This window comes from Brevundimonas sp. TWP2-3-4b2, from assembly GCF_049897345.1.
Taxonomy (GTDB): Bacteria; Pseudomonadota; Alphaproteobacteria; order Caulobacterales; family Caulobacteraceae; genus Brevundimonas.
The window spans coordinates 443,894-499,515 of record NZ_JAFCWB010000003.1 but is presented as its reverse complement, the minus strand read 5'-3'; the positions used below and the strand labels follow the sequence as shown (position 1 = coordinate 499,515).

Below are 55,622 nucleotides of genomic sequence, written 5' to 3'. Positions count from 1 at the left end.
GCCGGGCCACGGCCATGGTCGGACTGGAAACGCCCGCCGCCGCCATCGAGCTTCTGGCCCGGGCCAAGGCCGAGACCGGCGGCGGCGTTGAGGCGTTCGAACTGATGAGGCGGATCGGCATGGGCTTCGTCCTCGCCAACATTCCGGACACACGCGAGCCGCTGGGCTCCACGCCCCCCTGGTACGTCCTGATCGAACTGGTTTCGGGCGAGCCCGGCGCGGCCGACGCGGCGATGGAGCGGCTGCTGACCCACGCCTTTGAAGCCGGCCTGATCGTCGACGCCGCCATCGCCCAGAACGACACCCAGCGTGCCGCCTTCTGGAAAGTGCGCGAGGAACAGTCCGCGGCCCAGAAGCCCGAGGGCGGGGGCTGGAAGCATGATGTCTCGGTGCCCGTGTCGCGCATCGCTGACTTCCTCGATGAGGCCACGACAGCGGTTGAGCGCTTCCATCCCGGCGCGCGGGTCAGCGCCTTCGGCCATGTCGGTGACGGCAATATTCACTACGACGTGCTGTGTCCGCCGGGCGGCGACCTGAAGGCGTTTCTGGCCCGCTGGGAGGCGGGCTCTCAGATCGTCCACGATATCGTCGCACGGTATGACGGTTCGATCTCGGCCGAGCACGGCCTGGGGCGGCTGAAGACCGAGGAGGCGCGGCGCTACAAGTCGCCGCTGGAGATCGGGACGATGCAGGCCGTCCGCGCCGCGATCGACCCGCAGCGGATCATGAACCCCGGCATTCTCTTCTAGCTGTCCGGCTTGCCCGGAAAGACGGTTCGTCCTACCACTCGGCCTCAATTCAAGCCGTTCGGAGCCCTCCATGACCCTCGCCCTCCTGTTCCCCGGACAAGGCAGCCAGTCGGTCGGCATGGGCGCGGCGTTGGCCGACGCCTTCGCTTCGGCCCGTGAGGTCTATGCCGAGATCGACGAGGCCCTCGGCCAGAAACTGTCGGTCCTGATGCGCGAGGGGCCCGAGGACCAGCTGACCCTGACCGAGAACGCCCAGCCCGCCCTGATGGCGGTGTCGCTGGCCGCCGTGCGGGTGTTGAAGGTCGAGTTCGGCATCGACGTCAGCCGCGCGGCCTTTGTCGCGGGCCATTCGCTCGGCGAATATTCCGCCCTGTGCGCGGCCGGTTCGATCACCCTGGCCGACACCGCCCGTCTGCTGAAACTGCGCGGTCAGGCCATGCAGCGCGCTGTTCCGGTGGGCCGGGGGGCGATGGCGTCGCTGATCGGCCCGAAGACAGACCTGGCCCTGGCCGAGGCCGCCGCCGCCGCAGGGTCCGAGGTCGGCGTCTGCGTCGTCGCCAATGACAACAACGCCGGCAATATCGTCATCTCGGGTGACAAGGCCGCCGTCGACCGGGCGATCGAAAAGGCCAAGGAACTGGGTGCCCGCGCCATTCCGCTGAACGTCTCGGCACCGTTCCACTGCCCGCTGATGCAGCCCGCCGCCGACGAGATGGCCACGGCCCTGGCCTCCGCGACCATCGTCGCCCCCTCGGTCGCCGTCGTCGCCAACGTCACCGCCCGCCCTGAGATCGACCCCGAGGTCCTGCGCCGTCTGCTGGTCGAACAGGTCACCGGCCGCGTCCGCTGGCGCGAAAGCATGGAATGGATGGCCGGCGAGGGCGGCGTGACCCGCTTCGTCGAGATCGGCTCGGGCAAGGTCCTGTCCGGCATGGCCAAGCGCATTGCACCGGAGGCGGAGAGCGGGGCGTTGAATACGCCGGAAGATCTGGAAGCGTTCGCGAAGTCTGCAATTTAAGCCGTGCATCCCCGCGAAGGCGGGGACCCAGGCTTTTGTTTCGTACTGGGTTGCGGCGGCTAAAACCTAGGTCCCCGCCTTCGCGGGGATGCACGGAGATCAAGATGTTCAATCTCACCGGCAAGACCGCGCTCGTAACCGGCGCGACCGGCGGCATCGGCGGGGCCATCGCCCGGGCCCTGCATACCCAGGGCGCGACCGTGGTCCTGTCTGGCACGCGCGAGTCGGTGCTGCAGGATCTGGCGAAGGAACTGGGCGAGCGCGCCTTCGCCGCTGCCGCCAACCTGTCGGACCCGGCCAGCGTCGACGGCCTGATCGCGCGCGCTGAGGAGGCCGCGGGTGCCCCTCTGGACATCCTGATCGCCAACGCCGGCATCACCAAGGACGGCCTGCTGATGCGGATGAAGGACGAGGACTTCCAGGACGTCATCCGGGTCAATCTGGAGAGCTATTTCCGCCTGTCGCGGGCGGCGATGAAGGGGATGATGAAGCGCCGCTCGGGCCGGATCATCGGCATTACCTCGATCGTCGGCGTGACCGGCAATCCCGGCCAGACCAACTATGCCGCCTCCAAGGCCGGCATGATCGGCTTCTCCAAGTCGCTGGCGCAGGAGGTCGGCTCGCGCGGGATCACCGTGAATTGCATCGCCCCGGGCTTCATCGCCTCGCCGATGACCGACGTCCTGAACGAGACCCAGCGCGGATCGATTCTGAAGACCATTCCGCTGGGCCGGCTGGGCGAGGGCGACGAGATCGCCGCCGCCGCCGTCTATCTGTCGTCCGACGAAGCCGCCTATGTCACGGGGCAGACCCTGCACGTGAACGGTGGTATGGCGATGATCTGAGCCTGAGGGGAAGCCCATGAAAATCCTGCGAATCCTCGCCACCATCCTCAGCGGCCCTATGCTGCTGATCGGGATCATCTGGGTGCTGCAGGGGCTGAACATCCTGCCGGGCAGCTTCATGACCGGCCAGATCATCTGGGCCATCTATGGCGCACCCCTGGCGTTGGTCGGTGGCGGGCTGGTCTGGTGGGTCAACCGGGGCGTTCAAACCCGGTAACGGGCCTTCCCCGTCGCCGTGGCTGTGCTAAAGCCCGGTCAGCCGCTGCCGCCGAGTCCCGTTAGAGGCTTGCGTAAGTGGTGCCGTCGTCATACGGCAAGGACTGAGACAACAACCGCCCGTGCGGCCTGAAAGCAGAGACACCCATGTCCGACACCCTGGAACGCGTCCGCAAGATCGTCATCGACCACCTGGACGCCGATCCGGAAAAGGTCGTTGAAAAGGCCAGCTTCATCGACGATCTGGGCGCTGACTCGCTCGACAACGTCGAGCTGGTCATGGCCTTTGAGGAAGAATTCGATATTGAGATCCCGGACGACGCCGCCGAGCACATCCAGACGGTCGGCGACGCCGTGAAGTTCATCGACGAGAAGCTGGCGGGCTGACCGCCCCCACTTCGATACGGCTTTGATGGCCGCCGTGGCGCACCCCTAGCGGGGTCGCCCGGCGGCCATTACTGTTTGCGGTCAGGATTCTCTAGCGAGGAGCGCATATGCGCCGCGTCGTCGTCACCGGACTCGGTCTGCTTACCCCGCTCGGCTGGGGCGTGGAGCATAACTGGAAGGGCATCCTTGAGGGGCGTTCGGGCATCGGTCCGATCACCTGCTTCGATACCGAAGGTTACGGCTGCACCATCGCGGGCGAGATCCCTTCGGTCGACGGCCGCGGCGGCGGTGCGCCGGGGCAGGTGGGCGTGTTCGACCATGAGAAGGTCATGTCGCCCAAGGACCGCAAGCGCGTCGACGACTTCATCGTCTACGCCATCGCCGCAGCCGATGAGGCGCTGGCAGATGCCGGCTGGAAGCCCGAGACCGAGGAACAGCGTGAACGGACCGGCGTCATGGTCGGCTCGGGCATCGGCGGCCTCGGCCCCATCGCCGAGACGGCCATCATCCTTAAGGAGCAGGGGCCCCGCCGGGTCAGTCCCTTCTTCATTCCCTCCTCCCTGATCAATCTGACCTCGGGGCAAATCTCCATCCGGCACGGGCTGAAGGGGCCGAATCACTCGGTCGTCACCGCCTGCGCCACCGGGGCTCACGCCATCGGCGACGCGGCCCGGATGATCGCCTGCGACGATGCTGATGTCATGGTGGCCGGCGGAGCAGAAAGCTCCATCGTGCCTATCGGCATTGCCGGCTTTCTGGCCTGCAAGGCCCTGTGCACGGCCTATAACGACACGCCCGAGAAGGCCTCGCGTCCGTGGGACAAGGACCATTCCGGTTTCGTCATGGGCGAGGGTGCCGGCATCGTCGTGCTGGAAGAATACGAACACGCCGTCGCGCGTGGCGCGACCATATACGCCGAGGTCATCGGCTACGGCATGAGCGGCGACGCCTGGCATATCACCGCCCCTGCCGAGGACGGCAACGGCGGCCTGCGCGCCATGCAGATGGCGGTGAAACGGGCCGGGATCGAGGTTTCGGACATCGACTACGTCAATGCCCACGGCACCTCCACCATGGCCGACTGGATCGAGGCCGGTGCGATCGAGCGTCTCATGGGCGACCACGCCCCAAATGTGGCCCTGTCCTCGACCAAGTCCATGACCGGCCACCTGCTCGGCGCGGCGGGGGCCATCGAGGCCATCTTCTGCATCCTGGCCATCCGCGACCAGGTCGCGCCGCCGACGATCAACCTCGATAATCCCGAGCGCGAAACGGCGCTGAACATGATCCGTGACAAGGGTCAGCCGATGGCCATCGATGTTGCGATGTCCAACAGCTTCGGCTTCGGCGGCACCAATGCCACGGTCATCTTCCGGAAGGTCGGCTAGATGTCGGTCGACCGGCGTTCGGGCCGGAAGACGGCGTTTCTGGCGGCCACCGCGACCCTCAGCCTGTTCGTGATCGCTGCCCTGGTCGCCGCCTGGAGCGTCTTCTATGCGCCGGGTCCGTCGGCGCGGGAGGGTCAGGCCACCATCGTCACCCTGCCCAGCGGCGCAGGCGTATCGGCCATCGCCGCCACGCTGAAGTCGGCCGGCGTGATCCGCTCGACCGACATGTTCAAGGCCGCGGCCACCCTGACCGGTGCCGACCGCAAGCTGCGGGCGGGTGAATATGAGGTGCCGTCCAAGGCGTCGCTGCGCTCGGTCCTCGTGCTGCTCGTCGAGGGCAAGGTGGTCCGCCACTATGTGACCCTGCCCGAGGGCTGGTCCTCGGCCCAGGCCGTCGACATCCTGAACAACCAGCCCATTCTGACCGGTACCGTGGCCGACACGCCGGACGAGGGGTCCCTGTGGCCCGACACCTATGAGGTCAGCCGCGGCGAGACGCGGGCCTCGGTAATCGCCCGCATGAGCCGCGCGCGCGACGAGAATCTCGCCCGACTTTGGGCTGCCCGCAGCCCGGCCACGGTCGTCCGCACGCCTGACGAGGCGATGGTTCTGGCCTCCATCGTCGAGAAAGAGACAGGCCTCGCGGCAGAGCGTCCGCGCGTTGCCGCCATCTTCACCAACCGCCTGCGTGCCGGCATGCGGCTGGAGAGCGATCCGACCATCGTCTACGGCATCACCCGCGGTCGACCCCTGGGTCGCGGCATTCGGCGCTCCGAGCTGGACCGGGCGACGGTCTGGAACACCTATCAGATCGACGGCCTGCCTCCGACGCCCATCGCCAACCCCGGCCGCGACGCCATCGCCGCCGTGCTCAATCCGCCGCGCACCGACGAGCTGTTCTTCGTCGCTGACGGGACCGGTGGCCACGTGTTCGCCCGAACCTATCAGGAGCATCTCGCCAATGTCGCGCGCTGGCGCGAGATCGAGCGCCGCAAGGCGGGCCTGCCGCCCGGCGCGCCTGAAGCTCCAACCCTGACGCCGGTTCCGGCCGTCCCTCCGGCCGACCCCACATCTGGCATGGCTGTTCCTTCCGGTGCCCGCGTGATTACCATTCCCGCTCCCGCCCCCGCCGGATGAGCGCCATCTCCGGCATGACCGGCTTTGGTCGGGCCGACGGCGCTGAAGGCGACTGGAGCTGGTCGGTCGAGGCCCGCTCGGTCAACGGCCGCAATCTGGAGGTCCGTTTCCGCGGCCCGCCCGGCTTTGATACCCTCGAACGCCACGCCAAGGTCTCGGCCCAGAGCCGGCTGAGCCGTGGGCAGGTCACGATGGGGGTCCAGGCCAAACGGGCCGAGCTCGGGGCTGCGGCCCTGAAGGTCAATCAGGATATCCTCGCCCGCTACCTCACGCTCGCCAATCAGCTGGCGGAGGAGGGGGCCACGCCGCCGTCCGCCGACGGCCTGCTGTCGCTGCGTGGTGTGCTCGAAGCCCCGGAAGAGATCGACGACCCCGAGGCCCGCGCCGCCGTCGAGGCCGCCATGGCCGGCTCGATCGATCAGGCCCTCGACGCCCTCAAACTCTCGCGCGATCGCGAGGGCGGTCAGTTGTTGCCGGTCGTCACCGATTTCATCGACCGGATCGAGGGTTTTGTCGCTGCTTCGGGGACCGAGGCAGCCGCCCAGACAGACGCCATCCGGGATCGCTTCGCCCGGGGCATGAGCGAGCTGGCACCGGACGCACCCGGCATCGAGGAACGGATATTTCTTGAGGCGGCTGTACTGGCGACCAAGGCCGACGTGCGCGAGGAACTGGACCGGCTGACGGCCCATGTCGCCTCGGCCCGCACCCTGTTGCAGCAACCCCCCGCCGGACGGAAACTCGACTTCCTGATGCAGGAATTCATGAGAGAGGCGAACACCCTCTGCTCGAAATCGGCTACGACCGCGCTGACCGGCCTCGGCCTCGAGCTGAAGGCCGTGATCGAACAGTTGCGCGAACAGGTCCAGAATGTCGAATGAACGCACGCCCCGACGCGGCGTCCTGCTGATCGTTGCCAGTCCTTCGGGTGCCGGCAAGACCAGCCTGTGCCGACGCCTGATGGCCGACCATGGCGGGCTGGAGCTGTCGATCTCCATGACCACGCGGGGCATCCGTCCCGGCGAGGTCGCGGACCGGGATTATCATTTCGTTTCGGATTCGGAGTTTCAGCGTCTGATCGACGCCGACGCCTTCCTGGAGTGGGCCGACGTCCATGGTGCCCGGTACGGCTCGCCCCGCTCGCCGATCGACCGGGCTTTGTCAGAGGGCCGCGACGTCCTGTTCGATATCGACTGGCAGGGTGCCCGCGATATCGCGGCCAAATGCCCGGAGGACGCCGTTCGTGTCTTCATTCTGCCCCCCAGCCTGGAAGAGCTGCGCCGCCGTCTGGTGACCCGCTCGCAGGACGCGGATGACGTGATCGAGCGCCGCATTGCCAACGCCAAGGGCGAGATCGAGCACTGCGGAGACTTCGACTACGTCTTCGTCAATGACGACTTCGACCGGTCCTATGCCGAGCTCGCCCACATCTACCATGCCGAGCGGTCAAGGCGGTTCCGGAATGTCTGGGTTGATAACTACAAGGCCGCCCTGCTTAACGAGGCGGTCTAGTCCCGGGCGAGCCGGCCGGCCGCTGCGCGTCTGGCCTCCGCCGCTGACCACGGAAAAGGCCGCTCCAGCAGGAGCGGCCTTTTGTCTGTCATAAGAGACCGATGATCTAGGCCTTCTGGATCGCCTCGGCGATCTGATCGGCGGAGTGGCCCGTCAGGTCTTTTGAGATCTCGCCGACGATCCGCGCGGCCGTCTCCTTGTGCCAGCCCTTGCGCAACTGACCCATGGTCTTGGGCGCGGCGATGACCAGCAGGTGTTCGATCTTGTTGGCCAGCACCGATTTGTTCAGCACGTCGGCCACGCCCATGGCGAAGCCGTCTTCGGCCTGGGTGTCGTTGTCGGGATTGGCTTCACTGGAACCGCGGCCCGCCGCGCCCGAGGCGCGTTCAGCGATTGCGGGCGTCGGACGCGGGCTCAGGACGATTGACTGGTGTCCGGTGTTCTCGAACAGCGCCAGCTTCTCGCCATCGACGACCGCTACGAGCGTGCCTGGGGAAAGTATCATTTGCAGTCTCCGATGGTGGGGGGGCTGGTTGAACGTACCGCGAAGGTCGCGGTTGCCGATGGTGCGTGAGCGCGCGTCCCTCCAGTCGACTCACCTTCGGCATCCTTCCCGGAAATATGACAGGCCCGGCCCGTCATCGACGCCGCCAGCCTAGTCCGGTTCCTCGCCGGAACCTTGATTGAGATCAATCAGGGAGTCGCGTGAGTCGTGGCTGCGGGCGGCACGACGCCGGCTCGCCCCGGCTGCCGGCGCCGGTGCCGGCGCTCACCCCCGCTTGCGTCGCATCATGGTTTCCCCGGAATCATCCGGCGCGGCCGGCTGCGGCTGACCCGCGACGGCCCGCGCCAGACGCAGGAAGCCGGCCAGATCGATAACTTCGGCCCGATCTTCGGGGCTGAGGCCCGCCGCTTCACACAGCTCGGCCCCGCCCAGCGGCTTCAGGCTGGAGCGCAGCATCTTGCGCCTCTGGCCAAAGGCCGCAGCCGTCACCCGCTCAAGCGCCTTCAGCAGCTCCGGGGCAGGTCGCTCTTCGCGCGGGACAAGATGCACCACGGCCGAAGCGACCTTGGGCGGCGGGGTGAAGGCGGCGGCCGGCAGGTGCATCACCAGCCTGGCCTCGCACACGGCCTGGCTGATCACCGCCAGCCGGCCGTAGGCATCATCGCCCGGCGCGGCCGTGATCCGCTCGGCCACCTCCTTCTGGAACATCAGGGTCAGGGCGTGCGGGTGCCATGGCCCCGTCAGCCATTTGATCAGCAGGGGCGTGCCGACATTGTAGGGCAGGTTGGACACGACGTGGGCCGGCCCTTCGACCAGATCGGCCTCGCGCACATTTAGGGCGTCAGCCTCGACCACAGTCATCCGGCCTGAACCGTCGTCCAGTTCGGCCAGCAGGGGCAGGAAGCGGGGGTCCTTCTCGACCAGCACCACCTTGCCCGCATCGCTTTCCAGCAGGGCCCGCGTCAGGCCGCCGGGACCGGGCCCGACCTCGATCACGGCGCGGCCCTCGAACGGCCCGGCCAGACGCACGATCTTGCGCGTCACATTGAGGTCCAGCAGGAAATGCTGGCCGAAGCTCTTCTTCGCCAGCAGGCCGTGGGCGTCGAGGGATTCGCGGAGGCTCGGGAGATCGGTCACGGGCGTTGCTTACAGCGCGGCACGCGCCGCCGCCATCTGTCCTGCCAGACGGATCGCTGCGATCAGGCTGTCCGCTCGCGCCACGCCCTTGCCGGCGATGTCGAAGCCGGTGCCATGGTCCGGCGAGGTCCGTATGACAGGCAGGCCGAGGGTTGTGTTGACCCCACCCCAGAAATCGAGGGTCTTGACCGGGATCAGTGCCTGATCGTGATACAGGCAAAGCACCGCGTCATAGGTGGCGCGCGCTTCATCGTGGAACAGTGTGTCTGCGGGCCGGGGATCGGTGATCAGGATCCCCTCTGCGCGCAGGGTCTCGACCGCCGGCTGCAGGACCGCGATCTCCTCCAGCCCGATCGCGCCGCCTTCGCCCGCGTGAGGGTTCAGGGCTGCGAGCGCCAGTCGAGGGCGCGCGATGCCGAAGTCGCGCTTCAACGCCTCGTGCACGACCCGCGCCGTACGGCAGACGCGCTCCACTGTGACGAGTTCCGGCACCTCTGCCAGCGGTGAATGGATGGTGACGAGACAGGCGCGTAAATCCTTTGCCGTCAGCATCATGACCGGACCGCGCGTTCCGGCGAACGGCACGTCTGCGGTCAGTTCGGCGATGAACTCGGTGTGGCCGGGAAAGCGGAAGCCCGCGGCATAAAGCGGGGCCTTGGCTATCGGGGCGGTGACCACGCCTGACGCCTCGCCCGACATTGCCAGATTGACGGCCTGCTCGATCCAGTCCGCGACGGTTCCGGCGTTGGCGGCATCCGGATGACCGGCTTTCACGGGTGTACGCAAGTGTGTGTCGAGCACCGGAATGGCCCGGCCGAAGACGGCGTCGGCATCTGACGCCGCGAGGACGGTCTGCACCGGCTGCCCCTGGGCCCGCAGAAGGGCCGCGTCACCAACCACAACAAAGACCGGACCTTCGGCTTTCAGCGCCGACCAGGCCCTGGCGATGATCTCGGGCCCCACGCCCGCCGGTTCGCCCATGGACAGGGCCAGCGGCGCGGGGCCGGTCATCACTTCATCTCGATGAGGGCGTCCTCACGCAGGTCACGCATGTAACGCTTGCCGAGTGTGCCCAGATTCTGGCGGAACAACTGGTTCTCGATTTCACGCGCGTCTGCCACCTGGACCCCGCCGGCCCGCCGTCCGCAGACACCCAGAAGGTGAACTCCCAGCGGCGTACGCACCGGCGTACTGACGGAACCGACCTCTGCAGATCGGGCGACCTGCTGGAACTGGGGCGCCAGGTTCTGGACATCGGCCTCGCCGAGATCGGAGCCCAACAGGCCCTGCTCGGAGGTGGCCCGCGCCAGCATTGTGTCGCAGGTCAGCTGGGGACGCAGGGTCTCCAGCCGCTGGGTGGCAGCCGCTACATCGGCGTCGTTGGCCGATTCCGGCAGCTCGATCATGATCTGCTTGATCTGAACGAGGCTGGCCGACGCGCCGTCCCGCTTGTCGCGCATGTAGATGATGTAGACGCCGCCATCGACGGGGATGGGCCGCGACAACTGTCCGACCGCCAGCTGTTCCAGCGCCTGTTGCAGGGCCGGCTGTACGGAGCCTTCCACGACCCAGCCCGCGTCGCCGCCGCGGGTGGCCGAAGGCGCTGCCGAGAACTGCTGTGCGACGGCCTGGAAGGGCGCGCCCTGCACCATTTGCTGGACCAGCTGGGTGGCACCGTTCAGTGCCGCCTGCTGGCCGCCGACCCGGCTGGCCTCGATGAAAATTTCGCCAATCAGATACTGTTTTTTCGATGCCGCTTCGGAGGCCTGGCGCAAGGCCGAGTCGATCGCCGACTTGCTGACCCGCGCGCGGCTCTGGAAGCGACCACCGACCAGTTGGGACCAGCCCATCTGGGTACGGATCTGTTCCCGAAGCGTGGACGGGCGGATCCCGCCCTGGGCGAGGAATTCCATGTAGGTCGCCGGCGCGGCACCGACTTCCTGGGCCATCGACCCGAGTTCCTGATCGACCTGTTCATCGGTGATCACCAGGTCCTCGAACTTGGTCAGTTCCTGAGCCTGAAGGCGCTCGTCAACCAGCAGGTTCAGGGCCTGTTGCTGAATGGCGGGAATATTTTCCGGGGTGGGCTGGACCTGGGTCATGGCGATCAGCAGCAGCATGCGCTGGCGCAGGTCGAAGCCTGTGATCACGCTGTCGTTCACGGTGGCCAGGATGCCGTCGGACATCTGGAACGCCGGTGCAGCCGGTGCGGCCGCGGGTGCGGCCTCGGCTGCCGGGTTGAGTGTTCCCGCTGCTGCCGGAACCTGGACGAGCGGCGCGGTCTGCGCCATGGCCGTACCGGCCAGGAGGGCGGCCATCGCAACGCCCGTCATAAAACGCGTCAAACCCATATCAGTCCGTATTCCTCAAGCGGCGTTGGCCCGGATATGATCCGGATGTTCATTCCGCGCGCCCCCGGGCCGCACGGCGTCCAGCGCCCGTCGCTGTGTCAATACCCTGTACCGCCGAAAGTGGCGAGGTTTAGGCGTACATAGACGCCCTCGGACGGGCCTGTCGGGCGCACGCGGGTGTTGTCGCGGCGATAGCCGAGCTCGAACCGGAAACAATCGTCGTCGAAAAGCAGACCCACTTCCGAGCGGGTGATGACGTCCCGCTCCAGATCGGCAATGCCGGTGACGGCCACGCCCCAGTTGCCGTAGACGAACTGCTGGCCCGAAAGCTGGACGAATTCATAGTTGCGGTTCATGGGACCCGCGACCGGGTTGGAGCGGTCAATAATGTAGCTGACCGTGGCCAGGTTGCGACGCCCCCAGTGCCCATCGACCGCCACTTCAGCCCGGCGCACCTCACCCGACGAATCGATCGTCGCATGGCCCCAGCCGCGGATCCGGTCGGATGGGGAGAAGCTGCCCTGGACCACCCAGTCCGAAGTCTGGGATGCCAGACCCGAGGGATCGTAGAGCTGGGCGGGCAGAACGGGCATGGGGATCGGCGGCACGGGCACGGGAACGAGGAAGCCCGGCTCCTCGGCGTCCCTCATGCTCCGCCCGACAAACAGGCTGATCTGGCGGCCCTGGTCCCAGCGCAGGGTTGCCCGGGCACCAGCCGTGAAGCGCAGGCCCCCTTCCAGAAGATCGTAGCCAGGGAATCGGTCGATCCGGAACAACGAGCTCTCGTCCAGTTCCAGCGTCTGACTGTCCTCGTTGGGAATGCGGGCGTCGAGGTCCGGATTTGTGGAGGCCGAGATCTGCGCCATGGGCTCGAGGATCAGATCCGCGCTGTCACTGAGCCGCCGGATCAGCGGGTAGCTGATATCCACGCCCGCGGTGGCGCGCGTCCGGGTGATCGTCTCGTCGTCCAGCCCGAGTATGGGCGGCAGGTCGCTGACGGAATAGGCGTCGGCGCGCATGTCGAAGAACGGTTCCCAGCGCACGCCGGCACGGGTTGTCATGGCGCGGCGCCATTCCATCTGGCCCGAGACCCGGCGGCTGTCGACGCCGGGCAATCCCAGAATCGAGCCGCCGGGAATGATTTCCGGCCTGAGAACGGGGCCGCCCACATAGGCATCGCGGTACAGCGAGACGGCCGTGCCGCGCAGCCGGAGCCGCCCTCCCAGTACCGGACCGTCCGGTTCCCAGCGCGCTTCGATCAGGGGAGCCACAAAGGGCAGGCTGTCGTCGCTCTCGAAGATGTTCAGGCCGGGCGCATCGACATTCGGGACCGCAACACGAAGGCTCTGGATGTCGAAGGCGGCGATTGACAGATAGGACCGCAGGGTCTGTCGTTCGACATAGATCTGGCTGATCAGCCGGCGGCGGTCGCCGTAGTAAAGACCGTTGTCCTGGTAGGGGTCGCGAATGTCGTAGCGATCGAACAGCGTCTTGTCCGACGTCCGTTCTGCAGTGAAGCCACCACGCCAGGGTCCATTGGGATCGAAGCGGCCCCAGGCCAGCAGATAGCTGCGATGCTCGGCCGAGATCGGGATGTCCGGCACGTTATCGCCGTTGGCGTCGAAATCCCCGAAATTTTCTTCGTAGGTGTAGCCAGTCCGGGCCGACACTGTCCCGTTCGAGAAGCGGCGGCGATATTGCAGATTCAGCAACGGCGCGACGTCGGTATTCAACTGGGGGCTGATCAACCAGTCTTCCGAGGCCGAAACAACGCGGAGATAGGGGACTTCCAGACTCAGCCCTCGCCCTTCGTCGAAACTGGGGATCGGCACGAGGAAGCCCGAGGCCCGCTCGACTGTGGGATCCGGATGGGCGAAGTAGGGCAGATAGAAGACGGGCACACCACCGACGCGGAAGATCGCATTGCGATAAAGAATGGCCCGCAGCTCTTCATTCTGAACCACCTCCTCCGCCTGGATCGAAATGCTCGGCTCCTTGGGATCACCCTTGGCGTCGCAGATGGGGCAGGGCGTGAAGATCGCATAGTTCAGCTCGTTGACGCGCTCGCTCCGGCGCACGGCCGTGGCCGCCATAAGACTGGCGCCGTTGCTGAATCGGGTGGCGAAATCGACGGCCACGCCCGCCTTGAGGTCGGAATCGAGTTCAAGCTGGCTGGCGAAAATGACCGAACCGCCGGAGTCCGTGAATTCGACCTGCCGGTTGGCCGTCGCAATGCCCAGTCCCAGGTCGTAGCTGATATTACCGGCTCTCAGGGACACGTCCCGGAACCGTGCCAGAACCCGATTCTCGCCGGTCGCGCTGGCGGTAATGAGGTCGCCCGTACGCGTGGCCGCGTCGGCTTCCATATAGACCGCGCCGGGCGTCAGTCCGTCCGAACCGGCCGCGGCCGGGGGTCTGGAGGGTGCCGGTGCCGTCTGCGCGCAGGCCATGGAGCCCGAGGCCGCCAGGGCCACGGCAGCCGCGCCGGCCAGAAGCCGGAGGCGCAGGGCTGTCGTGGCGGGCGCGCGGCGGTCACGCTGCATACAAGGAACTCTGGGTGGCGGACGGGACGGCGGGGCTTCGCTTAGCCGTCTTCGGTATAGAACAGCAAGGTGAAGGCGGCGAGCGCCGTCAGGAGTGGCGGCAGCCAGGCCGCGAGCCATGGCGGGATGACTTCGGCGGATCCGAAGGCGGATGCGGCCTGGTTGACGAAGAAGAACCCGAAACCGAGGACGACGGCGGCGACGCTCATCTTCGCCAGATCTCCCAGCCGCATCAGCCGCAGGGAGAACGCCGCCGCGAGGATCGACATGGCGGCGAACATCAATGGCGTGGACAGCAGTTGCTGGAGACGCAGCCTGTAGGCCGTGGAGGAGAAGCCGGCGTCCTCGATCCGGGTGATCTGCGCCGGTAGCGACCAGAACGGCGTGGACTGGGGACGGGCGAAACGCTCGAACGCCTCCTCGTCCGCAAGGCTGGAGGGCAGGTCCAGCGTGGCATAACGAACCGCGCGCTGGCCGATCTGGGCACCGACGGCGTCGACCAGCCGCCAGCGCCCGGCCGCCAGCGTCGCCGAGGCGGCGTCGATCCGTTCCGAGAAGGTCCGCGCACCTGCAGTGTCGTTGGTGTAGATGAAGAAGCTGACGCCCAGCAGACGCGCATTGGCGCGGTCCTGCCGCGCGGCGCGGATGACCATCTGCCGGGTGTCGTCGCCTTCGCGAATCCAGACGGCTTGCTCCGTGGACCTGTCGGTCGCCGAGCCCGACAGGCGGGACCGTTCACGCTGGAACAGTCCGTCAGCCGAGGCCGCCAGAGGCCCGAGAGCGGCGACCGTGATCACCCCGAACATCAGGGCAGCGCCCGCCGCCGGCAGCACGAACCGCCAGGCGGACACACCGGCCGCCCGCATGGCGATCAGTTCGCTGCGCCGATTCAGCCCGACGAAGGCCGCGAGCGTTCCGAACAGGAAGACGAAGGGTAGCAACTGCAGGATCACTTGCGGCGATTTCAGCAGCATCAGACCAAGGATACGGACACCGGACAGGTCGACGTCGGAGCCGATTCCACGCGAAATCTCGACGAAGTCGATCAACATGATCAGCGCGCCGATCACACCCAGGGCGACGGCCAGAGACCGGGCCTGCTGGACCAGCACATAGCGTTCTATGCGACCCAGACGCAGGCGGGGGACCGTCAGGACGAGGCGTTTCATGCGAACCTCGCCTTCAACCGCTCGAGCGCGGGCCAGGCGCGGCTGCGGCGCGGCTTCAGCGCGCTGAACAGCAACCGGAGGGCGATGGCGGTGGCGACGAGGGGCAGCAGATACTGCAGCACGTTCAGCCATCCGTTCCAGGCGCTGGCGGACACAATGCCGTAGCCGGCCACGCGCACGATCAGGAAGGCCGCAGCCGCCTTGGCGATTCGCAGGCCATAGCCGGTCCGGCTGAACTGGCCCCCCATGATCGCCGTCAGGGCCATGGCCATTGCCAGCAGGGCGTAGAGCGGCGCGGAGAGCCTCGAATGGGCCTCTGCCATAAGTTCGCCGGCTGAGCCCACGCTCTCAAGGTCTCCCGGCGAAGGGTTGAACAACTGTGGCAGGTAAAGATCAGAGGGTTTGTAGCGAATCCGGTCGGTCAGATTGGCGTACGGCGAGAGATCGACGACCGTTCGACCGAAGGACCAATATTCCAGCACGCCTCGGGATGAATAGCTCTGTCGCGATCCGTTCAGCAACGTCAGCACCGGCGCTCCGTCGATCCGCCCGAAACGCGCCTCTGCGGCATCCCACGTCGTAACCTTGTCTCCCTTTTCGATGTAGACAAAAAGGTTCTTCAACAGGCCATTCTGCTCGATCTGCTGAACATAGACCGTCAGCCCGTCAGGTCCCTGGACGAAACGTCCTTCCTCGATCAGCGCCGCGGCCAGATCCGTGCGAATGGCGAACGCCTCGGCGCGCGCCTGCCGCTGGCCCCAGGGTTGAAGGACGGTGGTGATCGACAGCGTCACCAGGGCTGCCATGACCGCCAGCATGATGGCGGGGCGAATGGCTGCCAGGCGGGTCACGCCCGAGGCGAAGATCGCGGTCAGTTCCTGCTCGCGCTGCAGCCGGGTCAGGGCGATGAGGGCTCCGACGAACATGCCGATCGGCACGATCACCGCCAGCAGCTGGGGCACGGCCAGCAACGTCAGCTTGATCATCACCCAGACGCTCTGGCCGCGCTCGACGATGACCTGAAGTTGATCGAGGCTCTGGCTCAGAATGCCGATTCCGGTCAGGGCGGCGCAAGCGTCGACGACGGGACGCGCGATCTGCCGGAAAAGATAGCCTTGGATGAGGGTCATGTTCGGAAGAAATCGCCCGTTGCAGGCGGCGGCGAGGGAGAGCATCTAATACACACCCGACTGCGCCGGTGAAACCGCGTGCGCTCATTCCAATCGACACCAGACCGGGGCGTAACGCCCGGTGGAGCAGTATATGAAGATCGAATTCGTCGCGTCGGCGAGCGCCGCAGAGGTTCTGGCCGTTCTCGTCAGTGAGGGCCGTGTTTTTGTGGGCATGGGAAGCCAGCTCGACACCGCGACTTCGGGTGCCCTGACCCGGGCGATGAACGCCAGCCGCTTTACCGGTGGTTCCAACAGCACCCTGATCGTTGCTGCCCCGACGGGCGTGGACGCCGCCACGATCGTGCTGACCGGCGCGGGCGACCCCGCCAGGTTCGATGACCTTGCCCTGGAGGCCGCTGCCGGTGCTGCCTATCACGCGGTCAAGATGTCGGGTGCACGGTCGCTGACCATCGATGCCCACGGCCTTACGGCCGATCAGGCCGCGCGCGCAGCGTTCGCCGCCCGGCTGGCATCCTATCGGTTCCTTAAATACCGCACGACGCTGAAGGCCGAGAAGACGCCGTCGATCGAGACGATCAGGGTGGTCGCCGCCGATCCCAAGGCCGCGAAGAAGGCCTATGAAGACCTGTCGGCCGTGGCCGCCGCCGTCGAGTTCTCTCGCGATCTGGTCAGCGAGCCCGCCAACATCCTCTACCCGGAAGAGTTCGCCAAGCGCGTCAAGGCGTTGGAGAAGCTGGGCCTGGAGGTCGAAATCCTCGGCGAGAAGGAGCTGGAGAAGCTCGGCTTCCGCACCCTATTGGCTGTGGGCATGGGCAGTGTTCGCGACAGCTATGTCGCCGTCATGAAATGGAACGGCGGCAAAAAGGGCGAGCAGCCAATCGCCTTCGTCGGCAAGGGCGTCTGCTTCGACACCGGCGGCATCTCGATCAAGCCGGCCGACGGCATGGAAGACATGAAGTGGGACATGGGTGGCGCCGCCGCCGTGTCCGGCCTGATGCACGCGCTGGCGGGCCGCAAGGCCAGGGTCAACGCCATCGGCGTCATCGGCCTGGTCGAAAACATGCCCGACGGCGCTGCCCAGCGGCCGGGCGATGTGGTGATGTCCCTGTCCGGTCAGTCGGTCGAGATCCTCAATACCGACGCCGAGGGCCGCCTCGTGCTGGCGGACTGCCTCTGGTACACGCAGGAGCGGTTCAAGCCGAAATTCATGCTCGATCTCGCGACCCTGACGGGGGCGATGATCGTGGCTCTGGGGCTAGAATACGCCGGCGTCTTCTCGAACTCGGACGAACTGGCGAACAACTTCCTGGCCGCCGGACCCAAGGTCGGCGAGAACGCCTGGCGGATGCCGATCCCGGCCGCCTATGAGCGCCACATCGACACGCCGATCGCCGACGTGAAGAACACCGGCAACGGTCGTGCCGGCGGCTCGATCACCGCCGCCCTTTTCCTGCAGCGCTTCACCAACGGCACGCCCTGGGCCCACATCGACATCGCGCCGACCGCGTGGGTCAAGGACAGCAAGAGCCCGACCGTGCCCGACGGTGCCGTAGGCTGGGGCGTCCGCACGCTGGACCGGATGGTGGCGGACTCCTACGAGTCCTGATCCGCTGCGAGAGGTAGAACCGGGTGTCTGACGCCGAGCCGGAAATCTGGTTCTACCACCTCGAGCGGTCGACGCTGGATCAGGTCCTGCCCGGCCTGCTGGAGAAGACGCGCGAGCGCGGCTGGAAGGCGCTGGTCAGGGCATCCGACCCGCAACTGCTTGACGATATCGACGAACGATTGTGGACCTATCGCGACGACAGTTTTCTGGCCCATGGCCGGGCGTCCGAGGCCGATGCGTCGCGCCAGCCGATCCTGCTGACCGAAACGACCGAGAACCCGAACGCCGCTCAGGCGCTGTTCATCGTGGACAGCGCCGAGTTGGGCGACACGAAAGGCTTCGAGCGATGCTTCATCATTTTCGACGGACGGAACGACGAGGCAGTTTCAGCGGCGCGCGTCCGCTGGAAGACCTTGAAGGATCAGGGGGCCAACATGGCCTACTGGAAACAGTCGCCCGAAGGTCGTTGGGAAAAAGCAGCCTGATCGCGCTCGCGGCCCTTGCCGCGTGTGCGTCTCCCGCGTCCGACGCCGTGGCACCCCGGACGGTCGAACGCGCCGAGCAGAACCAGCCGATCGGCACCCACACGCCCCAGAACCCCACGGTCGACATGTGCCGGGCGGGCGAGCTTCAATGGCTGGTCGGCAAGTCAAGGACCGAAATCCCCGTTCCCGTTGATGTCGTGAACCGCCGGGTCGCCTGCACAACCTGCCCCGTGACCGAGGATTATTCGCCGCAACGCCTGAATATCTTCTTCAACGAACAGACGCAGATCGTCGAGCAGGTCCGCTGTGGCTGATGTGGTAGCCAGAGGGCCGAGTCCGATGAAGACGCTGGTTTTGTGTGGCCTGGCCGCTGGCCTTGCCGCCGCCTGCGCACCTGTCGAGACGCCGGCCGCGAGCCCGCCCCCCCAACGCTGTGACGCCGAGGCCTCACGATCGCTGATCGGGTCGCATGTTGGAGCCGTGGATTTTCAGGCCGGTGCAAATGTCCGCATCGTCTGCACGACCTGCGCGACGACGAAGGATCTCCGGCCTGACCGTCTGAACATCCGCTTCAATCAGGCGACCGGGATCATCGAGCGCGTCGACTGCGGCTGATCCGGTCTTGGCGTCCGACGCCTTTCCCGGCAGTGTCGCGCAGGGACAGGGGGAGACGACGATCATGCGCAAGATGTTGACGGCGGGTGTCGCGCTGGGCGCGGCTCTGATCGGGCCGGCGGCCGTCGCCGATGCTACGGCCGACAGCGCCGTACGCGATCTGCTCGAACGGCCCCAAGTCTGCGGCCAGGCGGGGTCTGCGATTACCGGCACACCGGTCGCTGACATGGTCATGGTCGAGGGTTTCGGAACCGGGGGCTTCGCCGTCGACACGGCCAATCCCGACGCCCAGGCCTGGTTCAACCACGGTGTTCGTCTGCGCTGGGCCTTCGAGCACAAGGAATCCGTTCGCGCCTTCCGCAAGGCGCGGCTGCTGGACCCGGCCTGCGGCATGTGCGCCTGGGGCGAGGCCTGGGCCCTGGGCCCCAATCTGAACGGCGGCGGCAGCGATGACGAGAGCCAGGCCGCTGCGCTCAAGTCGGCGCGGGAGGCGCGCCGCCTGGCCCGGCAGGCGACGCCGATGCAGCGCCAGATGATCGATGCCCTGATCCAGCGCTATTCGGGCCTGGAGGGCTCGCGGGACCGCCGATTCGCGCAGTCCATGGACCGGATCGCCCGCAACAATCCGGCAGACGTCACCGTCGCCGCGATCACCGCCGACGCATGGATGCTGAAGGTCGACGAATGGTGGGACGACGACGGCAAGGCGGCTGATCCCGGCATCACGCGCGCCATGGGCATTCTGGAACAGACACTGGCCCAGGTCCCGGACGATCCGGGGGCGATCCACCTCTATATCCATCTGACCGAATGGTCGGATGACCCCCACAAGGCCATTCCGTACGGCGAACGTCTGGCCGCCCTGGCCCCCGGGGCCAGCCATCTGGTGCATATGCCCTCGCACACCTTCTACCGGGTCGGGCGCTACAAGGACGCCATGATGTCCAACGTCAACGCCGTGGCGCTGGATCGCCGCTACGACGGACTGGCGCGGCCGCCCGGCGGCGTGCCCGGCATGGCGCTGCATGGACATAATATCCATTTCGGCATGGGCGGTGCCCTGATGGCGGGTGGCGGCGAGGAAGGCCTGAAGCTGGCCGAATGGTTCCTGGCCACCTATCCCGAGATCCCGGCGACCAATGTCTGGCGTCAGGCCATGGCCAACAACGCCTATGCGATCTATGGCCGCTTCGGCTCGGCGGCGCAGGTCGCGGCCCTGATCGAGCCGGACGAGAGCCGCCCCATGCTGCGCGTCAGCTGGCGCTTCGCCCGGGGCGAGGCGGCTGCACGGGCAGGGGACGCCGCGACTGTCAGAGCCGAGGCCGAGGCGATCGCGGCCTTGCGCGCCGTTCCGAACTTCGCCGCCGGCCCAATGGGCGAGATGCGAAACGCCTTCACCGAGGTCTCGCAGCGGGTGCTGGAGGGCCGGGCCGCCATGATCGAGGGCAATGCGGACGCCGCGATCGCCGCCTTCACCCGTGCGGCCGGAATTCAGGCCCAGGACTCCGAGGGCGGCGACCCCCCGATTCTCTGGTACCCGACGCGACGCAGTCTCGCCGCTGCCCTTCTGCTCAAGGGCGACGCGGCCGGTGCGAAGGCGAAGATCCTCGAACTGCTCGAGGACTGGCCCAGCGACCCCTACAGTTATTTCGTCCTCGCCGAGGCCGAGACGGCGTTGGGCCATGCCGGCGCGGCCGCCGAGGCGCGGCGCAAGTCAGAGGTCGAATGGATCGGCGGCGCGATGGACCTGAAACTGGCCTGAGGCCGGCTCAGGCCGGTGGGGCGACCGCCATGTTGTCGATCAGCCGCGTGCGGCCCAGCCAGGCGGCCGCGAGGATCCGGGCGGGCGCGTCCACCACGCCATTCCTGAAGGATGCCAGATCGTCGGCGCGCCGGACGGCGACATAGTCGATCCGTTCGAACCCGGCCTTCAGCAGGGCGGCGTGGGCGTCCCGTTCGACCGCCGCGAGGGGGCGTCGGGCCGAGGCCTGCGCCCCGGCCTCGGCCAGCACCCCGTTCAGGCACCGGGCGATCTCCAGTTCGGTCTCGCTGAGGTAGGCGTTGCGTGACGACAGGGCCAGGCCATGACCATCGCGCTCGGTCGGCGAACCGACGATGTCGGTGGGGATGTCGAGATCGCGGGCCATGCGCCTTACGACCATCAGTTGCTGATAGTCCTTCTCACCGAACACGGCGACGTCCGCCTGGACCTGGTTCAGCAGCTTGGCCACCACCACGGCGACGCCACCGAAGAAGTGGGGCCGGAAATCGGTCTCGAGGCCCGCCGACGGTCCGCCGACGCTGACGGCGGTGACGAACCCTTCCGGATACATTTCCTCGACTGTCGGCGCGAACAACAGGTGACACCCCGCTCCGGCCAGCAGCTCAGCGTCCTGGGCTTCCCGCCGGGGATAGGTCCCGAGGTCCTCGTGGGCTGCGAACTGGGCTGGATTGACGAAGACGCTGGCGACCAGGCGATCCGCCCGTCGGCCCGCCTCCCGCACCAGGGTCAGATGACCTTCGTGCAGCGCGCCCATGGTCGGGACGAAGCCGACCGTGAACCCCTGGCGTTTCCACGCGCTGATCTGTTCACGCAGCGTGGCGACGGTACGGACCACCGGAAGCGAGTTGGGCTCGGTCATGATGAACGGATTAACCTTTCGGCTTAAGCGTGCTTGTGAACCGGGCGGCAAAAGCTGCCGTGCGAGGGTTGGCTTATGACGCCCAGCCTCCTGATCCGTCCAGTGTTTGTGCTGCTCGCCGCCTCGGGCCTGAGCGCCTGCGGCATGGTCGACAGCGATCCCCATCGGTTCGAGACCCTGGCCGAGGCCGTCGCCGCCATTCCGCTCGACAGCACACCGGCTGTGACGCGGGTCGCGCATCGAAGCGCCGCCGAAGCCGGTCTGCGACCAGCCATCCGGGTCGAGGTGCTGGACCCGCATGCCCTGTGGGACGCTCGCGACGCCGAGCTGAACGGAATCGCGCAGCAGGTCGCGCCGCGCCTCGTGGCCGCCGCTGCACCCGCCGTGGCCGATGCGGTGGTGCAGCAGGTCTCGGCCCGTATCGACGACGCCTCGCAGCGCGCCGGATTGCGGCCCGCCTTCGAGGCGCGCCCGACGCCGCCTGCTGCCGCCGCCAAAGGCCGTGCGCTGGTCCAGCTGGGTGCCTATTCCAGCGCAGCTTCCGCCCGATCGGCCTGGACCCGGCTCAAGAGCGGGCAGGCGGCATGGGCCCTCAACGGCCTGTCTCCGGTTTACGAATCCGTCGAGGTCGGCGGCCGCACCTTGACCCGACTCAAGGTGCAGACTCCGGCTGCGGGTGCCGGTGCCCTCTGCGCCGCGGCAGGGGTCGACGACCCGTGGTGCCGCCGCACGGCCTGAACCAGGCGTCCAAAGTCACGCATCCACAGTCGTCCTGTCCCGACGCGTTGACGCCGGGGCCGACGGTCGCGATTCTGCATGATCTTGCCGCGCGTCTGAGTCGGCGGCCCAACACAGGTATGAGTGCTCCATGGCTGACTCCACGGTCATCGTCGTCGGCAACGAAAAGGGCGGGGCGGGCAAGTCCACCCTGGCCATCCACATCGTCACGGCCCTGCTGCACGCGGGCCGGCGGGTGGCGATCATCGACCTGGACCTGCGCCAGCGCTCGATGGCCAAATTCTTCGCCAACCGCGCCGCCTGGATGGCCGGTAACGCTCAGGTCCTGCCCATGCCGGTCGAGCCCGACATGGGCGACGGCAAGCTGCTGGCGCGCGCCACCGAGGCCGAACAGCTGGCCCGGTTCGAAACGGCCTTCGCCGAGGCGAAGGCTTCTGCGGACGTCATCCTGATCGACACCCCCGGCGGCGACACCCTGCTGTCGCGGACCGCCCACGGCCTGGCCGACCAGATCGTCACGCCGATGAACGACAGCTTCGTCGATTTCGACCTGCTGGGATCGGTCGATCCGGTCACGCTCGACCTGCTCAAGCCGTCCATCTATTCCGAAAGCGTCTGGGAGGCCCGCAAGCAGCGCGCCATTGCCCAGGGCCGCCACGCCCAGATCGACTGGATTGTGGTCACCAATCGCCTCGCTGTCGCCGCCGCCCGTAATCGTCAGCGGCTGGAAGAGCGGATGGAGAAGCTGGCCCGCCGCGTCGGCTTCCGCATGGGCCCCGGCCTTCGCGATCGCGTCATCTATCGCGAACTGTTCCCGTTCGGGCTCACTGTGGCCGATCTGTCCAATGAGATTCGTCCCGTCTCGGTGTCGCTGGCTCACGTGGCTGCCCGTCAGGAGATGCGCAGCCTGATGCTCGCCCTGGGCCTCGAAGCCGGGGCGTTGGACGCACCCCTCGACGCTGCGGCATGAGGCGTTGAGCCTGATCTGGCTGGTTCTGGCCGCCATTGCCGTCTGGGCCCTGATCCGGCTGGGGCGGCAGGGCGAGGGCCGTGGACGCGGTCAATGGCGGGTCGCCGCCACACTGTTCAGTGCCGTGATGCTGGCAGGGGGTGCCTTGCTGGCGTTCAAGGGGGCCTGGCTGCCGGCCATCGGTCTCATCGGCGCGGGCCTGTGGCTGACGGTGGCGTCGCGGCAGCGCTCGGTACCGTCGCGTCAGACCGACACTGTTTCCGACTCCGAAGCCCGCTCGATTCTCGGCGTGCCCTTCGACGCGACACCCGAGGCCATCAACGCCGCGTGGCGCCGCCTGATGGGCCGCGCCCACCCGGATCAGGGCGGCACCGAAGGCCTTGCGGCGCGACTCAACGCGGCCCGTGATCAGCTGTTGAAGCGCTGATACCGGTTCTCCCTCCCCCGAAGTGGGGAGTAGAGTGATGATCGGCGAAGCCGATCAAACGACGGGGCGTGCAGCGATCCGGGTGGGGAATTGCAGCGGCCAGCACGGACGGCGGTAGCTTCACACTTCCCCACCCGGGCTCCGCTGCGCTCCGCCGTCCCTCCCCATAAAGGGGAGGGAGAATCCTAGTTCAGGCCGTCGGTTTGGCGGCCTTCTTCACGGCGGGCTTCTTGGCAGCAGCCTTCTTCGCTACCGGTTTCTTGGCGGCCGGCTTCTTCGCCGCAGCCTTTTTCGCCGGGGCCTTCTTGCCCTTTGCCGCCGGTGCGGCCAAGGCCCGCGCCGCCAGCAGCGGCAGGGCGTCCTCCAGCGTCAGGTCTTCCGGCACCGTGCCCTTGGGCAGGGTGGCGTTGATCTTGCCTGACTTCACATAGGGACCGAACCGGCCCGCCATGACGTGGATCGGCTCGCCCGTTTCGGGGTGGGCACCCAGATCCTTCAGCGGTGCCGTCGCTCCGCCGCGACCGGCGAACTTGCCCGCCCGCTTCTCGGCCAGCAGCACGACCGCCCGGTTCAGACCGACCTCGAACACCTCGTCGATGTCGGCGACGTTGGCATAGGTCCCGGCGTGCAGGACAAACGGTCCGTAGCGCCCCAGGCCTGCCGTGATCGGCTTGCCGTCCTCGGGGTGCATCCCGACCTCGCGCGGCAGGGCCAGCAGGCGCAGCGCCTGCTCCAGGCTCAGTGACTCCGGCGACCAGCCCTTGGGCAGGGACGAGCGTTTGGGCTTCTCCTCGCCGGGCGGCGTCGTCTCCACATACGGACCGAACCGGCCGATCTTCAGGGCGACGGGCTGGCCCGTGGCCGGATCGATGCCCAGGTCCCGGTCCCCGCCGTCGGCGGCGCCGTCCGCCGCATCGGGTGAAGCCACGGGACGGGTGAATTTGCAGTCGGGATAGCGCGAACAGCCGACGAAGGCTCCGAACCGGCTGGTCTTCAGGCTCAGCTGGCCCTGATGGCACAGGGGGCATTCGCGCGGATCCGAGCCGTCTTCCTTCTGCGGGAAGATGTGCGGACCCAGCGATTCGTTCAGGGCATCCAGAATGGCCGTGGTGCGCAGTTCGCCGGCGGCCTGGGTCGCGACATGGAAGTCGGACCAGAATTCACGCAGCAGCACCTTCCAGTTCAGATTGCCCGCCGACACCTCGTCCAGCCGCGTCTCGAGCGCAGCGGTGAAGTCATACTCGACCCATTTGGCGAAGAACTGCTCGAGGAAGGCCGTGACCAGCCGTCCCTTGTCCTCGGGATAGAAGCGGTTCTTGTCCGTGCGCACATATTCGCGGTCGCGCAGGGTGGTGAGGATGGATGCGTAGGTCGACGGCCGGCCGATGCCCAGTTCTTCGAGCTTCTTGACCAGGGTCGCTTCCGAATAGCGCGGAGGCGGCTCGGTGAAATGCTGTTCGGTGCGAATCGCTTCGACCTTGGCGACGGCACCTTCCTTCAGGGCCGGCAGGCGGGTGGTGTCGTCGTCGTCTTCAGCGCCGTCCTTCGGCTTTTCGTCGCGGCCCTCTTCGTACACGGCCATAAAGCCATCGAAGGCCACGACCTGACCGGTGGCGCGCAGGGCCGTCTGGCCCGTCGGTTCCTCGATCTCGACCGTCGTGCGGTCCAGGCGCGCCGACTCCATCTGGCTGGCGATGGTCCGCTTCCAGATCAGTTCGTACAGCTTCTGCAGATCGCCATCGAGCCGCAGGGTCTCGGGCGCGCGGGCCATGTTGGTCGGCCGGATGGCTTCGTGCGCTTCCTGAGCATTCTTCGCTTTGGTTTTGTAATAGCGCGGTTGTTCCGGAACATAGGCGGGTCCGAAACGCTCACCGATGACTTCACGCGCCTGGGCGATTCCCTCGGGGCTGACCGACAGGCCGTCGGTCCGCATATAGGTGATCAGGCCGCCTTGGTCGTCGACGCCTTCATACAGTCTCTGCGCCGCCTGCATGGTGCGTTGCGCCGTGAAGCCCAGCTTGCGCGACGCTTCCTGCTGCAGGGTCGAGGTCATGAACGGCGGGGATGGCGCGCGCTTGACCGGCTTTTTCTCCACCGAGGCGATGGTGAAGGTACCGGCGTTGATGGCCTCCCGCGCGGCGGTCGCCATGGCTTCCGAGGTGATGTCCAGACGCTGCACCCGCTTGCCGGCGTGCTTGACCAGCCGGGTGGTGAAGGGCGGGCTGTCGGCGTTGAGATCGGCCTCGACGGACCAGTATTCCTGGGCCTTGAACTTCTCGATCTCCATCTCGCGATCGACGACGATGCGCAGGGCGACGGATTGCACCCGTCCGGCCGAGCGCGCGCCGGGCAGTTTGCGCCACAGCACCGGCGACAGGTTGAAGCCCACCAGATAGTCCAGCGCCCGGCGGGCCAGATAGGCCTCGACCAGCTCCATATCGATCTGGCGCGGGTTGGCCATGGCCTCCAGCACGGCGCTCTTGGTAATGGCGTTGAAGGTGACGCGTTCGACGTGCGTGTCCTTCAGGACTTTCTTCTTCGTCAGGATTTCCAGCACGTGCCAGCTGATGGCCTCGCCCTCGCGGTCGGGGTCGGTGGCCAGGATGACGCGGTCGGACCGCTTGGCGACCTCGGCGATCTCGGACAGACGTTTGGAGGCCTTGGCGTCGATCTCCCACGACATGGCGAAGTCGTCATCGGGCAGGACCGACCCGTCCTTCGACGGCAGGTCACGGACATGCCCGTAGGACGCCAGGACGGTGAAGTCCGGGCCCAGATATTTGTTGATGGTCTTGGCCTTTGCGGGGCTCTCGACGACGACGAGGTTCATGCGGGGAGGGGGCCTTCGACGGGCTCGGAAAGGGGGCGGAACGTGGTTGGCGCGAGGGCCGCTGTCAATCGGCGCTGAAATTCGGTTGCTTCAGATCGATGCCAGACCGCCCGGCAGCAGGGTCGCCCGGCCCGACAGGCTGAGCTCAAGCAGTGCTGCCGCAACAGCCCCGATCGGGGCACCGGCCGCCCGGGCCAGCTCGTCGCGCGGCGTCGGCGTGGGCGACAGCAGTGCGGCGACGCGCTCCAGCAAGGCCGCGTCCACCGCGTCCGGTGCGTCGCTGAACGGGTTGTCCGGCGTCGGCTCGCGCAGAGTGCGCAGGGTCGAGAAGGCGCGCTCCACATCCTCCAGCCCCTCACACAGGATAGCGCCCTGCCGCAACAACTCGTTAGGACCGCGCGAGCGGGGGTCCAGCGGCGAGCCGGGCACGGCGAAGACGTCGCGACCCTGTTCCGCCGCGAGGCGAGCGGTGATCAGTGAGCCGGACCGCAGTTCCGCCTCGACCACGATCACGCCGCGCGACAGGCCCGAGATGATGCGGTTGCGACGCGGAAAGTCCTTCGCCTGGGCCCGCGCCCCGACCGGGCTTTCGGAGACGATGCAGCCTTGTTCGACGATCTGGCGATAGAGGTCTGCGTTGTCGGGAGGATAGACGTCGTCCACCCCGCCGCCGAGAACCGCGACGGTGCCGGTCGGCAAGGCCCCTGCATGCGCAACGCCATCGATGCCGCGCGCCATCCCCGAAACGACGACGTGACCGGCCTCTCCAAGCTGCTGCGCCAGCCCCCGTGCGATCCTCTGGCCGCCGGCCGAGGCGATCCGCGCTCCGACCACGGCGACGCAGGGCCGGCTCATGAGACGGGCATCTCCGAGCGCCCAAAGTACGGGCGGCGGCGGGTCCGCGGCCGCCAGAGGTTCGGGATAGGCGGTGTCGCCGAAAACGATCAGGCGCGCGCCGATCCGATCACCCGCGGCGCACTCCCGGTTGATCTCTTCCATGGACTGAGAAACGTCGCCGCGCCCGCCGGAGCGTCGAACCAGATCAGGCAAGGCCTCCAGCGCCCGTTCGGCGGTCCCGAACCGCTCCAGAAGCTGGCGGAAGGTGACGGGTCCGACCCGGTCGGTGCGCGCCAGCCGCAGCCGCGCGAGCCTTTCCGCCTCCGACAGGGGCGGCGAGGGGCTCACCCCTTCGTGGCGCCAATGCGGGGTTCCGTCCCCTTCAGCAGCCGGGCGATGTTCTCATGGTGACGAATCCAGATCAGCACGGCCGTGAACAAGGCCAGGGCGGCGACCGGCGCAGACGCCGGCAGGCCGAGCAGCGCCAGAGGCAGCAAGGCGTAGATCGGGGCCGCTGCCGAGGCGAGCAGGGCCGCCAATGACGACATGCGCAACAGCGCCGCGATCAGCAGCCAGGTGGCGCCCGCCAGCAGCCCCAGCGGCCAGGCGGCCGCCAGCAACAGGCCAAAGAAGGTCGCAACCCCCTTGCCGCCCTTGAAGCCCAGCCAGACCGGGAACAGGTGGCCGAGGAAGGCCGCCCCGCCGGCGATGGCCGCCAGCGCCGGCACCCCCGGGAACAAGGCCTGCGCAGCCAGGTAGGCGGCGGCACCCTTGCCGGCGTCCAGAATGAGGGTCGCGAGCGCCAGATCCTTGCGTCCGGTCCTCAGGACATTGGTCGCGCCGATATTGCCCGAGCCGATGCTGCGGACATCGTCGCCCGTGACCAGACGCGTCAGGATCACGCCGAACGGTATGGACCCCAGCAGGTAGCCGCCCGCCGCCACGAGGGCGAGCGTCCCGAGAGCGGGGCCGACCAGATCCTGCAAGTGATTCGCTCCCTTTTAGCGTGCGTCGTGGACGATGCGTCCGCCAACGACGGTAAGCAACACCCGGCCCTGCAGTCGGCGGCCGTCGAACGGCGAGTTCTTTGATTTCGACTTCAGGGCGTCGGCGTCGACCACGATCGGAGCGCCGGGATCGAACAGGGTCAGGTCGGCCGGCGCGCCCGCTTGAAGGACGCCCGCGTCCAGCCCCAGCAATATCGCCGGGCCCTGCGTCAGCGGGCGCAGGATATCCAGAAGCTCCAGGCCGTCCTCATGGTGCAGCGACAAGGCCGCGGCCAGCAGGGTCTCCAGTCCGACGGCACCCGGCGTGGCCTCGGCGAAGGGGCGGCGCTTGTCCTCGGCAGGGGCCGGGGCATGGGCGCTGGTGATGGCGTCTATCAGCCCGTCGCGCACGGCCTCGATCAGGGCCTGCCGGTCGCTTTCAGGCCGGAGCGGCGGGTCCAGCCGGTAGAAGGTCCGATAGTCACCGATGTCGATCTCGTTGAAGCACAGATGGTTGATCGAGACGGAGGCGGCGACCTCCAGCCCGCGGGCCCGGGCCCTCGCCAGGGTCTCCAACGCGCCCTCGGTCGAGATCTGGTCGACCAGGAATCGCGCGCCGGTCTGTTCGACCAGGGCCAGATCGCGTTCGAGCTGGATGCGCTCGGCGATGGCCGGCACCGAGGCCAGACCCAGTCGCGTGGCCAGTTCGCCCGACGTCGCCACCGCGCCCTCGCTCAGCCAGGGATCGGCGGGACGGCAGGAAATCAGGGCGTTGAAGGCGGCGGCATAGCTCATCACCCTCTGCAGGGTGCGGGTATTGGCGATCACCCGGTCGACGTCCGTGAAATACAGGGCACCGGCCTCGTCCATCAGGCCGATCTCGGCCATCCGGACGCCGTCGCGGGCCCGCGTCGCCGCGCCCGCGACCCGGACGTTGACGAGGCCGAGGGCCGCGCCGCGCCGCTGGATGAATTCGATCATCGCGGGGTCGTCGAGTGCCGGGTCGGTGTCGGGCTGGATGACGATGGTGGTCACACCGCCTGCCGCCGCCGACAGGCTGGCCGACTTCAGCGTTTCCTTCGGCTCTGCGCCGGGCTCGCCGGTCTTGACCCGGATGTCGATCAGGCCGGGTGCCAGGCACAGGCCGCCGGCGTCGATGACCGTCACGCCCGCCGGTGCGATCGCCCCGACGCCGTGGATGACCTCGGTGATACGCCCGTCCTCGACCAGCACCGCCCCGGGGCCGTCATAGTCAGTGGCCGGGTCGAGCAGCCGGGCGTTCAGGATGGCGATTGCGCTCATACGGCCGCTCCATCCAGACGCGCTGACAGGGCCGCCAGCACGGCCATGCGCGCGGCCACGCCCATCTCGACCTGGTCCTGGATCAGGGAGACGGTCAGGTCGTCGGCGACGTCGGAATCGATCTCCACGCCGCGGTTCATCGGCCCCGGATGCATGACCTTCGCCCCCGGATTGGCCCAGGACAGTTTCTCGCGGTCCAGACCCCAGAAGCGGAAATATTCACGGGTCGACGGCACCAGCGCGCCCTCCATCCGCTCCAGCTGCAGGCGCAGCATCATGACGACGTCGCAGCCCCTCAGGCCTTCGCGCATATCGTGGAAGACCTCGCAGCCCCAGCGGTCGGCGTCGCCCGGCACCAGTGTCGGCGGACCGATCAGCCGCACCCGCGCGCCCATCATCGACAGCATCGACACATTGGATCGGGCCACGCGGCTGTGGGCGATGTCGCCGCAGATGGCGACGGTCAGGCCGCCCACATCCCCGAACGCCCGGCGCAGGCTCAGCAGGTCCAGCAGCGCCTGTGTCGGATGCTCATGCCGCCCGTCGCCCGCATTGACGACCGCGCAGCCCACCTTCTGCGCCAGCAGGGCGGCCGCACCCGAGGCCCCGTGGCGCACCACCAGCAAGTCGGGCTTCATCGCGTTCAGCGTCGCTGCGGTGTCGATCAGAGTCTCGCCCTTGGCCACCGACGAGGTCTTGGGCGACAGGGCCGTTACATCGGCGCCCAGACGCTTGGCCGCGATCTCGAACGAGGCGCTGGTGCGGGTCGAGTTCTCGAAGAACAGGTTCATCACCGTGCGCCCGCGCATCAGGTCGAGCGACTTTGCCGATTGGCGGTTGAAGTCGACGAAGGCGTCAGCCAGATCCAGCAGGGGCGGCGTGGTGGCGGCGTTCAGATCGCCGGCCGACAGGAAATGGCTGCGCGGGAACGGCGCCAACCGCTCGAGAATCAGATCGGTGAGTGCAGCGGCCTTGCTCATCGAGGCCCGCCTATAGGGCGCATCTAGGCCAAATGGAACAGGGCCAGCAGGATCGGGATACTCAGGGCGCTCCCAACGGTCGTCAGCGCCACGATCCCGGCCATCAGCGGTGCGTCCCCGCCCATCTGTCTGGCGAGGATATAGCTGGCCGCCGCGCCCGGTGCCGCGCCGCACAGAAGGGCGACGCCCTGGGCCATCTGGTCGCCGCCGAGCAGCACGCAGAGCCCCCACATCAGCGGTGGCATGATCATCAGCTTGACGAAGCTGACGCCCATCACAGTCCACTTCCGTCGCGCTACCTCGGCGAAGCTGAGCCCCGCGCCGGCCACGATCAACCCCAGTGGCAGGGCAGCCCCGCCCAATAGCGTCAGTGTATCGGAAATCCCGGGCAGCCGCGGCACATGGGCGAAATTCAGGGCCAGTCCGATCAGACAGGCCAGCAGGATCGGATTGGAGAAGACCGCCTTCGCCAGCGCCAGAGGTCGCGTGCCCCGCTGATCCGCGCCCCACCGCGCCAGGGCGACGACGCAGACGATGTTGGTCACCGGAATGATGGCCGCGATCATCACCGCCGCCAGCGCCAGCCCCTCGGCCCCGAAGACCGACTGGATCACCGGCAGGAAGACGAAGCTGTTCCAGCGGATCACCCCCTGCAGCACGCTGGTGAAGGCGGGCCCGTCGAGGGTCATCAGCGGCTTCGACAGCAGGGTGATCGCCGCCACGATCAGCACCGCGATCACCGCGCTGGCCCCCGCCGCCCCGGCGCTGCCGCCGGACAGGTCTGCGTTCCAGATCGCCGGGATCAGGAAGCCCGGATAGAGCAGATGGATCGACAGTTTCTCGATCGGCCGCCACGTCGCATCGGGCAGGAAGTCCGACTTGCGCAGGCCATAGCCGATGGCGATCAGGACGAAGACGGGGACGATGCCGGGAACCAGCCCCGCCATCAGGGCCTCAGCCGGTCCAGCGCGCCCTGAAGGATCCAGGCGGCGGCCGTGCGGTCGACGACGTCGGCGCGGCGTTTCCGGCTCAGGTCCAGTTCGCCGATCAGGAACCGTTCGACCGCGCTGGTCGACAGCCGCTCATCCTGGAAGGCGCAGGGCACAGGGCGGATGCGCTGCAGATTGCGCGCGAAGGCCCGGCAAGACTGCGCGCGCGGCCCTTCGGTCCCGTCCATGTTCAGGGGCAGGCCGATCACCAGGGCCGAGGCGTTGCGGCCATCCATCAGCTTCAGAACGGCCTGGGCGTCGTCGGTGAATTTCGTCTTGCGGACCAGCGATAAAGGGCTGGCGATCATCCGCGTCGTGTCGCTGACGGCCACGCCGATGGTCTTCTCACCCAGATCCAGCCCCAGCCACGGCGTACCGGGGGGCGTCGAGGCGGCGAGGTCTTCGAGCGATAGAACTTTCACAGCGTGGCGGTAAGACTGGTGTGACGCCCTGTCAAAGGGCATGGTCGCGTAACACTGATGGGGGAATGTCCGATGAAGCCAGTCACCTTCCTTGTCGCCGTCCTCGGTCTGGCCGCCTGTGACTCCCAGGTCGAGACCCGAAAGGTCGAGGTACCCGCCGCCGAGCAGGCCCGGAGTCTCCCCGCAGCCGCGCCACTGAGCGCGGCCGGACCGGCCGCCACGGTCCAGCCTGACACCGACGCGAACCAGCAGTGGGCCGCCTCTGTGGTCGAGCTGACCCCGCTGACGCGTCAGGGCGACCGCACCGTCAAACTGTTCGGCACGGCGGGCGGCGATCCGGCCATGAACGGCCTCTACACCCATGTCGCCTTCTTCGATTCGCCGGCCGAGGGCTGGCGCGTGTTCCGGATCGGCGATTTCCTCGACTATCGGGTCCTGTCGGAAACGCCGGGCCGGGTCGATCTGGAAGTCAACGAGAGCAGCATGGACGGGGCGACCGGCACGATCGGCAGCCGCAAGAGGCGGGTCATCATCGGCTGGGCGGTCGCGACCGACGGCTCGGTGCCGGCCACGATCAGCGTCACACCGGCGCAATAGCGGCCCGCGACGTCAGAATCCTTGTGAAAGTCAGGCCGGGCGGCTAATCCCGCCCGTTCCGCTTTAGCATTGGAGGGCCGCATGGCCATCGACGCTGCGACCGTGCGCCGGGTGGCGCACCTCGCCCGTATCAAGACCCCCGAGGACCGGCTGGAGCCTCTGGCCGGCGAGCTGAACGGCATCCTCGCCTGGATCGAACAGCTGAACGAGGTCGACGTCGACGGCATCGAGCCGATGACCTCCAACGTGGCCCAGCCCCTGCGCCTGCGCGACGACGTCGTCACCGACGGCGGCAAGGTCGCCGATGTGCTCGGAAATGCGCCGCGGTCCGCCGACGGCTTCTTCGTTGTGCCCAAGGTGGTCGAATAGAATGTCCGACCTTACAAAACTCACGCTCAAGGCCGCCCTCGACGGCCTCAAGGCCCGCGACTTCTCTTCGGAGGAGATCACGAAAGCCTTCGTCGCCAATATCGACGCCGCCAATCCGCGCCTGAACGCCTTTGTGGTCCAGACCACGGACAAGGCCATCGCCATGGCCCGTGCCTCCGACGCGCGTCTGGCCAAGGGGGAGGGCGGGGCGCTCGAGGGTGCGCCGCTGGGGATCAAGGACCTGTTCTGTACCGACGGTGTCCAGACCACGGCCGGCTCCAACATGTTGCGCGGCTTCGTGCCGCCCTATGAGTCCACCGTCACCGCTAACCTTTGGGCCGACGGCGCGGTCATGCTGGGCAAGCTCAACATGGACGAGTTCGCCATGGGCTCGTCCAACGAGACCTCGGCCTTTGGTCCGGTCGTGAACCCATGGAAGTCAACGACGTCCAACGCCGACCTGACTCCCGGCGGCAGCTCGGGCGGCTCGGCCTCGGCCGTCGCCGGCGACCTGTGTCTGGCCGCCACCGCCTCGGACACCGGCGGCTCGATCCGTCAGCCCGCCGCCTTCACCGGCACGGTCGGGATCAAGCCCACCTATGGTCGCGCCAGCCGCTTCGGCATGGTTGCCTTCGCCAGTTCGCTGGATCAGGCCGGCCCGATCACGAAGACGGTCGAGGACGCCGCCATCCTGCTGCGCTCCATGTGCTCGTTTGACGTCAGGGACTCGACCAGCCTCGACGTCGCGACGCCCGACTGGACACAATCGCTGAACAAGGGCGTGAAGGGTCTGCGCATCGGCGTGCCGAAGGAATATGTCGTCGACGGCATGCCCGCCGAGATTCAGGCCCTGTGGGACCAAGGCGTCCAATGGCTCAAGGCCGGCGGTGCCGAGATCGTCGAGATCAGCCTGCCGCACACCAGATACGCCCTGCCGGCCTATTACATCATCGCCCCGGCCGAGGCCTCGTCGAACCTGGCCCGCTATGACGGCATGCGTTTCGGCCATCGTGCCGAGGGCACGACCAGCCTGACCGACCTGTACGAAACCAGTCGCGCCGAGGGCTTCGGCAAGGAGGTCCAGCGCCGCCTGACCATCGGGGCCTATGTGCTGTCGGCCGGATTCTATGACGCCTACTACGTCCGGGCGCTGAAGGTCCGCCGCCGCATCGCCATGGATTTCGACGCGGTCTGGGATCGCGTCGACGCCATCCTGACGCCGTCCACGCCCTCGGCCGCCTTCGCCCTGGGCGACAAGCAGATCGACCCGCTGCAGATGTATCTGAACGACATCTTCACCGTCACCGCCAACCTCGCCGGCCTGCCGGGCATTTCGGTGCCCGCCGGCCTCGACAAGGGCGGCCTGCCGCTGGGCCTTCAGGTCATCGGCAAGGCGCTGGACGAGGCGACCGTGTTCCAGGTCGCGAGTGCGCTGGAAGATGCGGCGGGGTTTGTCGCGAAGCCTGAGAAGTGGTGGTGAGCATGACCGAGAACACCCAACTCCTCCAGGGCCGCACCGGCCCTTGGGAAATCGTCATGGGGCTGGAGATCCACGCCCAGGTGGCGTCAAAGGCCAAGCTGTTCTCGGGCGCGGCCGTCGGTTTCGGCGCGGGGCCGAACGAGCAGGTGTCGCTGGTCGACGCCGGCTTCCCCGGCATGCTGCCGACCCTGAACGGCCACTGCGTCGAACAGGCGGTGCGCACGGGCCTTGGCCTCAATGCGCAGATCAACAGGCGCAGCCAGTTCGACCGGAAGAACTATTTCTATCCCGACCTGCCGACCGGCTATCAGATCAGCCAGCTGTATTTCCCCATCGTCGGCGAGGGTGTCGTCGAGGTGGAGGCCGAGGACGGCTCGTTCTTCAACGTCGGCATCGAACGCCTGCATCTGGAGCAGGACGCGGGCAAGCTGATCCACGACCTGTCGCCGACCGAGAGCTATGTCGACCTGAACCGCGCGGGCACGGCCCTGATGGAGATCGTCTCCCGGCCGGACATCCGCTCGCCGGAAGAAGCCGTCGCCTACGTCAAGAAGATCCGGACCATCCTGATCTATCTGGGCACCTGCGACGGCGACATGGAGAAGGGCAATCTGCGCGCCGACGTTAACGTCTCGGTCTGCCGCGAGGGCCAGTACGCCAAATACAAGGCGACCGGCGACTTCAGCCATCTGGGCACGCGCTGCGAGATCAAGAACGTCAATTCGTTCCGGTTCATCAGCCAGGCCATCAACTACGAGGCCCGACGTCAGATCGAGATCCACGAGGACGGCGGCAAGATCACCCAGGAGACCCGCCTTTACGATCCGACGGCCGGCGAGACCCGGTCGATGCGCTCCAAGGAAGAGGCGATGGACTATCGCTACTTCCCCGACCCCGACCTGCTGCCGCTCGAGCTGGAGCAGGCCTGGATCGACGGCATCAAGGCCTCGCTGCCCGAACTGCCGGACGCGAAACGCCGCCGGTTGATGGCCGACTACGGCCTGTCGCAATACGACGCGGTCGTCCTGATCTCTGAACGGGCCAAGGCCGACTATTTCGAAGCCGCGGCCAAAGGCCGTGACGCCAAACTGGTCTCCAACTGGGTCACCAACGAGCTGTCGGCACGTCTCGCCGCGGAACACCTCGACTTCGACCAGAGCCCGGTCCCGGCCGCCCATGTCGCCCAGCTGGTCGAACTGATCGAGACCGACGTCATCTCCTCCCGGATCGCCAAGGAGGTCTTCGACCACGTCTGGAACGGCGAAGGCTCGCCCGCTGAAGTGGTCGAGAAGCGCGGCCTGAAACAGGTCACCGACACCGGCGCCATCGAAAAGGCCATCGACGACATCATCGCCGCCAATCCGGACAAGGCGGCAGCGGTGGCCGAAAAGCCCCAGTCGCTCGGCTGGTTCGTCGGTCAGGTCATGAGGTCCACAGGCGGCAAGGCCAATCCGGCGGCGGTGAACGATATCCTGAAGGCCAAGCTGGGGCTGTAGGTCCTGATCCTTCTCCCCTTGCGGGAGAAGGACGTTCAATCGTCAAACAGCTCGCCGCTCTCGTCCGCGCCTTCCAGAGCTTCCCGGGCCAGCGCCCGCGTCACCGGCTTGTGCAACCCATCCAGCCGCTCGACGACATCCGCAGCCGCGGCCGCGGACCGGTCGATGCGGCGCAGCAGATAGGGCACGACGTCCTTCTGCGGGCGAATGCCGCGTTCAGCGAACCGCGCGTCCAGCATCGCTGCCAGCACGGCGTCGTCGGGGGCCTCCATGGGCACGCTGATGACCGCATCGAGGCGCGAGCGCAGGTCGGGCAGGGTCACCGCCCAGCTCGACGGCGCGGACCGCGCAACCAGCAGCAGGGCACCGCCGGACCCCTGGGCCAGATTGATCAGGTGAAACAGGGTCTCATCATCGACGTCGCGGGCCGGGTCGAGCAGCACCGGCCGGCCCTCGAGCTCCATTGGGGCGATCACAGCGGCCTCGGCCCCGTGAATGGCGACCGCCCCGACCCGCTCGGCCCAGATCTGCGCCAGCCGGCTCTTGCCGCAGCCGGCGGGCCCGCAAATCGCCATCGCCCCGCCGATCCGGTTGGGCCAGTCCGCCAGCGCCTCGACCGCCGCCTTGTTGCAATCGGACACGACGAAGCCGTCGGCGTTGTCCGGCAGGTCGCGTTGCAGCGGCAGTCGCATCTGGCGGGGAGGAGCGGGGCGGGTGGTCATGGTGGGACCGCTATAGCAGACGATCGCCCGGGTTCCTTACGGACCCGTGGACAAGGCCTCGGGGCTGTGGAGCCTTCGCAAGCAATTCCGGGACGGTTTTCGGATGGTTTCAGTGACAACGGCGACCGGCCATTCCCGCGTCGATGTTCCGGCAAACCTTGACTTTCCGGGGCGATGATGCGCCCTTCCGGCCTCCCGAATTACGGCCCTCGCGGCCCCTGATCCAAGACGAACCTGCCATGCACGCCTACCGCTCCCACACCTGCGGCGCCCTCCGTTTGACCGATGCGGGCGCGAATGTCCGCCTGTCCGGCTGGGTGCATCGCAAGCGCGATCACGGCGGCCTGCTGTTCATCGACCTGCGCGACCACTACGGCCTGACCCAGCTGGTGCTGCACCCCGAGACGCCCGGCTTCGAAGCCGTCGAGCGCCTGCGGGCCGAGAGCGTCATCCGCGTCGACGGCGAAGTCGTCGCCCGCGAAGGCTCGGTGGTGAATGCCAACCTGCCGACCGGGGAGATCGAGTTGCGCGTCACCGGCGTCGAAGTTCTGTCCGAGGCTGCCGAGCTGCCGCTGCCGGTCTTCGGTGAGCCCGAGTATCCCGAGGATATCCGCCTCAAGCACCGCTATCTCGATCTGCGCCGCGAGACCCTGCACAAGAACATCGTCCTGCGCTCGCGCGTCATCTCCTCGATCCGCCAGCGCATGGTCGGTCAGGGCTTCCTCGAATATCAGACGCCGATCCTGACGGCCTCGTCGCCCGAGGGCGCGCGCGACTTCCTCGTGCCCTCGCGCCTGCATCCCGGCAAATTCTACGCCCTGCCGCAGGCCCCGCAGCAGTTCAAACAGCTGCTCATGGTCTCGGGCTTCGACCGCTATTTCCAGATCGCGCCCTGCTTCCGCGACGAGGACCTGCGCGCCGACCGCTCGCTGGAATTCTACCAGCTCGACGTCGAGATGAGCTTCGTCACCCAGGAGGACGTCTTCGCCGCCATCGAACCCGTCATGCACGGCGTGTTCGAGGAGTTCGCCGACGGCAAGACGGTCGACCCCTATCCCTTCGTCCGCATCCCGTACCGGGAAAGCATCGCCCTGTTCGGCACCGACAAGCCGGACCTGCGCAACCCGATCGAGATGAAGGACGTCTCGGACCATTTCCGCGACGGCGGCTTCGGCCTGTTCAACAAGATCCTCGCCGGCGATCCGAAAAACGCCGTCTGGGCCATTCCGGCGCCGACCGGCGGCTCGCGCGCCTTCTGCGACCGCATGAACAGCTGGGCCCAGGGCGAGGGCCAACCGGGCTTGGGCTACATCTTCTGGTCCGAGGACCAGGGCACCTGGGGCGGTCCGATCGCCAAGAACCTCGGCGCCGAGGCGACCGACGCCCTGATGAAGTCGCTGGCCATGGGCAAGGGCGACGCCGCCTTCTTCGCCGCCGGCGACCCGTCGGTCTTCTACAAATTCGCCGGCAACGCCCGCACCAAGCTGGGTCAGGACCTGAACCTGATCTCGGATGACGAGTTTAAATTCTGCTGGATCGTCGACTTCCCGATGTTCGAATGGTCCGAGGAAGAGAAGAAGGTCGACTTCTCGCACAACCCCTTCTCCATGCCACAGGGCGAGATGGAGGCGTTGCAGACGCAGGACCCGCTCGACATCCTCGCCTACCAGTACGACATCGTCTGCAACGGTTATGAGTTGTGCTCGGGCGCGATCCGGAACCACAAGGCCGAGATCATGCTCAAGGCTTTCGAGATCGCCGGCTACGACGCCTCGGTGGTCGAGGACCAGTTCGGCGGCATGCTCAACGCCTTCCGCTACGGCGCGCCGCCGCACGGTGGTCTGGCTCCGGGTATCGACCGGATCGTCATGCTGCTGGCCAACCAGGTCGCGATCCGCGAGGTCATCGCCTTCCCGCTGAACCAGCAAGGCCAGGATCTGCTGATGAGCGCGCCGGCCGAGGCGCAGGAGCGTCAGTACAAGGAGCTGCACATCCGTGCGGCGCTGCCGCTCAAGACCTGATCGGTCCGAGCTACAGACATGAAAAAGGCCGCTGTCCCCGGGGACGGCGGCCTTTTTGTCAGTTCCCGGCGCTGGCCACCACGAGGTTGCGCACTCGGGGTGGCACCGGCGGAGCCGGGGGTGCCGGCGGTGCGTGAGGCGCGATCCGCACCATGCTGACGCCGCGGCAGACGCGAACGGTCAGGCGGACGGGCAGGCGGGTGCCGACGTCGCCGCACGTTCGGCCGATCTGTTCCTGGTTCAGACCGCGGGCCTCTGAAAGATCGGCTCCACGAATGTCCGTGCGATTCATCTCGGCGTCGCGGAAATCGGCTCCGACGAAATTGCCGCCCGTCAGCCGCGCGCCATTCAGCGTCGCTTCGCGGAACGACGCCTCCCGGAAGTCGCCGTTCGACAGGTTGGACATGGCGATCTCGGCGTTGGCGAAATTCGCCGATCGCGCATTCACATTGGCAAGCGTCGTGGCGTTCATTTCTGCCGAAGACAGGATCGCATTGGTCAGGATGGCGCCGTTCAGATTGGCACCGGTCAGCTCCGCGCCGGACAGATCGGCCCGGGCCAGACGCACCCGGACGAGGGTGGCACCCATGGCCTCGGCCCCGGACAGATCGGCCCCCGTGAAGTTGGCTCCGGTAAAGTTGGCACCCACCAGCTCCGCGCCAGACAGGTCCGCGCGGGTGAAATCGCTGCCCGAGAAGTTGGAGCCCACCAGCTCGGCCCCACGAAGATTGGCGTCGACAAGGGTGGCATTGATGAAGACGGCACCGGTGAAGGCCGCACCCGTCAGATCACGTCCGGACAGTTCGCAACTGTTGCAGGTGCCGCCCAGCGAGACCATCCGCGCCACGTCGCGGTCCTGGTATCCAAACTGGAATGTGACCTCTGCACTTGCCGATCCGGCGACCGCGAGCGCGGCGACGGCCGCGCCGAGCGCCAGTGTAGCGCTGGAGAGGCGGCGGGCCATGGGTGCGACAGGCTGTTTCACGCCTCTGTCATGCCGCCAAACCTCGACAAACCCTACTTAAATCGCGGTAAGGTGCACGGCTGTAATGGGTCAGCTTAGCAGTGCGGAATGGACAGTCCGCGGGGCAGGCGGGTGGCTTCGTCACCGCAGGCCTGGTTCAGTCGACCCTGCGTCAGGCCCGTGGCCCGCTGAAGCGACGCTCCCGAGAAATTGGCCCCCGTCAGCGTCGCGCCCGGGAAGGCCGCGCCGTCCAGATAGGCACCGACAAAGCTCGCGTTGGTCATGTTCGCGCCCGCGAAGTTCGCACTGGAGAAGACGCCGCCATAGGCTTCCACGTCACGCATGTCGGTATTCGAAAAGCGGGTCCGGTTCATCACCGCAAGGCTGAGGTCGGCCTGCCGCAGGCGAGCGCCCGACAGATTGAGCCCTCGCGCTTCCAGGCCGCTGAAATCCCCCTGGAAAAGATTGCAGCCGGGGCAGCTTGCGCCACCCCGAACTCGCGCGATCTGTGCCGCGTTCTGGGCCCAGGCGGGAAGCGCGGTGGCTGCCGTAAGGACCGCGGCCAGGGTAAGGGTCAGGATGGCTTTCATGACAGGCTCCGGTCTTGCCTTCAGTTGTGCAGGACACAGACGACCATGCCAGCCAATGGTTGACTAACCCTGCATCGACGGAGCCGCGCCGCAGGTGTCGCAGGTCCACCCGGCACCCCGCTGTTGCAGGGCGAAGTCACCACACGCCGGGCAGGCGACGGCCTCCGTGGGCTCAGCGGCTGGCAGCAGTGCCTCGCGCGGCTGGCCGAAGGGCAGCACCACCAGGTTGTCGGGAGCGGTGCCGCGGGCGAAGCCCTTGGAGATGAACCGGGCCGCCGGCACGGTTTCCGGCTCGCCGTCATCGGCCTTTCCGGTTCCCAGTCCGTCGGCGTTCAGACTCTCGGCGTCGGCATTCGCCAGCTCGCGCCGGTCCAGATAGGAGACGCCCAGTTCGCGGAAGATGTAGTCGAGGATCGAGGTCGCTGAACGGATCGAATCGTTTCCGGTCACCCGGCCCGCCGGCTCGAAGCGTGTGAAGACGAAGGCGTCGACGAACTCGTCCAGCGGCACGCCGTATTGCAGACCGATCGAGATCGCGATGGCGAAATTGTTCATCAGACTGCGGAAGGCGGCACCCTCCTTGTGCATGTCGATGAAGATCTCGCCGAGTTCGCCGTCTTCGTATTCCCCGGTGTGGATATAGACCTTGTGCCCCCCGACGGCGGCCTTCTGGATATAGCCCTTGCGCCGGTCGGGCAGTTTGCGGCGGGTGCGGTCGCGTTCAACCACCTTTTCAACCACGCGTTCGACCGCGCGGGTTTCCGGCTCCCACCGGCGCTGGCGCACCGTCTCCTCGGGTTCGGCCAGACTAAGCAAAGGGCCTGGAGGTGGCGTGGCGCGTTGCAGGCGAACGGCACGACGGCCCTCGCGCGCCGCGTCGCCCAGCAAACGGCCAGCCTGGATCGCCGTGGTCCGCCAGTCGATCAGTGAGGCCGCCGTATCCGGCGCGGCGCTGAACTGTGCGGCGGCCCCGCGCAGCGTGGATTCGAATCCAGACAGGTCGGTCAGGATCGCTGCCAGTTCCGCCGGTGCGTCCGCCCACCCCGTCAGGCCAGTGCCACCGAAGGCCCAGGCGTTGGCGAGGGCAATGGCCTCCGGCGTGAACCCGAGCTGGCCCAGCAGGTCGTCCGCCGCGGCCTCGATCCCGAGGACGTCCCGCACGAAGCCGGCATCCAGAACCGGTGCCCGGACGGCGTCGGCCAGCCGGTCCACCTGTGCCAGGGCGATCTCGACGGACTCCAGTTCGAAGTCGGTGAAGCCCCTGGTCCGAAGAGCCGTGTGGTCGATCCCGGGTGCGTCGATCAGGGTGCGTCGGCCGAACAGGTGACGCTCCGCCGAATTGACGTCACCGTCGGCCTTCCGGATGGCCGCAGCCAGGGCAGGACGCAATCGGTGGGCGATCTCGCCGTCCGCGGTCTGCCAGGCCTCCGTCGCCGAAAGGGGGCTCAGACCCAGACGCAGCGACGCTTCGGCGTCGTCGACGAACAGGGAGGGAGCGACAGTCTCGCATGCGGCACCGACCGTCCCGGCAATTTCAGCGGCCCGCGAAAGCGCATCTGGCGCAGCGTCCGCCAGAAACAAGTCACCCAGCCCGCCCAGGCCGATCGCGAGGGATGTGCAGCCCGCGGCGCTCAAGGCGTCCGACCAGAGCCGGACAAGGTCGGTCAGGGCGGCGTCCAGTTTCGGACCGGCGAGCTGCCGCAAGGCCGGCAACGACAGCAGAACCGCCGGCGCGCGCGCGAGGCTGACAGCGGCGTCAGCGTCATCGGGCTCGAACGTCAGCAGCAGGTCGCCTTCCAGCGACGCTTCGGCAGCGAGCAGGGCGTCGGGTGCTCCGGACGCGATCATGGCGCGATCGGCGAGGGCGACGATCAGGGGCGGCGTCAAGGCGGGCAGGAGGACCGCGTCGAACCGCTCGCCGGCGATCGCGTGGAGGATATCCGCGTCCGATGCTCCGGCCCGGCGCGCGGCCAAAGCCACCCGGGCCAGAGCCGGGTTCGAGGCAGGGTCGGCACAGTCAGCCCGGGGGCCCTCGCAGCGGTCCACCGCGTCCGACACCCTTGCAAAGGCGCCAGCCAGCGCCCCGACGGCACCGGCGGCACGCCGGTCCGCGCGTCGGCGCGCGCCTTCTGCCGCCAGCCGCATCCCGGCACCCGGTTCCGACAGGTTGAGAATGTCCGGGTCCACTCGCGCGGACCTTGCCGGTGAGGCGAGCCCGAGCAGCATCGTGGCCGTCAGGTCGATGGAGACGGGGCTGGACACCCGCGACGCCCATGCGACCATGGCCTCGGCCAGTGGATCGGTGCTGCCCGGAGGGAGACCCTCGGCATCGGCCCAGTCCAGCCAGGCCTCGATCTGGACGTCGGTCCAGCCTGCCGGCGCGAGGACGGTGACGACACGCCCGCACCGTTCGACCTGGCGCGCGGGCCGTACGAGGGCGGCGGCGTAGGATGTGAAGGGAAAGCGCATACGGCGGTCTCGGCGTGGCCTTTGTGGCAGCCTAGCGGCGTTCGAGCCTCCCTCGCAATAAATCTGGCGTGTCGTTGCCTGGTTACCCCCAAGATGTTGAGGTTTGCGATCTGGCGAGGACGCTGGACGGAAGCCTCGCCGGTTTCTATGATTGCGCCTGCGTCGCCGGCCCCCGCCGCTGTGACGGATCGTGAGTGGATTTTCCGACGTGCTAGGCAGGATTTTCGGCTGGACCAGCGGTGCCACCATCGGCACCTTCTTCACGATCGCCAAGCGTGGCGAGCACGTGGGGACCGATGAGTTCGGTAACCGCTACTACCTGTCGCGCGATACCTCGAGCTACGACGGCCGACGTCGTCGCTGGGTGACCTACAACGGTTATGCCGACGCTTCGAAGGTCCCGCCCGACTGGCACGGCTGGCTGCACTACACCTACGACGAACTGCCGACCGAACACCCGCTGCCGCGCCGCAAGTGGGAAGAGGATCATCTGCCCAACCTGACCGGCACGCCGATGGCCTGGCGCCCGCAAGGGTCGCTGGCCTCGGACGGCAAGCGACCGGCCGCCACGGGCGATTATGAAGCGTGGCGACCCGAATGACGGCGCGGAGTCTTCTCCTCGCCGGTGTGACGGCGCTGGCGCTCGCCGGGTCCGGCGCGGTCGTCGCGGCGGCCCTGAACGACCTGCCCCAGGACGCCGTGCCGGTTCAGGACGCCACTTCGGCCCTGAACGCCCAGCCGACACCCCCGGCTCCGATCGAGCCGGCCCCGGCAGGTACGTCCGCGCCCGCGTCGCCCGTCGCCGTGACGCCTCCGGCACCTGACGTTGCCACTGCGACCGAAGAGACCGCTGACCCGGGGGCGGGTGAAGAAGAGAAGGCCGGGCCTGTCGAGGTGAAACGCGCCGAGACGCCGCTGGAGCCGGCCCGGCGTCAGCGGCGGCGCGTGGCCATCATCGAGGCGATCGACAAGATCACCGCCGAATCCATGCGCTTCGAGGTCGAGGTGGGCGGTCGGCCTGTGCGATTCCAGAAGACACTGATCTTCACCGCCAAGGCCTGCGAGGTGTCGGCGGCGGACGAACAGGTCTCCGACGCGGTCGCCTATATGGAGGTGACCCTGCAACCCCGAGGAGTCATTCAGGTCAGCGAGCCGCGCCAGATCTTCCGGGGCTGGATGTTCGCCTCCGCACCCGCCATCAGCGGGCTGCAGCATCCGGTCTATGACGCCTGGGTCGTGGGCTGCAAGGCATAGAATACGGCTTCCGGGCCCATCATCGGCTTGAACAGCGAGCGCGGGTCCGCCTGGATCGCGAGCGCGGGTTTCAGGCGTGCCAGATAGTCGGCTTGCGGCATTTCGACAGCCCCGAACTGGCTCAGGTGCTGCGTCAGGAACTGGGCGTCCAGCAGGCGCCAGCCCCCCCGCTTGAGCCGCGCCACCAGATGGACCAGCGCCACCTTCGAGGCGTCGCGTTCGCGGCTGAACATGCTCTCGCCGAAGAAGGCACTGCCGAGGGTCACGCCGTACAGGCCGCCCACCAGCCGTTCATCATGCCAGCACTCGATCGAGTGCGCGCGGCCGCGGGCGTTCAGCTCCATATAGAGGCGGCGGATCGGCCCGTTGATCCAGCTGTCCTCACGACCCGGGCCCGGCGCGGCACAGGCGTCGAGCGTGGCTGAAAAGGCGGTGTCGATCCGGATCTGGAACGGATCCGAGCGGACGGTTCGCCTGAGCCGGGTCGGTATGCGGAACTGGTCGAGGGGAATGACGCCGCGCTGATCCGGCTCGATGAGGAAGACGCGGGGGTCGTCGCGCGCCTCGCCCATGGGGAAGACACCGGCGGCATAGCACTGCAGCAGTTCTTCCGGGCCGAAGCCACCGAACGGGCTGCTGGCGGTGACGCCCGGCTCTTCCACCACTAGGCCTGGGTGCCGCCCTTCTGGCGTTTGGCCCAGGTCTCCAGCCAGTGGATGTCGTAGTCGCCGGACAGGATGTCGGGCTCCTGCAACAGCTTCTGGAACAGGGGAATGGTGGTGTCGATGCCGCCGACGACCATCTCGTTCAGGCTGCGCTTGAGGCGGGCGATACACTCCTCGCGGTCGCGGCCGTGGACGATCAGCTTGCCGATCAGGCTGTCGTAATAGGGCGGGATCGAATAGCCGGTGTAGATGGCGCTATCCAGCCGGACGCCCAGCCCGCCGGGGGCGTGGAAGTCGGTGATCGTGCCCGGCGAGGGGGTGAAGGTCTCGGCGTTTTCGGCGTTGATCCGGCACTCGATGGCGTGGCCGTTGAAGGTCACATCGTCCTGGGTGAACGACAGGGGCAGGCCGGCGGCGATGCGGATCTGCTCGCGCACCAGATCGACGCCCGTGATCATTTCCGTAACCGGATGCTCAACTTGCAGGCGGGTGTTCATCTCGATGAAGAAGAACTCGCCGTCTTCCCAGAGGAATTCGATGGTGCCGACGCCGAGATAGCCGATGGCGGCCATGGCCTTGTTGACGGTCTCGCCGATGGCGACCCGCTCGGCCGCCGACAGGGCCGGCGAGGGGGCCTCTTCCAGCACCTTCTGGTGGCGGCGTTGCAGCGAGCAGTCGCGTTCGCCGAGGTTGACCACATTGCCCTGGCTGTCGGCGATGACCTGAAGCTCGATGTGCCGCGGCTTCTGGAGGTAGCGTTCCATATAGACCGCACCGTTGCCGAAGGCGGCCAGCGCCTCGGACTGGGCGGTCTGGACGGCTTCGACCAGGTCGTCGGCGGTCAGGGCGACCTTCATGCCGCGGCCACCGCCGCCGGCGGCGGCCTTGACGATGAGGGGGAAGCCGATGGTCTTCGATGCCGCGATGGCGGCCTCGATGGTTTCGACCTCGCCGGCAGAGCCCGGAACGCACGGAATGCCGGCCTCAAGCACCGTCTGTTTGGCGGTGATCTTGTCGCCCATGACCCGGATATGCTCGGGCCGCGGGCCGATGAAGGTCATGCCGTGGGCCTCGACGATCTCGGCGAAGCGGGCGTTTTCGGACAGGAAGCCGTAGCCGGGGTGGATCGCCTGGGCACCCGTGATCTCGGCGGCGGCGATGATCGAGGGAATGTTGAGATAGGATTTGGCCGCCGGGGCCGGGCCGATGCAGACGCTTTCGTCGGCCAGCCGCACCCACATGGCACCCCGGTCGGCTTCCGAGTGAACGGCGACGGTGGAGATGCCCATCTCCTTGCAGGCACGGTGGATCCGCAGGGCGATTTCACCGCGGTTGGCGATCAGGACTTTCGTGAACACTGGCTCAGGCTTCCAGCAGGACGAGCGGTTCGCCGAATTCGACCGGCTGTGCGTCGCCGACCAGAATCTCCCTCACCACGCCGTCGCGGGGCGACTGGATCGGGTTCATCGTCTTCATCGCCTCGACGATCAGCAGGGTCTGGCCCTTCTTGACCTTGTCGCCGGCCTGGGCGAACGGCGGAGCCTCGGGTGAGGCCTGCAGATAGGCGGTGCCGACCATGGGCGACTTCACCTCTTCGCCCTGTTTGGCGACGATCGTGGCGGGGTCGGACGGCATCGTCAGCGGCGCGGTGGCCGCCGGAGCCGCAGCCGGCGCGGCATGAGCCATCGGCGCAGCGGCATACTGCATCACGGGGGCGGCGGTGACCTCGCGGGCGACGCGGATGCGCAGCTCGCCGCGCTCGACCTCGATCTCCGTCAGGGACGTGTCGTTCAGGATGTCAGCCAGCTGACGCACCAGGGTGGTGTCGATCTCGGCGTCGTTCTTGAGCTTCGGCGCGGGGGATTTGGAATCGGCCATGGGTCTTTGTGCCTCTTTACGTCGTCGTTTCCGAACGGCCCGCGGACTGGCTGCGTTCCTGCGCCAGTTTGAGGGCGGCCTTGACGGCCAGTTCGTAGCTGAATGAGCCGAAGCCCGAAACCACGCCCGCCGCGACCGGCGAGACATAGGAGCGATGGCGGAAGCGCTCGCGCGCCGCCGGATTGGAGAGATGGCATTCGACGATCGGGATCGTCAGCGTCTTCAGGGCGTCCAGCAGGGCCACGGAGGTGTGTGTGTAGCCTGCGGCGTTGATGACGAGGGCCGAGGCCTTTTCGCGGGCTTCGTGCACCTGATCGATCAGTTCGCCCTCGTGATTGGTCTGGCGGAAAACCACGGTCGCGACACCGGCGGCCGCTTCGCACAGCGCCTGGATGTCGGCCAGGGTCTCATGGCCATAGATGTCGGGCTCGCGCACCCCAAGCAGGTTGAGGTTCGGGCCGTTCAGGACGTAGAGGACGGTGTGTTCGGGCATGCGCTCGTGAAACTACGGGTTCCGACCGGAATCGGACGGGCCTTTTAGCTGAGGCGTGGCGGTTATCAAACCGCGACGCGGAAAGAGTGACGTAGCGTCATGCATATTCAGGTCAACGGGGAATTCCGTCAGGTCGCGGCCGGCACCATTCTGGCGCTGGTCGAGGAACTGGGTCTGGACGTCCGCAAGGTGGCGGTCGAGCGCAATCTGGAGATCGTGCCCCGGTCCCTCCACGCCACGACGGCACTGGCCGACGGCGACCGGATCGAACTGGTGCAGTTTGTGGGCGGGGGCTAGAACGACCGCATGAACGCCCATTCGCAGATTACATCCGACACCTGGACCGTCGCCGGCCGGACCTTCAACAGCCGGCTGATCGTCGGCACCGGCAAGTACAAGACCTATCAGGAGAACGCCGACGCAGCCGAGGCGGCGGGGGCCGAGATCGTGACGGTGGCGGTGCGGCGGGTGAACCTGACGGATCCGGACCAGCCGATGCTGGTCGACTACGTCCGGCCGGACCGGTTCACCTTCCTGCCCAATACGGCGGGCTGTTTCACGGCCGAGGACGCGGTGCGGACGCTGCGGCTGGCGCGTGAGGCGGGCGGCTGGGATCTGGTCAAGCTGGAGGTGCTGTCGGACACGGCCCATCTGTATCCGGACATGATCGAGACGCTGCGGGCGCTGGACCTGCTGATCAAGGACGGCTTCCAGGTCATGGTCTATTGCACTGACGACGTGGTGATGGCGAAGCGGCTGGAGGCGGCGGGTGCCGCGGCCATCATGCCGGCGGCGGCGCCGATCGGCTCGGGGCTGGGCATCCAGAACCGGGTCAATATCCGGCTGATCGTCGAACAGGCCAGCGTGCCTGTGCTGGTCGACGCGGGCGTGGGCACGCCGTCTGACGCGGTGCTGGCCATGGAGCTGGGCTGCGATGCGGTGCTGATGAACACGGCCATCGCCGGGGCCACCGATCCGATCCTGATGGCATCGGCGATGAAGCATGCGGTGATCGCCGGGCGGCAGGGCTATCTGGCCGGGCGGATGCCGCGGCGGATGTATGCCAGCGCCAGTTCGCCGCTGAGCGGGCTGATCTGAGGCATTTCAGACTCCGGACCGGACAAAAACCGGGTCTGAATCGTCTGAATCGTCTGAAATCCCGGACATGAACGGCGGCGGGGGTTAGGTGCGACTGTCAAAGACCGGGGCGGCGCGCAAATCCGCAGTATCTCACGGCCCGGCGTCGTGTTGGGCAGAAGGCGCGGATTTGAGAGTGCGTGCAGGGATATCAGACGGTTAGGGGACCGGGATCGTCTGGCTGGGGGCGAAGCGCCCGGATGCCTTCATGCGGACCGGACAGGCCGGTCCCGGCGCAGGCTGAGCACCGAAGGCACGTCGCAGCGCCAGACCTTCAGACGCAGGGTGATGGCGAAGGCCTCGAGCTGGGAGGCGATGCCCAGCGCGAACACGCCCCACAGGATCACGCCGGGTCGACCTGTCGCGAACGAGACGGCAAACAGCAGCCACAGGCCAAGCCCGAAGGCCTTTGACAGATAGTGGTGGGGCGAGGCTTCCCGGCGGAATTTGGCGAAGCTGAAGGCGTGGTTGCCGATCTCGAGGGCGGCGATGACGGCGGCGGCGGGCCACAGGGACGGGATCAGCTCGGGGCGGAGGACGGCCACGGCGATCGCGGCCGACAGCCAGAAGGCGACATCGGCGCGGCTGTCCCACGTCCGGAGCGCGGGCGTGGCCACCCCGAGGCGGCGGGCGATGATCCCGTCGAAGATGTCGGACAGCACCCCGAGGGACAGCAGGACCGCCCCGGCGATGCCCTGACCGGCCAGGGCGAGCGCGATCATCGCCGGGCCGGCGGCGATGCGGAAGATGACGAGGAGCCAGGGCAGGCGGGTGAGCATGGGGGGAGAATAGCGTGGCGGATGGATCGGGGAAGGCCGCCGTCGTCACGCGGGCACGCGGCTTCGTTGGACAGTGGTGCGGGGATGCACGGTGTTTTCCGGCGATCCGGCGGGTTGGCGGAATCTGCGGCGGGGGCTAGAGCATCGCTTCCTTGCCCAGAGACCGACCATGCACGACATCAAAGCCATTCGAGACAACCCCGCCGCTTTCGTGAGCGGCTGGTCCTCGCGTGGGGTCGAGGATGCGGCGACGTTGGTCGACCGGATTCTGACGCTGGATACGGCCCTGCGCACGGCGCAGACGTGGGAGCAGACGGCGCTGGCGCGACGCAACGAGAGCTCGAAGCGGATCGGGGCGGCGATGGGTCGGAAAGACCTCGTCGAGGCCGAGCGGCTGAAGGTCGAGGTCGAGAGCCTGAAGGGCGAGATCGCCGCGGCGGGCGAGGCGGCGACGCGGACGGGCAAGGAATTGCACGACCTGCTGGCCGCGCAGAAGAGCCTGGCGGCGGACGATGTGCCGGAGGGCGAGGACGAGGCCGGCAATGTGATGGTCGGACAGCCGTGGGGCATGCCCCGCGAGGGCGGACCGGCCAAGGATCATGCCGATCTGGGCGAGGCTCTGGGCCTGCTGGATTTCGAGGCGGCGGCGAAGATGTCGGGCTCGCGGTTCGCGGTGCTCAAGGGCGGGCTGGCGCGGCTGGAACGAGCCATCGGCCAGTTCATGCTGGACGTGCAGACGAATGAGCACGGCTATCTGGAGGTCAATCCACCGTATCTGGTACGCGACGAGGCGATGTTCGGGACGGGGCAGTTGCCGAAATTTGGCGAAGACCTTTTTCAGATCGTGACTCCGGCACAGCTGGCCCGCGCTGAACTGCTGGGTGTCGGCGAGGTAGTTTATGAGCTGATGCAAACAGCGCACCGTACCGGACTGGTTCTTGATTCCCTTGGCGTCCCACAGGACGCCACATCGGAGGATCTGTGGGCCTCGGCCCGTGAGCAGATCGAGAGTCTTGTCACGACCGCAGGGGATATAAACCAACGGAGACAACTGAAAGATGACCTCGGGGGTCAAAGAGCTTATCTCATCCCCACCGCCGAAGTCTCCCTGACCAATCTCGTGCGCGAGCAGGTTCTGCCCGAGAGCGAACTGGCCACGCCGATCCGCTTCACCGCCCTGACGCCCTGTTTCCGGGCCGAGGCGGGGTCGGCGGGGCGGGATACGCGCGGGCTGATCCGGCAGCACCAGTTCCATAAGGTGGAGATGGTCTCGATCGCCAAACCCGAAGATTCCGACGCCGAGCACGAGCGGATGGTGCGGTGCGCCGAGGCGGTGCTGGAGAAGCTGGAGCTGCCCTATCGCCGGATGCTGCTGTGCAAGGGCGACATGGGCTTTTCGGCGAGGAAGACCTTTGATCTGGAGGTCTGGCTGCCGTCGCAGGGGACCTATCGCGAGATCAGCTCCTGTTCCAACTGCGGTGACTTCCAGTCGCGGCGGATGGACGCGCGGTTCAAGCGCGACGGGGAGAAGAAGACCGAGTTCGTGCATACGCTGAACGGCTCGGGGCTGGCCGTGGGCCGGACGCTGGTCGCGGTGATGGAAAACTATCAGCAGGACGACGGGCGGATCGCGGTGCCGGCGGCTCTGCTGCCCTACATGGGTGGTGTGACGCACGTGGGCGGCTGACACCCGTCCGTGCATCCCGGCGAAAGCCGGGACGCAGTGCTTTCGTGAGGCATTGGCGGACGGGATGAAGGGCGGCGCGAGGCTGGCGGTGCCGGATCGCCCAAAGAACCGGGTCCCGGCTTTCGCCGGGATGATCGGAGTGAGGAGAGGCATGATGAAATCGATCCTGACCGTGACCGCCTTGCTGGTTCTCGGTGCCTGCGCCACCGGCGGCCCTTCGTCGAACACCTACAGCTATACCGCGGGGGACACCGCCTTCACGGGGTGGGTGCGGTTCTCGAACGGGGAATTCCAGCTGTACGGCGATGAGGACCAGGTGCGGCGGCCGTTCTCGCGGCCCTGCGTCTCGGGCGCGGCGTCGCGGGGCGAGATGCAGCAGGCCATGGCGGACCTCAGCGGACAGAAGGTGCGGGTGACCGGGCGGACCGTGGCGTGGAGCGAGGCCGGGAACGGCCGTATCGAGCACGCGCGCTCGGACATCCGCAACGATTGCGGCGGATCGTTCGTGATCCTGGCCGACGACATCCGTCCGGCGAACTGAGCGAAGCCGGATGCGTATTCTTCTGACCAATGACGACGGCATCGAGGCCGAAGGGCTGGCGTGTCTCGAACGGATCGCCCGGACCCTGTCGGACGATGTCTGGGTCTGTGCGCCGCAGGTCGAGCAGTCCGGCAAGGGGCGGGGGATCACCCTGACCGAGCCGTTGCGGGTCAACGCCCTGGGTGAAAAGCGGTTCGCGGTGTCGGGAACCCCGACCGACTGCGTCGTGCTGGCGGTCAACGACCTGATGCCGGAGCGGCCCGATCTGGTGCTGTCCGGGGTCAACCGGGGGCACAATGTCGGCGAGGACTGCTCCTATTCGGGGACGGTGGCGGGGGCCTTACAGGGGATGGCGTTCGGCATCCGCTCGATCGCCCTGAGCCAGAGTCTCGAGCGGTTCCACGACGACGTCATCGCCCACTGGGAGACGGCCGAGGCGTTCGCGCCGGCCATCATCTCGCGTCTGCTGGCCCAGCCCTGGCAGGCCGGGGTGGTGATGAACCTGAACTTCCCCAGCCGGCCCCCGGAGGCCGTGACCGAGGTCGAGGTGACGCGGCAGGGCTTCCGCAATATCGGCGAGATGCATGCGGTCAAGCGGACGGACCTGAGGGGCCGCGACTACTACTGGATGAGCTTCCGGGGGACGAAGCACGACCACCCGGAAGGCACCGACCTGCGGGCCATGGACGACGGCAAGATCTCGGTCACGCCGCTGCATATCGACCTGACCCACGCGCCCAGCATCCACGACCTAAAGGGCGTGCTGGGTGGGGCCCCGCCGAAGACGCTGGCGGCGGAATGAAGCTCAATGACGACAGGGCCGGGCGGCTGATCCTGGGGCTGCGGCAGCAGGGGGTGACGGACGCGCGCGTGCTGGCGGCCATGGAGTCGATCGACCGCGCCGTCTTCGTGCACGAGAAATTCCTCGATCAGGCGTGGGAGGATCAGGCCCTACCGATCGACTGCGCCCAGACCATTTCCCAGCCCTATATCGTCGGGCTGATGACCCAGGCGCTGGACGTTCAGCCGCGCCACCGGGTGCTGGAGATCGGTACTGGCAGCGGCTACCAGGCCGCCGTGCTGAGCCGGCTGGCGCGCTATGTCTATTCGATCGAGCGCTATCGCAGCCTGCTGACCGAGGCGGAAGGCCGATTGAAGGACCTGAAGATCGACAATGTGATCACCCAGCACGGCGACGGGGGGCTGGGCTGGCCCCAGCAGGCGCCGTTCGACCGGATCATGGTGACGGCGGCGTCGCCCGGCGAGCCGACCGAACTGCTGCATCAGCTGAAGCCCGGCGGGGTGCTGGTCTGTCCGGTGGGGCGGACCTCGGTGCAGATGCTGCATCGCTACGTCGGCCAGGACGACGGCTCGTTCCGCCGCGAAAGCCTGAGCGAGGTGCGGTTCGTGCCGCTGGTTGAAGGGACGGCGAAGGAGGGGTGAGGGCTTAGGGCTTAGGGCTTAGGGCCTAGGCGTTAGTGATCAGAGGCCGGGAAAACCTCTGGGTGTCCGGTCCTCGCCGTTTCTGCCGTCGTCCCTACTCCCTAATCCCCAATCCCTAAGCCCTCACCTCCGTTAACCTTCGCGCCCAACTTTGGCGCGGTTTTACAGGTTGTTTGGTCGGACGGGACGGCGCGCTACAAGAGATGATCGAGGGGCGGGAGACGGTATGACCATGCGATTCGCGATCAGGGTTCTGGCGATGGTGGGCGGCGTGATGACGCTGGGGGCCTGTGCCAGCCTGCCGGCCGAGCCGCGCTATTCGATCCGGGCCGACGGATCGGCGCCGGCACGCGTCGCGACGCGGACGCCGGCCTATCCTGCGGCGCCGATCCCGAGCGGCGAGGGCGTGCGCGGGCCGACCCGACCGATGACCGAGGCGCCGCCGCCACGCACCGCGCCGGTCGAGGCGATCGAGGGCGGGGTCCTGTCCGCGCCGGTCAGCACCGCGCCGCGGGTCTATGCCGAAGGCACCATGCCGGCTGCGGGGCCGGCGTCTGACGGATTCCGCGAGCCACCGCCGATGCGCCCCGGCGCGGCCTCTGTTGAAGCCGGCGCGACCTACGAAATACAGCCCGGAGATACCATCTCGGGGATCGGCCGGCGCTTCCAGGCGTCGGTGCAGAGCCTGATCGACCTCAACAGTCTCGGCCCGCGCGCGGCCATCTCGCCCGGCCAGCGACTGATCCTGCCCGCCAGCGCCGTCGATATCGGCGGCGATCCCTATGCCACCGGGCCGTCGCCGAGCGGCGTCTTCGTGCCGGAAGGCGGACCGCCGCCACCACCACCGCCGCCCACGCCGGTGCCCGCACCGCCCCCCGCGCGCAGCGCAGCCCTGCCGCCGCGAGAGCCGGCCGCGACCGCCGTGCCCGTCAGTCCGGCTCCGGCGACCACGACGGTGAGTCTGGACTGGCCGGTGCGCGGCGACATCCTGCGGCGCTTCGGCCCCGTCGGGATGGGAGAGCGCAACAACGGCGTGAACATCGGCGCGGCCGCGGGGTCAGAGGTGCGCGCCGCCGCGGCCGGACGCGTCGGCTATGTCGGTGACGACCTGGCCGGGCAGGGGCTGACGGTGCTGGTCGTGCACCGCGACGGCTGGCGTTCGGTCTATGGCCACCTAGGCTCGGCCGTGGTGCGCGACGGCGACGAGATCCGCTCGGGCCAGCAGATCGGGACCGTCGGCACGACCGCCGGCGACGGGCGGCCCTCGGTGCATTTCGAGACCTGGCGCATGCGCGGGGACCAGCCCACGGCCGTCGATCCGCTGACCGTGTTGCCGCGATAACGCAAAGCGACACAGTGACGACGCATCGCGTTGCAATGTGCGACGGCGTACCCTAGTTTCCGCGCCTCATTTTCAACGGCCGCCTTGCGCGGCTGCAGACGCCTTCGGAGACCATCGTGCAGGAACTTATGGCGGGGCCTTTCGGCACCCTGATCTTCTTCGTCCCCGTAATCATCCTGTTCTACTTCATGCTGATCCGTCCGCAGCAGAAGGCGGCCAAGGCGCACCAGGAGCTGGTGTCCAGTCTCAAGCGCGGCGACACGGTGGTGATGTCGAACGGGATGATCGGAAAGGTCACCCGCGTCGAGAACGACGAAGCCATGGTCGAGATCGCCCAGGGCGTGAACGTGCGTGTCATCAAGCAGATGATCACCCAGGTGCGCGACCGCACGGCGGTGGCCGCCAACGACACCAAGACCATCGCCAAGTCCTGACACCGTTCTGAATAGGTCGGGGACGCCCGTATGATCCATCTGTCGCGCTGGAAGGTCATCCTTCTCGTCTCCGCCCTGCTGTTCGGGCTGTTCTTCGCCTATCCCAACGCCCTGACCCCCGCCCAGCGCGAGGCTCTGCCGGGCTGGCTGCCGAAGAGCGCCCTGAACCTGGGGCTGGACCTGCAGGGCGGATCCTATCTGCTGCTGGAAGTCGACGTTCCGGCCATGCGCGAGAAGCGCCTGACCAACCTGGTCGAAGACGCCCGCACGGTCCTGGCCGAGGCCAGGATCGGGGTGAACAGCATCGGGCGGGATGGAACCAATGTGGTCGTCACCCTGGCCGACCCGACCCAGATGGACCCGGCGCTGCTGGCGATGCGGGCGCTGATCAGCGGCGGCACCAGTGGCGTGGCAGACCGGACTGTCCAGAAGGTTGGCGACAACCGCATCCGCTATGCCTTTACGGAACAGGCCCTCGCTTCGATGGGGTCGGACGCCGTGACCCAGTCGATCGAGGTGGTGCGCCGCCGGATCGACAGCCTCGGCACGCGCGAGCCGTCGATCACGCGTCAGGGTGCCGACCGGATCGTAGTCCAGGCCCCGGGCGAGAGTGATCCGGCCCAGCTGGAACGCGTGATCGGCCAGACGGCCCAGCTGACCTTCCAAATGGTCGACGTCGAGAATTCGGTGGCCGAAGCCGAGGCCGGTGCCGTGCCGCCGGACTCCGAACTCATCCCCGGCGCGGAGGCCGGCGGCCCGGCCTTCTACCTGGTCAAGCGCCGGGTGCTGGTCTCGGGCGAGAACCTGACCAAGGCCGAGGTGACGTCCGACTCGAGCAACCGCACGGCTATCGGCTTCCGCTTCGACGGGGCCGGTGCGCGTCGCTTCGGTGAGGCGACCGCCGCCAACATCGGCAAGCCCTTCGCCATCATCCTGGACGGCAAGGTGATCTCGGCACCGAACATCCGCGGTGCCATCACCGGCGGCTCGGGCATCATCGAGGGCAATTATACGATCCAGCAGGCCGCCGAAATGGTCAACCTGCTGAACGGCGGGGCCCTGCCGGCCCCGTTGAAGGTCGAGGAGCGTCGTACCGTCAGCGCCGAACTGGGTGCCGATGCCGTGTCGGCCGGCGGCCTGTCAACCGCGATCGGCTTCGGCATCATCGTGCTGTTCATGTTCCTCGCCTACGGCTTCCTGTTCGGCGGCATCTCGGTCGTCGGCCTGGTGCTGAACGGCCTGTTGATCATCGCGGCCATGAGCTTCACCCAGGCCACCCTGACCCTGCCCGGCATCGCCGGTCTGATCCTGACCTTCGCGGTCGCCGTGGACGCCAATGTGC

57 protein-coding genes (2 of these 57 running past the window's edge) are annotated in these 55,622 nt (G+C 67.4%); 32 read left to right on the top strand and 25 right to left on the bottom strand.

Features of this window, described 5'->3' with window-relative positions:
- The 9 genes from ACP7AS_RS09545 to gmk form a co-directional block, all read left to right on the top strand.
- Positions 1–749 carry the 3' portion of an FAD-binding oxidoreductase gene (locus tag ACP7AS_RS09545; protein WP_426028633.1) on the top strand. It extends 658 nt beyond the left edge of the window, so only the last 749 of its 1,407 coding nucleotides appear in the window; its start codon lies beyond the left edge, outside the window; it ends in the stop codon at positions 747–749.
- A gap of 70 nt (positions 750–819) precedes the next feature.
- Complete coding sequence (fabD, locus tag ACP7AS_RS09540) at positions 820–1,767, top strand: ACP S-malonyltransferase (protein WP_426028632.1); 948 nt, start codon at positions 820–822, stop codon at positions 1,765–1,767.
- Between the two features lie 104 nt (positions 1,768–1,871).
- Positions 1,872–2,612 carry a 3-oxoacyl-[acyl-carrier-protein] reductase gene (fabG, locus tag ACP7AS_RS09535; protein ID WP_426028631.1) on the top strand — a complete coding sequence of 247 codons (741 nt, stop codon included), beginning with the start codon at positions 1,872–1,874 and terminating at the stop codon, positions 2,610–2,612.
- Positions 2,613–2,628: 16 nt separating this feature from the next.
- A complete protein-coding gene (locus ACP7AS_RS09530; protein WP_426028630.1) occupies positions 2,629–2,829 on the top strand; it encodes a hypothetical protein in 201 nt (66 codons plus the stop codon).
- A 146-nt stretch (positions 2,830–2,975) separates the two neighbouring features.
- Positions 2,976–3,215, top strand: coding sequence for an acyl carrier protein (locus ACP7AS_RS09525; protein WP_055830235.1), 240 nt, complete (start codon positions 2,976–2,978; stop codon positions 3,213–3,215).
- 107 nt (positions 3,216–3,322) lie between these two features.
- Positions 3,323–4,603 (top strand): beta-ketoacyl-ACP synthase II, encoded by a 1,281-nt coding sequence (gene fabF, locus ACP7AS_RS09520; protein ID WP_426028629.1) that lies wholly within the window; start codon positions 3,323–3,325, stop codon positions 4,601–4,603.
- On the top strand, positions 4,604–5,740 hold the full coding sequence (mltG, locus tag ACP7AS_RS09515) for an endolytic transglycosylase MltG (protein WP_426028628.1): 1,137 nt from the start codon (positions 4,604–4,606) through the stop codon (positions 5,738–5,740).
- Positions 5,737–6,621 carry a YicC/YloC family endoribonuclease gene (locus tag ACP7AS_RS09510; RefSeq protein ID WP_426028627.1) on the top strand — a complete coding sequence of 295 codons (885 nt, stop codon included), beginning with the start codon at positions 5,737–5,739 and terminating at the stop codon, positions 6,619–6,621. Before mltG ends, ACP7AS_RS09510 begins: the two co-directional genes overlap by 4 nt.
- Complete coding sequence (gene gmk, locus ACP7AS_RS09505; RefSeq protein ID WP_426028626.1) at positions 6,611–7,252, top strand: guanylate kinase; 642 nt, start codon at positions 6,611–6,613, stop codon at positions 7,250–7,252. Before ACP7AS_RS09510 ends, gmk begins: the two co-directional genes overlap by 11 nt.
- Positions 7,253–7,358: 106 nt before the next feature.
- Here the strand turns inward: gmk and ACP7AS_RS09500 are convergent, their stop codons facing one another.
- The 7 genes from ACP7AS_RS09500 to ACP7AS_RS09470 form a co-directional block, all read right to left on the bottom strand.
- Complete coding sequence (locus ACP7AS_RS09500; RefSeq protein WP_426028625.1) at positions 7,359–7,757, bottom strand: host attachment family protein; 399 nt, start codon at positions 7,755–7,757, stop codon at positions 7,359–7,361.
- 264 nt (positions 7,758–8,021) lie between these two features.
- Complete coding sequence (gene rsmA / locus ACP7AS_RS09495; RefSeq protein WP_426028624.1) at positions 8,022–8,894, bottom strand: 16S rRNA (adenine(1518)-N(6)/adenine(1519)-N(6))-dimethyltransferase RsmA; 873 nt, start codon at positions 8,892–8,894, stop codon at positions 8,022–8,024.
- 9 nt (positions 8,895–8,903) lie between these two features.
- Positions 8,904–9,905: a 4-hydroxythreonine-4-phosphate dehydrogenase PdxA gene (gene pdxA, locus ACP7AS_RS09490; RefSeq protein ID WP_426028623.1), complete on the bottom strand. Its 1,002-nt coding sequence runs from the start codon at positions 9,903–9,905 to the stop codon at positions 8,904–8,906.
- On the bottom strand, positions 9,905–11,212 hold the full coding sequence (locus ACP7AS_RS09485) for a peptidylprolyl isomerase (protein WP_426028622.1): 1,308 nt from the start codon (positions 11,210–11,212) through the stop codon (positions 9,905–9,907). Before ACP7AS_RS09485 ends, pdxA begins: the two co-directional genes overlap by 1 nt.
- Positions 11,213–11,343: 131 nt before the next feature.
- Positions 11,344–13,788 (bottom strand): LPS-assembly protein LptD, encoded by a 2,445-nt coding sequence (locus ACP7AS_RS09480; RefSeq protein ID WP_426028621.1) that lies wholly within the window; start codon positions 13,786–13,788, stop codon positions 11,344–11,346.
- Positions 13,789–13,829: 41 nt separating this feature from the next.
- Positions 13,830–14,957, bottom strand: a complete 1,128-nt coding sequence (gene lptG, locus ACP7AS_RS09475) for an LPS export ABC transporter permease LptG (protein ID WP_426028620.1) — start codon at positions 14,955–14,957, stop codon at positions 13,830–13,832.
- A complete protein-coding gene (locus ACP7AS_RS09470) occupies positions 14,954–16,087 on the bottom strand; it encodes an LptF/LptG family permease (protein WP_426028619.1) in 1,134 nt (377 codons plus the stop codon). The genes lptG and ACP7AS_RS09470 overlap by 4 nt, the downstream gene beginning before the upstream one ends.
- A 133-nt stretch (positions 16,088–16,220) precedes the next feature.
- On the opposite strand from ACP7AS_RS09470, the gene ACP7AS_RS09465 reads away from it, so the two are divergent.
- The 3 genes from ACP7AS_RS09465 to ACP7AS_RS09455 are packed head-to-tail and all read left to right on the top strand — an operon-like array spanning position 16,221 to position 18,495.
- Positions 16,221–17,696 (top strand): leucyl aminopeptidase, encoded by a 1,476-nt coding sequence (locus ACP7AS_RS09465; protein ID WP_426028618.1) that lies wholly within the window; start codon positions 16,221–16,223, stop codon positions 17,694–17,696.
- A 23-nt stretch (positions 17,697–17,719) separates the two neighbouring features.
- Positions 17,720–18,181 carry a DNA polymerase III subunit chi gene (locus ACP7AS_RS09460; RefSeq protein ID WP_426028617.1) on the top strand — a complete coding sequence of 154 codons (462 nt, stop codon included), beginning with the start codon at positions 17,720–17,722 and terminating at the stop codon, positions 18,179–18,181.
- Positions 18,163–18,495, top strand: a complete 333-nt coding sequence (locus tag ACP7AS_RS09455) for a hypothetical protein (protein WP_426028616.1) — start codon at positions 18,163–18,165, stop codon at positions 18,493–18,495. Before ACP7AS_RS09460 ends, ACP7AS_RS09455 begins: the two co-directional genes overlap by 19 nt.
- Before the next feature lie 133 nt (positions 18,496–18,628).
- Here ACP7AS_RS09455 and ACP7AS_RS09450 read toward each other — a convergent pair whose 3' ends face one another.
- On the bottom strand, positions 18,629–18,862 hold the full coding sequence (locus tag ACP7AS_RS09450) for a hypothetical protein (protein WP_426028615.1): 234 nt from the start codon (positions 18,860–18,862) through the stop codon (positions 18,629–18,631).
- On the opposite strand from ACP7AS_RS09450, the gene ACP7AS_RS09445 reads away from it, so the two are divergent.
- Positions 18,861–20,558: a hypothetical protein gene (locus ACP7AS_RS09445; protein ID WP_426028614.1), complete on the top strand. Its 1,698-nt coding sequence runs from the start codon at positions 18,861–18,863 to the stop codon at positions 20,556–20,558. The two genes, ACP7AS_RS09450 and ACP7AS_RS09445, sit on opposite strands and share 2 nt — an antisense overlap.
- Before the next feature lie 7 nt (positions 20,559–20,565).
- Here the strand turns inward: ACP7AS_RS09445 and panC are convergent, their stop codons facing one another.
- A complete protein-coding gene (gene panC, locus ACP7AS_RS09440; RefSeq protein WP_426028613.1) occupies positions 20,566–21,438 on the bottom strand; it encodes a pantoate--beta-alanine ligase in 873 nt (290 codons plus the stop codon).
- 75 nt (positions 21,439–21,513) lie between these two features.
- Here panC and ACP7AS_RS09435 point away from each other — a divergent pair, with 75 nt between their 5' ends.
- The 3 genes from ACP7AS_RS09435 (at position 21,514) to ACP7AS_RS09425 (ending at position 23,573) form a co-directional block, all read left to right on the top strand.
- Positions 21,514–22,176 (top strand): hypothetical protein, encoded by a 663-nt coding sequence (locus ACP7AS_RS09435; RefSeq protein WP_426028612.1) that lies wholly within the window; start codon positions 21,514–21,516, stop codon positions 22,174–22,176.
- A 130-nt stretch (positions 22,177–22,306) separates the two neighbouring features.
- Positions 22,307–23,146 carry a division plane positioning ATPase MipZ gene (locus ACP7AS_RS09430; RefSeq protein ID WP_426028611.1) on the top strand — a complete coding sequence of 280 codons (840 nt, stop codon included), beginning with the start codon at positions 22,307–22,309 and terminating at the stop codon, positions 23,144–23,146.
- Between the two features lie 4 nt (positions 23,147–23,150).
- A complete protein-coding gene (locus ACP7AS_RS09425) occupies positions 23,151–23,573 on the top strand; it encodes a J domain-containing protein (RefSeq protein ID WP_426028610.1) in 423 nt (140 codons plus the stop codon).
- 190 nt (positions 23,574–23,763) lie between these two features.
- Here the strand turns inward: ACP7AS_RS09425 and topA are convergent, their stop codons facing one another.
- From topA to ruvX, 7 genes are all read right to left on the bottom strand, one after another.
- On the bottom strand, positions 23,764–26,403 hold the full coding sequence (gene topA / locus ACP7AS_RS09420; protein WP_426028609.1) for a type I DNA topoisomerase: 2,640 nt from the start codon (positions 26,401–26,403) through the stop codon (positions 23,764–23,766).
- Positions 26,404–26,493: 90 nt separating this feature from the next.
- Positions 26,494–27,588 carry a DNA-processing protein DprA gene (gene dprA / locus ACP7AS_RS09415; RefSeq protein ID WP_426028608.1) on the bottom strand — a complete coding sequence of 365 codons (1,095 nt, stop codon included), beginning with the start codon at positions 27,586–27,588 and terminating at the stop codon, positions 26,494–26,496.
- Positions 27,585–28,226: a glycerol-3-phosphate 1-O-acyltransferase PlsY gene (plsY, locus tag ACP7AS_RS09410; protein WP_426028607.1), complete on the bottom strand. Its 642-nt coding sequence runs from the start codon at positions 28,224–28,226 to the stop codon at positions 27,585–27,587. Before plsY ends, dprA begins: the two co-directional genes overlap by 4 nt.
- A 15-nt stretch (positions 28,227–28,241) precedes the next feature.
- On the bottom strand, positions 28,242–29,528 hold the full coding sequence (pyrC, locus tag ACP7AS_RS09405; RefSeq protein ID WP_426028606.1) for a dihydroorotase: 1,287 nt from the start codon (positions 29,526–29,528) through the stop codon (positions 28,242–28,244).
- Positions 29,525–30,508 (bottom strand): aspartate carbamoyltransferase catalytic subunit, encoded by a 984-nt coding sequence (locus ACP7AS_RS09400; protein ID WP_426028605.1) that lies wholly within the window; start codon positions 30,506–30,508, stop codon positions 29,525–29,527. Before ACP7AS_RS09400 ends, pyrC begins: the two co-directional genes overlap by 4 nt.
- A 23-nt stretch (positions 30,509–30,531) precedes the next feature.
- Complete coding sequence (locus ACP7AS_RS09395) at positions 30,532–31,455, bottom strand: AEC family transporter (RefSeq protein WP_426028604.1); 924 nt, start codon at positions 31,453–31,455, stop codon at positions 30,532–30,534.
- On the bottom strand, positions 31,455–31,919 hold the full coding sequence (gene ruvX / locus ACP7AS_RS09390) for a Holliday junction resolvase RuvX (protein ID WP_426028603.1): 465 nt from the start codon (positions 31,917–31,919) through the stop codon (positions 31,455–31,457). Before ruvX ends, ACP7AS_RS09395 begins: the two co-directional genes overlap by 1 nt.
- A 72-nt stretch (positions 31,920–31,991) precedes the next feature.
- Here ruvX and ACP7AS_RS09385 point away from each other — a divergent pair, with 72 nt between their 5' ends.
- The 4 genes from ACP7AS_RS09385 to gatB all read left to right on the top strand — a co-directional run bounded on the left by ACP7AS_RS09385 (position 31,992) and on the right by gatB (position 35,861).
- A complete protein-coding gene (locus ACP7AS_RS09385) occupies positions 31,992–32,516 on the top strand; it encodes a hypothetical protein (protein ID WP_426028602.1) in 525 nt (174 codons plus the stop codon).
- Between the two features lie 81 nt (positions 32,517–32,597).
- A complete protein-coding gene (gene gatC, locus ACP7AS_RS09380; RefSeq protein WP_426028601.1) occupies positions 32,598–32,885 on the top strand; it encodes an Asp-tRNA(Asn)/Glu-tRNA(Gln) amidotransferase subunit GatC in 288 nt (95 codons plus the stop codon).
- Between the two features lies 1 nt (position 32,886).
- On the top strand, positions 32,887–34,365 hold the full coding sequence (gene gatA, locus ACP7AS_RS09375) for an Asp-tRNA(Asn)/Glu-tRNA(Gln) amidotransferase subunit GatA (RefSeq protein WP_426028600.1): 1,479 nt from the start codon (positions 32,887–32,889) through the stop codon (positions 34,363–34,365).
- A gap of 2 nt (positions 34,366–34,367) precedes the next feature.
- Positions 34,368–35,861 carry an Asp-tRNA(Asn)/Glu-tRNA(Gln) amidotransferase subunit GatB gene (gene gatB, locus ACP7AS_RS09370; RefSeq protein ID WP_426028599.1) on the top strand — a complete coding sequence of 498 codons (1,494 nt, stop codon included), beginning with the start codon at positions 34,368–34,370 and terminating at the stop codon, positions 35,859–35,861.
- Between the two features lie 35 nt (positions 35,862–35,896).
- Here the strand turns inward: gatB and ACP7AS_RS09365 are convergent, their stop codons facing one another.
- Positions 35,897–36,583: a chromosomal replication initiator DnaA gene (locus ACP7AS_RS09365; protein ID WP_426028598.1), complete on the bottom strand. Its 687-nt coding sequence runs from the start codon at positions 36,581–36,583 to the stop codon at positions 35,897–35,899.
- 239 nt (positions 36,584–36,822) lie between these two features.
- On the opposite strand from ACP7AS_RS09365, the gene aspS reads away from it, so the two are divergent.
- Positions 36,823–38,604 carry an aspartate--tRNA ligase gene (gene aspS, locus ACP7AS_RS09360; protein ID WP_426028597.1) on the top strand — a complete coding sequence of 594 codons (1,782 nt, stop codon included), beginning with the start codon at positions 36,823–36,825 and terminating at the stop codon, positions 38,602–38,604.
- 58 nt (positions 38,605–38,662) lie between these two features.
- Here the strand turns inward: aspS and ACP7AS_RS09355 are convergent, their stop codons facing one another.
- The 3 genes from ACP7AS_RS09355 to ACP7AS_RS09345 form a co-directional block, all read right to left on the bottom strand.
- Positions 38,663–39,589 carry a pentapeptide repeat-containing protein gene (locus tag ACP7AS_RS09355; RefSeq protein ID WP_426028596.1) on the bottom strand — a complete coding sequence of 309 codons (927 nt, stop codon included), beginning with the start codon at positions 39,587–39,589 and terminating at the stop codon, positions 38,663–38,665.
- Between the two features lie 74 nt (positions 39,590–39,663).
- Positions 39,664–40,158, bottom strand: coding sequence for a pentapeptide repeat-containing protein (locus tag ACP7AS_RS09350; RefSeq protein ID WP_426028595.1), 495 nt, complete (start codon positions 40,156–40,158; stop codon positions 39,664–39,666).
- A 63-nt stretch (positions 40,159–40,221) separates the two neighbouring features.
- Positions 40,222–42,627: a TSCPD domain-containing protein gene (locus tag ACP7AS_RS09345; RefSeq protein WP_426028594.1), complete on the bottom strand. Its 2,406-nt coding sequence runs from the start codon at positions 42,625–42,627 to the stop codon at positions 40,222–40,224.
- A gap of 208 nt (positions 42,628–42,835) precedes the next feature.
- Here ACP7AS_RS09345 and ACP7AS_RS09340 point away from each other — a divergent pair, with 208 nt between their 5' ends.
- A complete protein-coding gene (locus ACP7AS_RS09340) occupies positions 42,836–43,228 on the top strand; it encodes an NADH:ubiquinone oxidoreductase subunit NDUFA12 (RefSeq protein ID WP_426028593.1) in 393 nt (130 codons plus the stop codon).
- Positions 43,225–43,881, top strand: a complete 657-nt coding sequence (locus ACP7AS_RS09335; protein WP_426028592.1) for a DUF2155 domain-containing protein — start codon at positions 43,225–43,227, stop codon at positions 43,879–43,881. The genes ACP7AS_RS09340 and ACP7AS_RS09335 overlap by 4 nt, the downstream gene beginning before the upstream one ends.
- Here ACP7AS_RS09335 and aat read toward each other — a convergent pair.
- From aat to aroQ, 4 genes are read right to left on the bottom strand one after another with little or no spacing between them, the layout of a single operon-like run.
- Positions 43,848–44,543, bottom strand: coding sequence for a leucyl/phenylalanyl-tRNA--protein transferase (aat, locus tag ACP7AS_RS09330; protein WP_426028591.1), 696 nt, complete (start codon positions 44,541–44,543; stop codon positions 43,848–43,850). The two genes, ACP7AS_RS09335 and aat, sit on opposite strands and share 34 nt — an antisense overlap.
- Positions 44,544–44,545: 2 nt before the next feature.
- The gene (gene accC, locus ACP7AS_RS09325) at positions 44,546–45,904 is read right to left on the bottom strand and encodes an acetyl-CoA carboxylase biotin carboxylase subunit (RefSeq protein WP_426028590.1); all 1,359 of its coding nucleotides are present in this window, start codon (positions 45,902–45,904) and stop codon (positions 44,546–44,548) included.
- 4 nt (positions 45,905–45,908) lie between these two features.
- The gene (accB, locus tag ACP7AS_RS09320; protein ID WP_426028589.1) at positions 45,909–46,424 is read right to left on the bottom strand and encodes an acetyl-CoA carboxylase biotin carboxyl carrier protein; all 516 of its coding nucleotides are present in this window, start codon (positions 46,422–46,424) and stop codon (positions 45,909–45,911) included.
- Positions 46,425–46,440: 16 nt separating this feature from the next.
- The gene (aroQ, locus tag ACP7AS_RS09315; protein ID WP_426028588.1) at positions 46,441–46,917 is read right to left on the bottom strand and encodes a type II 3-dehydroquinate dehydratase; all 477 of its coding nucleotides are present in this window, start codon (positions 46,915–46,917) and stop codon (positions 46,441–46,443) included.
- Between the two features lie 99 nt (positions 46,918–47,016).
- Here aroQ and thiS point away from each other — a divergent pair, with 99 nt between their 5' ends.
- Entirely contained in the window at positions 47,017–47,214 is a 198-nt protein-coding gene (gene thiS / locus ACP7AS_RS09310) for a sulfur carrier protein ThiS (RefSeq protein ID WP_426028587.1), read from the top strand.
- Positions 47,215–47,223: 9 nt separating this feature from the next.
- The gene (locus tag ACP7AS_RS09305; protein WP_426028586.1) at positions 47,224–48,015 is read left to right on the top strand and encodes a thiazole synthase; all 792 of its coding nucleotides are present in this window, start codon (positions 47,224–47,226) and stop codon (positions 48,013–48,015) included.
- A 245-nt stretch (positions 48,016–48,260) separates the two neighbouring features.
- On the opposite strand, the gene ACP7AS_RS09300 is transcribed toward ACP7AS_RS09305, so the two are convergent.
- The gene (locus ACP7AS_RS09300) at positions 48,261–48,833 is read right to left on the bottom strand and encodes a CDP-alcohol phosphatidyltransferase family protein (RefSeq protein ID WP_426028585.1); all 573 of its coding nucleotides are present in this window, start codon (positions 48,831–48,833) and stop codon (positions 48,261–48,263) included.
- Between the two features lie 169 nt (positions 48,834–49,002).
- On the opposite strand from ACP7AS_RS09300, the gene serS reads away from it, so the two are divergent.
- The 7 genes from serS to secD all read left to right on the top strand — a co-directional run.
- Positions 49,003–50,520 carry a serine--tRNA ligase gene (serS, locus tag ACP7AS_RS09295; RefSeq protein ID WP_426028584.1) on the top strand — a complete coding sequence of 506 codons (1,518 nt, stop codon included), beginning with the start codon at positions 49,003–49,005 and terminating at the stop codon, positions 50,518–50,520.
- Between the two features lie 154 nt (positions 50,521–50,674).
- Positions 50,675–51,061: a hypothetical protein gene (locus tag ACP7AS_RS09290; protein WP_426028583.1), complete on the top strand. Its 387-nt coding sequence runs from the start codon at positions 50,675–50,677 to the stop codon at positions 51,059–51,061.
- A gap of 10 nt (positions 51,062–51,071) precedes the next feature.
- The gene (gene surE, locus ACP7AS_RS09285; protein WP_426028582.1) at positions 51,072–51,863 is read left to right on the top strand and encodes a 5'/3'-nucleotidase SurE; all 792 of its coding nucleotides are present in this window, start codon (positions 51,072–51,074) and stop codon (positions 51,861–51,863) included.
- Positions 51,860–52,504, top strand: coding sequence for a protein-L-isoaspartate(D-aspartate) O-methyltransferase (locus ACP7AS_RS09280; RefSeq protein ID WP_426028581.1), 645 nt, complete (start codon positions 51,860–51,862; stop codon positions 52,502–52,504). The genes surE and ACP7AS_RS09280 overlap by 4 nt, the downstream gene beginning before the upstream one ends.
- Before the next feature lie 226 nt (positions 52,505–52,730).
- Entirely contained in the window at positions 52,731–53,846 is a 1,116-nt protein-coding gene (locus ACP7AS_RS09275; RefSeq protein ID WP_426028580.1) for a peptidoglycan DD-metalloendopeptidase family protein, read from the top strand.
- A gap of 128 nt (positions 53,847–53,974) precedes the next feature.
- Positions 53,975–54,280, top strand: coding sequence for a preprotein translocase subunit YajC (gene yajC, locus ACP7AS_RS09270; RefSeq protein ID WP_426028790.1), 306 nt, complete (start codon positions 53,975–53,977; stop codon positions 54,278–54,280).
- Between the two features lie 30 nt (positions 54,281–54,310).
- Positions 54,311–55,622, top strand: the 5' portion of a protein-coding gene (gene secD, locus ACP7AS_RS09265; RefSeq protein WP_426028579.1) for a protein translocase subunit SecD. 287 nt of this gene lie beyond the right edge of the window; the window shows 1,312 of its 1,599 coding nt (coding positions 1–1,312); its start codon is at positions 54,311–54,313; the stop codon falls past the right edge of the window.

Coding starts and splice junctions, on each gene's coding strand:
- ACP7AS_RS09400 (WP_426028605.1), bottom strand. CDS start 30,508: ATGAGCAAGGCCGCTGCACTCACCGATCTGATTCTCGAGCGGTTGGCG.
- accB (WP_426028589.1), bottom strand. CDS start 46,424: ATGGCCGATTCCAAATCCCCCGCGCCGAAGCTCAAGAACGACGCCGAG.
- yajC (WP_426028790.1), top strand. CDS start 53,975: ATGGCGGGGCCTTTCGGCACCCTGATCTTCTTCGTCCCCGTAATCATC.
- fabG (WP_426028631.1), top strand. CDS start 1,872: ATGTTCAATCTCACCGGCAAGACCGCGCTCGTAACCGGCGCGACCGGC.
- fabF (WP_426028629.1), top strand. CDS start 3,323: ATGCGCCGCGTCGTCGTCACCGGACTCGGTCTGCTTACCCCGCTCGGC.
- ACP7AS_RS09350 (WP_426028595.1), bottom strand. CDS start 40,158: ATGAAAGCCATCCTGACCCTTACCCTGGCCGCGGTCCTTACGGCAGCC.
- mltG (WP_426028628.1), top strand. CDS start 4,604: ATGTCGGTCGACCGGCGTTCGGGCCGGAAGACGGCGTTTCTGGCGGCC.
- ACP7AS_RS09430 (WP_426028611.1), top strand. CDS start 22,307: ATGGCTGACTCCACGGTCATCGTCGTCGGCAACGAAAAGGGCGGGGCG.
- lptG (WP_426028620.1), bottom strand. CDS start 14,957: ATGAAACGCCTCGTCCTGACGGTCCCCCGCCTGCGTCTGGGTCGCATA.
- surE (WP_426028582.1), top strand. CDS start 51,072: ATGCGTATTCTTCTGACCAATGACGACGGCATCGAGGCCGAAGGGCTG.
- pyrC (WP_426028606.1), bottom strand. CDS start 29,528: ATGAGCGCAATCGCCATCCTGAACGCCCGGCTGCTCGACCCGGCCACT.
- ACP7AS_RS09450 (WP_426028615.1), bottom strand. CDS start 18,862: ATGATCGTCGTCTCCCCCTGTCCCTGCGCGACACTGCCGGGAAAGGCG.
- ACP7AS_RS09345 (WP_426028594.1), bottom strand. CDS start 42,627: ATGCGCTTTCCCTTCACATCCTACGCCGCCGCCCTCGTACGGCCCGCG.
- panC (WP_426028613.1), bottom strand. CDS start 21,438: ATGACCGAGCCCAACTCGCTTCCGGTGGTCCGTACCGTCGCCACGCTG.
- ACP7AS_RS09275 (WP_426028580.1), top strand. CDS start 52,731: ATGACCATGCGATTCGCGATCAGGGTTCTGGCGATGGTGGGCGGCGTG.
- gatC (WP_426028601.1), top strand. CDS start 32,598: ATGGCCATCGACGCTGCGACCGTGCGCCGGGTGGCGCACCTCGCCCGT.
- ACP7AS_RS09305 (WP_426028586.1), top strand. CDS start 47,224: ATGAACGCCCATTCGCAGATTACATCCGACACCTGGACCGTCGCCGGC.
- ACP7AS_RS09485 (WP_426028622.1), bottom strand. CDS start 11,212: ATGGCCGCCCTCCTGGCCGGTACGGCCATGGCGCAGACCGCGCCGCTC.
- gatB (WP_426028599.1), top strand. CDS start 34,368: ATGACCGAGAACACCCAACTCCTCCAGGGCCGCACCGGCCCTTGGGAA.
- ACP7AS_RS09280 (WP_426028581.1), top strand. CDS start 51,860: ATGAAGCTCAATGACGACAGGGCCGGGCGGCTGATCCTGGGGCTGCGG.
- topA (WP_426028609.1), bottom strand. CDS start 26,403: ATGAACCTCGTCGTCGTCGAGAGCCCCGCAAAGGCCAAGACCATCAAC.
- ACP7AS_RS09300 (WP_426028585.1), bottom strand. CDS start 48,833: ATGCTCACCCGCCTGCCCTGGCTCCTCGTCATCTTCCGCATCGCCGCC.
- ACP7AS_RS09530 (WP_426028630.1), top strand. CDS start 2,629: ATGAAAATCCTGCGAATCCTCGCCACCATCCTCAGCGGCCCTATGCTG.
- ACP7AS_RS09385 (WP_426028602.1), top strand. CDS start 31,992: ATGAAGCCAGTCACCTTCCTTGTCGCCGTCCTCGGTCTGGCCGCCTGT.
- aspS (WP_426028597.1), top strand. CDS start 36,823: ATGCACGCCTACCGCTCCCACACCTGCGGCGCCCTCCGTTTGACCGAT.
- serS (WP_426028584.1), top strand. CDS start 49,003: ATGCACGACATCAAAGCCATTCGAGACAACCCCGCCGCTTTCGTGAGC.
- ACP7AS_RS09395 (WP_426028604.1), bottom strand. CDS start 31,455: ATGGCGGGGCTGGTTCCCGGCATCGTCCCCGTCTTCGTCCTGATCGCC.
- ACP7AS_RS09500 (WP_426028625.1), bottom strand. CDS start 7,757: ATGATACTTTCCCCAGGCACGCTCGTAGCGGTCGTCGATGGCGAGAAG.
- fabD (WP_426028632.1), top strand. CDS start 820: ATGACCCTCGCCCTCCTGTTCCCCGGACAAGGCAGCCAGTCGGTCGGC.
- ACP7AS_RS09290 (WP_426028583.1), top strand. CDS start 50,675: ATGAAATCGATCCTGACCGTGACCGCCTTGCTGGTTCTCGGTGCCTGC.
- ACP7AS_RS09525 (WP_055830235.1), top strand. CDS start 2,976: ATGTCCGACACCCTGGAACGCGTCCGCAAGATCGTCATCGACCACCTG.
- gatA (WP_426028600.1), top strand. CDS start 32,887: ATGTCCGACCTTACAAAACTCACGCTCAAGGCCGCCCTCGACGGCCTC.
- ACP7AS_RS09335 (WP_426028592.1), top strand. CDS start 43,225: ATGACGGCGCGGAGTCTTCTCCTCGCCGGTGTGACGGCGCTGGCGCTC.
- thiS (WP_426028587.1), top strand. CDS start 47,017: ATGCATATTCAGGTCAACGGGGAATTCCGTCAGGTCGCGGCCGGCACC.
- ACP7AS_RS09365 (WP_426028598.1), bottom strand. CDS start 36,583: ATGACCACCCGCCCCGCTCCTCCCCGCCAGATGCGACTGCCGCTGCAA.
- aroQ (WP_426028588.1), bottom strand. CDS start 46,917: ATGCCCGAACACACCGTCCTCTACGTCCTGAACGGCCCGAACCTCAAC.
- ACP7AS_RS09510 (WP_426028627.1), top strand. CDS start 5,737: ATGAGCGCCATCTCCGGCATGACCGGCTTTGGTCGGGCCGACGGCGCT.
- ACP7AS_RS09470 (WP_426028619.1), bottom strand. CDS start 16,087: ATGACCCTCATCCAAGGCTATCTTTTCCGGCAGATCGCGCGTCCCGTC.
- ACP7AS_RS09445 (WP_426028614.1), top strand. CDS start 18,861: ATGCGCAAGATGTTGACGGCGGGTGTCGCGCTGGGCGCGGCTCTGATC.
- gmk (WP_426028626.1), top strand. CDS start 6,611: ATGTCGAATGAACGCACGCCCCGACGCGGCGTCCTGCTGATCGTTGCC.
- ACP7AS_RS09465 (WP_426028618.1), top strand. CDS start 16,221: ATGAAGATCGAATTCGTCGCGTCGGCGAGCGCCGCAGAGGTTCTGGCC.
- pdxA (WP_426028623.1), bottom strand. CDS start 9,905: ATGACCGGCCCCGCGCCGCTGGCCCTGTCCATGGGCGAACCGGCGGGC.
- ACP7AS_RS09480 (WP_426028621.1), bottom strand. CDS start 13,788: ATGCAGCGTGACCGCCGCGCGCCCGCCACGACAGCCCTGCGCCTCCGG.
- ACP7AS_RS09435 (WP_426028612.1), top strand. CDS start 21,514: ATGACGCCCAGCCTCCTGATCCGTCCAGTGTTTGTGCTGCTCGCCGCC.